Source organism: Bacillus sp. ME78 (assembly GCF_903970865.1).
Classification (GTDB): domain Bacteria; phylum Bacillota; class Bacilli; order Bacillales; family Bacillaceae_G; genus Bacillus_A; species Bacillus_A cereus.
In genome coordinates this window covers 1-57671 of the sequence record NZ_CAJCKK010000003.1, presented here as the reverse complement: position 1 = coordinate 57671, position 57671 = coordinate 1, and the positions used below count along the sequence as shown (strand labels likewise).

Sequence of the window (57671 nt, the reverse complement as noted above, 5' to 3'; positions counted from 1 at the left end):
GTAATGACTGAATTTGAGTCGTGTCAATTGTTTGTACATTATTACTATTATTATTTGTAATGAGTGGGTGAATCTCTTTATTAATCCAACTAGTAATGTTTTCGTTAATCTGTTTTAATTTTTCTTGCTGAGAGGGGTTATCCTCTAATAAAGAAAAAAGATCTTGATAATGTTTTTCGTAATCCTTTTCCGCAGAGTTAAGGGACTGCACGTAATTAGGGTTATTAGAAATGATAAACCCTTTCGCTTTATTTTCAATTGTTAGTAACTCTTTCTCCACTTGATTCGTTAAATTGAGAACTTTAAAATCATGATCAATAATAAAATTACGAGATTTTTGTAAGTTGGAAATCTCATTGTTTAACATAATGAAAGAAACAAGTAAGAACAAAATGATAACTAAGTAACCAGCCATAATTTTGTAGCGAATACTAAATTTTGCTTTCGAGTTCATTAAAAATTCCTACCTTCAAGGTTATTAAAACTTTTCTATTTTAAAGAATGAAAAACGTAATATATATTATATCAGTTTTCATAAGGCCAAACTAGAAATCCCCCTATTGTATTAGGGGGTTCTTTTTTTATAGAGGAAATCATTTTGAAATATAAAAACATATATGAAAGGTAGTAAACGAGGGAATAGAGGATAACAAACATTCTAAGAAGGGAAGAGTGTTCTTAAAGCTCTTTTTGCATCTATTCCTTCAAAAATAAATAATATAAGATCTTTCTTTTTTACAGTAAGGAAAAAGGATACTAGAGTGCTTAAGTTTTTAATAGAAGTAAGTGCTCCGTGTTTACCTATAAATACATTCGTTTGAAATGTTGTCATTAAAGCATAAAAATGATGAATCTGCGTTATTGTAGGTGTTTCATTATAAGAAATAGTAGTAGAGTGAATGGCGTTCATCGTAATATTCCTTTCCATATAGTAAGCATAACAATATAAACATACCCGTTTTAAAAAATGTTAAACATATAAATAAGAAAAAATATAATTATAGTTTTTTACGTTTAGAAAAGGTTAGGAAGGGTATACATATACTACAAAGAGATTGACTGAAGATGAATTGTAAGATGTCTATGTTTAGTAGATTAGTCTATCAAAATATACTTTTACTTTAAATAAAAAGGAGCCTGGTATACATGAATGAAATGATGATTAATATTACATTTGATTTAATTTACTTGTTAAGTAGTTCACTTGTAGTGCTTTTACTATTCGCTTTTTTCGTAAATGGTTATGTTAATAAGAAGATTAGTGTATACAGAAATGAAGAAAAATAAAGATACATTACATAAAACTTTAGGAGGTTAATAGTTATGAATGTAGATAGAAAAATAGTAGGTGTTTTTAGAACAATTGATGATGCGGCACTCGTTATTAATGAATTAAATGATAAAGGATATTCAGCAGATAACATTTCAGCTATTGCGAAAGATCAAAAGGAAATTGAACATCTAGAAGAAAAATCGGGTGAAAAAGTGAATAGCGAAACTGCACATAAAGCAGATATCTTTTCAGCGACAGGGCTTGTAGCTGGAGGGGTAGCAGGCGGGCTTGGTGGTTTATTAACAGGTCTTGGTGTACTTGCCGTTTCTGGAATGGGTCCAATCGTAGCAGCAGGACCGATCGCAGCAGCTATTGGAGGAGCCGGTATTGGCGGTGGAGCTGGAAGTTTAATAGGGGCATTTATCGGCTTAGGAATCCCTGAAGACCATGCTAAGAAATATGAAGAGTATATTTACGATGGAAATATATTAATTTTAGTAGATGCAAAATTAGATGATAAGTTAGAAATCTATAAAATATTTGATAAGCATAATGCCTATAACTCTGATTTCTTTAAATAAAATATAAACAAAGTGAATATCGTTTTTTGATCTTACAACTTTGGCGCGGCCGAGGAGTCGTATGACTATAAGAGAGGAAGGGCTTATAGTAAAAGATCAAGTTCTATCATGTTATTTAAAAGGGAAGAGGTGCCTTTTCGTGATTGTAAAAATATTAAAGGATAGCAGTAATAGTTTCCTTTGTACAGTTCAAAACAAAAATGGAGACCAGTATGTGAAAAAATGGTTTAGTAAACATGAAAATAACAAAGAATTAGGGCGACCAACTTTTAAAGAAGTAGAAAAGGATTGGAAAGAAAATAGAGAATCGTTTATGTATCCCAATATTAAAGCACTTTATTAAAATTAAACATAATGCGCGCTTTATTATTACAAAACTGTCACATTCCTGTAAGGTAATTCAATGGATTAGATACTTTTTCCATGTCATAATAAAGACATAAGAAAGCTTATCAAAACTACAACTTATTAGGAGAGTGTCAGTCATGATTGTAACAACAACGTCTGGAATTCAAGGTAAAGAAATTATTGAGTATATCGATATTGTAAATGGTGAAGCTATTATGGGTGCAAATATTGTCCGCGATTTATTCGCTTCAGTTCGTGATGTTGTCGGTGGTCGTGCTGGTTCTTATGAAAGCAAGCTAAAAGAAGCTCGTGATATCGCAATGGATGAAATGAAAGAACTCGCAAAACAAAAAGGTGCGAACGCTATCGTAGGTATTGACGTAGACTACGAAGTTGTTCGTGATGGAATGTTAATGGTTGCTGTAAGTGGTACAGCTGTACGTATATAAGTAAATAAAAAACAGGCTCACCCCTTGAAGTTTATGCTTTGAGGGGGTTTTTTGTTTTTAAGTTGTAGAAGTAAACTCCAGTTGCAAGGGTAAAATGAAAAAGAGATAGTGATGCTACATATATGTAGTGTGAGTGCAAACTTTATAATAAATAATAAAGTTGTTATTTGAGATGATGGAAGAATTAGTGGTATAAATAACTTTATAGATAATAATCAAAATAGAGAAGACAGAATGTTCATGGATGGAATGGTTAAGGGAATTTTCCAATCTGTAATAAAAAACGGAGGTACTGAGAACGTTTTACAGATGTCTACTACATAAAATTTATAATGGATTGGGGGCAATTTTTATGTTTTGGTTAGGATGTTTTTTAGGATACATTGTAGGTTCTATTATTACATGTGCGCTACTTTACTTTGGATATAGATCCAATGAAAATAAAAAAGCGGATATGCAAAAAGGGGAGGAGAGAAAAATCAATAAAAGAGGTGTATAGTAGGCGAAAGGTAAGGTGATAACATTGATGCAAAAATAAAGGACAGTTACATATTTCATATGATTACTATGTACTGTCCCGCTTATTCCTTTTGGATTAGGAAAAATTGTTTCCTGTCTTGCTGTAAAATTCATAGGCGAAATATCCAAATAAATAGCCTATTCCAGCTCCTAAACTAACTGAAAGCAGGGCGAAGTTCGGGAAAAATATACCGAAAATCAAACCGATCATACAGCCAACAAGCATTCCTATAGGTATTAAACTGTCTAATAACAGTTGAGCCTCTTTTGATTTTTTCTTACCCAATTTGCCATGTTTATATTTATGTTCCAATCTTTTTATTACAAATACTACAATTCCACCAACTATTACAACAGGCGCGATTGCCGTGATTAGCCACATGTGAAAATCTCCTTTCACCTTTTAATAGGATTATACCAGATACTTACAATTAGGTGTTCCTAAACGTACTATCTAGTCTATTTAAATGGCCAATCAAAAAGACTCCTTCAATTGTAGTCAATAACCCGTCAAAAAAACTTTCCCTTTCGTTTTCTCCGCAGATTGCACAACATCAACCGCCGTTTTCACATCCGCTAAGTCATATGTAGAATGTACTTTCATAAAACGTAATTGCTTATTTTCTACTAAGCGAATTAAATGACGAAACGTCTCTTGCCATTTATATGGTGACACTTCTTTATTCCAATGTCGTAAATGAAATATGTTCGCGTGCACTTTTGCTTTCGTGACAATCTCTGCCCAGTTAACTTGTACACCTGATAGAAGCCCGATCGTTAAAAAGTGCCCGTTTGGATGTACTGAGAAAGCTAATTCATTTCCATCCGGTCCCCCGATAGAATCAATTGCAGCATCCGCGCCGAGCCCGTTCGTTAATTCCATAACGGTTTCATAAAGCGGGGTAGTGGAAGTATCGATTACATATGCAGCACCTAGGCGCAGTAACTCCTCTGTATGCTTATTATTTCTTGTCACGGCAATGAGTCGGAAGTTTAAAATTTGTGATAACTGCGCAAAAAGATGACCAATTGCGGATCCACAAGCATTCACTAATAAAACATCATTACGTTGTAAGTTTAGCGTTTCTGTACATGTAACCCACGCCGTAAGAGGATTAATATACATTTGTGCCGCTGTGAAATCATCGATGGAATCAGGAATAGGAACTACAAAGTCAGCTGACGTCTTCACATATTCTTGCCAAGTACCTTCCCCGCGTAACGGTAACACACGTTTACCGATAAGCTCTCTAGAAACAAAAGCTCCTACATCTTCTACAATACCAACACCTTCATAACCAGGTATGTTAGGTAACGGAATTCTATGAGCGTACGCTCCGGTTATTGGAATTAAGTCAGATGGATTAATCGGTCTAACTAGCATACGGACGAAAACTTCATTATCTTTCAGTGGTTCTATATTTTTATATTCAACTTGTAATACGTCTTTTGGATTGCCAAACTTATGAAATTGAATGTGTTTTCCACGCAAGATAGATGTTCCCCCTTAGTTTGATTGAGTTTATTATAGCATTTTTGGTTTGGTTGGTTATTTTGTTAATGATAAATAGGGTTTGTACAATGGTAAGTAAAATAGATTTTAATTTACGTATTTATCAGAATTTTATAAAATGTGTATATAACTATGAAATGGGGGGGATTTCTTCATGTGTACTAGTTTGACGTTACAAACTAAAAATTTCCAACATCTTTTTGCGAGAACAATGGATTTCACATTAGATATGAATCAGGAAGTAATAATCATTCCTCGGCGTTATCAGTGGAACAATATAACTGGTGAAACAATCCGAACGAAAAAGGCTGTTGTCGGAATGGGAATTAATTTTGGAGGAAGGGTCATGATGGCAGACGGAGTAAATGAAGCTGGTATGACATGTGCAACTCTCTATTTCCCAGGATTCGCTACTTATAGTAGTCATGTAGATAGCAATAAAACGAATGTAGCACCATTTGATTTTGTGACTTGGAGCCTCACGCAGTTCAATTCTGTTGAAGAATTAAGAAAATCTATTGATAGCATTGCCTTTATAGATGTGCCATTACCAATTTTAGGGGTTACTCCACCGCTACATTGGATTTTAGCAGATAAATCGGGAGAATGTATTGTACTTGAGCCGACAGCTGATGGAATAAAAGTGTATGACAATCCAATAGGAGTGATGACTAATAGTCCGGAGTTTAGTTGGCATTTACAAAATTTAAGACAATATATTGGTCTTAAATCGCAGCCATTTGCGCCAACTGAGTGGGGAGATGTACCATTAAGTGCTTTTGGCCAAGGTTCAGGAACGATGGGACTTCCTGGAGATTTCACCCCGCCATCAAGATTTGTACGGGCAGCATATGGCAAACAAAACATTCAAAGTATAGAGAACGAAGAAGAGGGGATATCGGCTATTTTTCATATCTTATCAAATTGTGAGGTTCCTAAGGGGGCAGTAATAACAGAAGACGGTATATTAGATAATACGATCTATACAAGTGCAATGTGTATGGAGTCTGGAACATATTATTACCATACTTACGATTGTAGACAAATTATAGCCATTCATTTATTCAATGAAGATTTAGATACAGCTGAGATTAAAACGTATCCGTTCCAGCGGAAGCAAAAAATCTTTTATGAAAACTGATAAAAACACCTCCATTGAATTTGCATACTTAGTATGCGAATTCGGGAGGTGTTTTTCTATTAAGCCGAAGCTTTCTTCATTCTCTCAAGTAAACTAGATAACACATGCGTACGATACGATTCTAGTTTTTTACCTTCATAAGTACGGATACCTAATTTTTTAAGTTCTTTTACATACCAACCTTTGCTTCCGAAATACATGTGATCGCTCCCCTTCAACTTTGTTTTTATTTGTTCTGATTGCATATGGAGGTACAGGTAATATAATGAAGGAAATGAATTTCGCGCGAAAATGGTTAACTTTGTTGCAAAAGACATATATACTAAAGATAGTATACAACGAGGTGGACAAGACGTGATTATAGAGAAGCACGAAATTCAAATTGACCAAATTACTAGCGGTAAAGTGAATATCTTTACTTTCTATAGAAATAGAAAGCAAATTGATGATCATTTTTTACGATTGCAAGAACCATCACTTACAGCAAACTACTTCTTCCATTTTCATTTTGATGCAGAGAGCTTGCATCTACTGCAGGAAGAGTTTCCAGGCGTATATCCGTACGACGGTAGTGAAACGATTCACGACTGGACGGAAAAGATGAAAGCTGAATTGCAACATCAGATCCAAACAGGTAAATGGAATAAACGCGTACGTATTGGTAATCGCATTCTAGATGTGGTGTTTACGTGGTGTGACGAAGATATAGTAGAGTGAAAAAGAAGCGGATGACGCTTCTTTTTTTTAGCGCTGGAATAAAACGAGCTTACCTGCAGTAGATGTACAGCGATGTGTTTTTTCATACAATCCTTTTTCTTGTAAAATAGATTCACCTTTTGCTTTCGCTTCTTTTTCAGTTGCCGCCTCGAATGATTCGTCTAATGCTTTTGAACCATCTTTTTCAAAGACTGTTAGAACGTATACTCCCATGAAAATTCCCTCCAATAATTAAAATCAGAATCTTATAATTATTTTGACATAAAACGCTACAATATGCAAAGAAATATATGACATTGCGTGGTAAAATAGAATGAAACTTTAATCATCGAGAATATTTTCATTCTCGATGATTATTAGTTTTCAGCGATGTTAATTTTAATAAAATGAAACTTTTGAAAGATAGAAAGGATCGTTATTTGTGAAACAAGTAAAGTTTATACATGCGGCTGATTTGCATTTGGATAGTCCGTTTAAAGGAATGGAGATGAATGTTGCGCAGTCTGTTTGGGAGAGAATGAAGCAAAGTACGTTTGAATCATTTGAGCGTATTGTTGATAAAGCGATTCAAGAGCGCGTTGATTTCGTATTACTAGCTGGGGATTTGTATGATGCGGAGACGAGAAGTTTGAGGGCGCAAGTGTTTGTGCGTGAGCAAATGAAGAGACTTTCGCAGTACGATATCCCTGTTTTTATTATTCACGGTAACCATGATCATTTAGGGGGAAGCTGGGCAGCAATTGAGTTTCCGGAAAATGTTCATGTATTTACTGAGCCTTATGTAGAAGAGAAATCATTTTATAAAAATGGTGAGCTATTAGCTTCTATTTATGGGTTTAGTTATTTGCAGCAAGCGGTAACGGATAATATGACAGCGCAGTATACGAAAATGAGTGATGCGCCTTTTCATATTGGCATGCTTCACGGAAGTGTGGAAGGAGATGCAGAGCATAATCGCTATGCACCGTTTCAAATTCGTGAGTTGAAAGAAAAACAGTTTGATTATTGGGCTCTTGGCCATATACATAAACGTGAAATTTTATCAGAAGAGCCATACATTATTTATCCAGGGAACATACAAGGTCGTCATCGTAAGGAAACAGGTGAGAAGGGTGCGTACCTTATTGAACTTACGAAACAAGGAACGCATTGCTCATTTTTCCATACGGCAGATGTTGTATGGGATGAGATTGAAGTTTGTATTGATGGACTTGAAACTGTTGATGAACTTATGACGAGCATGTCAACTGCGCTGAATGAGTGCCGAAGAGAAGAGGAAGGGACGCTTTTAACTGTCGTATTCACAGGGCAGGGCCCACTTTCTCCTTATTTGCGTGACGAAAAGCGTGTGGAAGAGATTTTTCACATTTTAGCATCTGGCGAAGAGCGAAAAGATTTCGTATATGCAATGAAGTGGAAAAATGAGACGGTTTCTTTTGCGGAAATCGAACGTTTGAAAGCGGAAAATCATTTCGTCGGTAGTGTGCTAAAGGAGCTAGAAGCTTTCACAAATATGGACGGCGTGTTGCGCACCATTTGGACATCTCCTGTAGCGCGTAATAGTATTGAATCTTTTACAGAAGACGAGAAGAAAGAGATTCAAAAGGAAGCAGAAAATATTATTTTAGAACAATTATTCCAGCAAGAGAGGGATAAAAAATGAGAATTGAAAAACTCCATATTTATGGATACGGAAAATTAGAAAATGTGGAAATGGATCTTTCCTTGCTGACGGTACTATACGGTGAAAACGAAGCGGGGAAATCGACAATTCGCTCGTTTATGAAAAGTATTTTGTTCGGTTTTCCGACGAGAGGACAGCGCCGTTATGAGCCGAAAGAAGGCGGGAAGTATGGCGGTACGATGACTGTGCAAACAGAGCAGTACGGCCGTTTGAAAATTGAACGATTGCCAAAGACGGCAGCTGGCGAGGTGACCGTTTATTTTGAAGACGGGAAAACGGGCGGCGAGGAAATTTTAAACGATATATTAAGCGGGATGAATGAAAGTTTATTTGAATCGGTCTTTTCATTTGATATGCATGGTCTTCAAAATATTCATCAGCTCGGCGAAGCGGATATTGGCAATTATTTATTTTCAGCAAGTGCAGTCGGAAGCGATGCGCTATTACAGTTAGATAAAAAGCTAGAAAAAGAAATGGATCAGCGTTTTAAACCGAGTGGGCGTAAACCGGAAATTAACGTGTCACTGCAAGAGATGAAGAAACTTGAAGAGAAGATGAAAGAGTGGCAAGGGAAAATTGGCACGTATGAAAAACAAGTCGAGCAATTAAAAGAAAGTGAAGAGAAACTTGCTTCTGTTCGCGGAGAGAAAGAGAGTGCAGAAAAGCGAAAGCAAGATTATGAAATATTAGCAGCGCTTGAGCCCCTCGTTATTGAAAAGCGTGCGTATGAGAAAGTGTTAGAAAATGAGAGCGGGCAGTTTCCTGTAAACGGAATGGCGCGCTATGAAGCGATTAAGGCGAAGATGGAGCCGCTTCAGTTACAAGTTGATTCGCTCCATAAGAAAATCGAGACAGTGCAATCGGAAATTGCCTCGATTCAAATAGATGAAGAGTTTTTACAAAAAGAAAGTTATGTAGAAGAACTTCGTATGCAACATATGTCTTACGAAAATGCACGCCAAGAAATGCGTGATATGACAGGAAGTATTGCGAATATAAAAAAAGAAATTGCAGAACTAGAACAGCAAATTGGTGCTACTTTTGAAAAGGAAGCGGTTCTTGCGTTTGACATGAGTTTGGCAACGAAAGAATTAATTACGCAAACCGTGCAAAAGGCACGTGAATTAGAAACGCAAAAAGCACAGCTTGATGATCGTTTTAAAGTAGCGCAAGAGCAATTAGAAGAACAAGAAGAAAATATAAGACAGATTCAGAAACAAATGTTAGTTGATGAAGAGCGAAATACGTTAGTTGAGAAAGAGAAATCGTTCCAAGATGCGGCGTTTATCGGTATGGGCGCAGAGAGAATGAAGCGCAAGTATGAGGAAAAAGCAGGAGCAGCTATGCAAAAGAAAAAGCAGTGGCAAAGAGTTTGTCTTCTGTTACTTCTTATTAACACGCTTGTTTTATTCACGAGTTTATTTATTGATAACCGCCCGCTCTTATTTATTAGTGTTATTGTTTTTGTAGGGATTGTTCTTGCCCTTGTTTTATATAAAGATCCGTCAAGTGGATTACAAGAAGAGCTTCTTACTCTTCAGCAAAGTGCTGGCGGGAGACAAAGTGAAGAAGCGCTGTCTGTGCGCTATCAGTTAGAAAAAGATGAAGAGATTCGGAAGCTATTTGAGCGTGAGTCTTATAAATTGCAGCAAATGGAGCGAGCTTATGATAAAGTCGTTTCATCGTATGAGGAATGGGAGAGAGAAACGTTCCAGGCGGGAGAACAAGTAGATGCATATAAAACGCGCTATATGTTCCCAGAATTTTATACGTATGCACACATATTGCCAGCGTTTGAACGTATTGAAAAAATGCAGCAATTATATCGTGAATTAGATAAGCAAGGTACGCGAAAATCTTCATTATATGAAATGATTTCGCATTTTGAACAGAAACTAGAAGCTGTTATCGGTAGTGCGGAGTATAGTAAGCTACATGGGGCACAAAGTCGTATGCAAAATGAGAAAGAGAAGAGACAAACTTGTAAGCAGTTGAAAGAGAAACTAGCTGAATGGCAAGAAGAATATGAGTTCATGCAAGAGCAACTGAAACAACTGCTAGTAGAACGAGATGCATTATGGAATATTGCAGATGCTACAGATGAAGAGATGTTTTTAGAAGCAGGTAAACTAGCGGGAAAACGTGAAGATGCTGAGAAACAAGTAGTGCGTTTATTACCGCAAATTGATCTGTTAGAACAGCGTTTAAAGAGTTTATCATTAGCTGAACATTACGAAGCTGACGGTTATGAAGAGAAATTAAAGAGAGAAATTACAGTCGTGCAAAACTGTCTGGCGCAAGAGAAAGAACTGACAGAGCGCATTGCGAAACATCGTATGGAAATTGTGAATTTAGAAGAAGGTAGTACGTACGGCGATTTAATGCATGAATGTGAAATGAAAAAAGCGCAATTGCGTGAACAAGTGAAGAAATGGGCTGCTTATGCGGCCGCAAAAACGGTGTTAACGAAAACGAAGCAATATTATCATGAAGTGCATCTGCCTCGTATTTTACAAAAATCAGAAGAGTATTTCGTCTATTTAACGGGCGGACGCTATAGTAAAATCTTTTCACCGTCAGAGGCGGAGCCGTTCATTGTTGAACGTAACGACGGTATACGTTTTTACAGTCATGAACTAAGCCAAGCGACAGCGGAGCAGTTATATTTAGCGCTGAGATTTGCACTTGCGAAAACATTTGAACATGATTACCCATTTATTATTGATGATAGTTTCGTGCACTTTGATGCGGTAAGGACGGATCGAACGATTGAACTAATAAAGGAAATCGCAAAAGATAGACAAGTCATCTTCTTTACATGTCATGCGCATTTACTCGCGTATTTTACAGAAAAACAGATTGTAAAATTAACACATAAGCGTAAAGAAAATGAGTTGTGATATGCTATACTAAAAGTAACTGATTTGGTGGAGGAATTCGAATGAAAAAGAAAATTGCAGAATATGAAGTTGGTGAACAAGTCGATGTTTTCTTGTTAATTAAAACAGCGACAAAAGGTCTAGCAAGTAATGGAAAGCCATTTTTAACAGTAATCTTACAAGATCCAAGTGGAGATATTGAAGCGAAGCTATGGGACGTATCACCAGAAGTTGAGAAACAATATGTAGCAGAAACAATCGTTAAAGTAGCTGGTGATATTTTAAACTACAAAGGACGTATTCAATTACGTGTGAAACAAATCCGTGTTGCGAATGAAAATGAAGTAACAGACATCTCGGATTTCGTAGAAAAAGCACCAGTGAAAAAAGAAGATATGGTTGAGAAAATTACACAATACATATTTGAAATGAGAAATCCGAACATTCAACGTCTAACAAGACATTTGTTAAATAAGCATCAAAACGAATTTTTAGAATATCCAGCAGCGACAAAGAACCATCACGAGTTCGTATCTGGACTAGCTTATCACGTCGTATCGATGCTAGATTTAGCGAAAGCTATTTCAAATCTATACCCATCATTAGATAAAGACTTACTATATGCAGGCGTTATTTTACATGACCTTGGTAAAGTAATTGAACTATCTGGCCCAATTTCTACAACGTATACGTTAGAAGGAAATTTACTAGGCCACATTTCTATCATGGTGAACGAAATCGGTAAAGCAGCAGACGAATTGCAAATCGATGCAGAAGAAGTATTAATTCTTCAACACATCGTCCTTTCTCATCACGGAAAAGCGGAATGGGGTAGCCCAAAACCACCATTAGTAAAAGAAGCAGAAATTCTGCATTACATCGATAACTTAGATGCAAAAATGAACATGATGGACCGCGCATTAGGACGCACAAAACCAGGCGAATACACAGAGCGTGTCTTCGCACTTGATAATCGTTCGTTCTATAAACCGACGTTCCATAATTAATAGTGTGAATAAAGTGGCCTCATTAAGTTTTAAAAGCTTAGTGAGGCTGTTTTCTTTATTAAAAATTAAATGAAATAGTTAAGAAGTACGCATGGGGTTAACGAAGAACGATTAAAACATATCTCACCACTAGAATGGGAGCATATCAACTTTAATATGGCAGATACTTAGAATCGCTTCAGCCTGTATAACAGGCCTAAAAATAAGAGTTGAAACTTGTTTAGCATCTATTTTTGTTAAAAGGTGGGAGAATTGTGCTATGATGTGGGCAAATATAAAACTATCTAAAGGAGGGATTTACATGCCGCATATTGTGTTTCGTGGAATTACTACTGAACAATTAAAACACATAAGCAAGCCATTAGTAGAAGAGCTCGCAGAGATTTGTGAGTGTGGTACGGATAATTTTACGTTGGAACTACCAAGTTCTACGTTTATATTCAATGGAGAAGAAATAGAAGCGTTTCCTCTTATTGAAGTGAAATGGTTCGAGCGTGGACAGGAAATTCGTGATCGATTTGCCAAGGCCATTACTACATATGTAATGGATTTTGGACTTCCAGAAGTAGAGGTTGTATTTACGGTTTTCACAGAATCAGCGTATTATATTAACGGGAAGCATTGTGCAAGTTAGAGCTATTATAAATGTTTTTGTAACATTTATAAGGGATAGAACCACATCGCTATCAAGCTAACTAGACAAAATACCCTCTAAAAAGAGAAAGGCGTTATTCTTTCTGAGAAATCATAGGAAAGGATAACGCCTTTATATCAATTTTAATATAATCGATTCACTTCTTTATAAAAAGTTTGGTTATTTTATTGAAGCTTATTCCACAAACACACCCGTTTGTTCACTTTTTTACTGTTTGAAAGCCATACTTTTTATATTGATTCATTTATTGGAAAAACAGAAAGTTTTAAACTCTCTCTATTACATATTTATTTTTGGAAAAATAGCCTAACTCCAAATACTAATAATACTGTGCCAGTAATACCCTCTATTGTACGGTTCACCTTTTCTTTTCTTAAAAAAGTTCTTAATTGACGTATTAGAGAGATATAAAGTAAATACCATATTGCTGTCAAAGTCGTAAATGTGAATCCCAACAAAAGAAATTGGAAGAAATGACTTTGATTACTCACAATAAATTGGGGTAGAAAACTAAGGAAAAATACAGCCGTTTTTGGGTTTAAGATTGCCGTGGTAAATCCTTGTCTAAAACTTTTAACCGTTCCAATATCCTTAGAGTTTATTTCCACTGAACCTGACATATCTTCTTTTTTAGAAAAGGCACTTTTAATTGACTTTACAGCTAAATAAATTAAATAAAATGCCCCAGCATATTTTATTAATGTAAATAGCATAGCAAATTTCATTAAGATAGCAGAGAGTCCTAGTGTAGCCATTATTGTATGGATCATCATTCCAGATACCGTTCCTAAGACGGTCTTTATCCCACCATTTCTACCATGAGAGATAGTGTTTTTTGTAACTAAAGCAAAACCGGGACCAGGCATCATTATAATAAGGAGTGCTGTAAGGATAAATAGCATATAATTTTCCATGGTATGGTATTTCCTTTCTGATTTTTAGTTTCGCTTATAGTATAGCTTTTTTCCTTAAAACATTAAATATAAAAAGTGTGATCAGGATAGTATCATAAACTTTCAAGGAGTTGTAATTGAATTATAGAGGGCTTCACTTAAATAATGTTCTTCTGTAAATGAGCGTTTTTTAATTACTTTTTCTCGGAACACTCTTAATTTTCTTTCGTTTATCGAGGGTATTAGTATCAACTTGACCAAACATTATCCAAAAATTACATTTAACATTTACGAAAGCATATTCGAATAATCATTCATTAAATTTCTTATCAATCACCAAAAATTAATTATCATAAGGAAGAGGTACGTGAACTTTTATTTAAGAAATTACTTATTCTTGAAAAAAATGAATTAACTCCCCATAAATAATTGTAAAGATATAAAATTCTATAATTCCCTCGGAGCAAAAAAGTTGTCTTTTATAGCAACGAAGTTCATTTTTATCGTTTTGGGGTAGTGTATTCTTGTTAGCTTGATGGGCATGGAGAGCTTTGAGTCTTTAGCTTGATAGTGATGTGACGCTATCCAGAAATTAATGAGTTTACACCCTAAATGTTATTCAACAAAAAATCTTGAATTCGAGATTTTTTACTTGCTTTTCAATCACTTGAGGTGTAAAGTGATAGTAACGAAAGCGATTGAGTCATATGAAAAACATATACTCAGTTGTTTTCGATTAAAAAACAAAGTAACTTATACAGTAAAAACAAAGATGAATTTACAAAAACATAATTAAGAATAAATTGAAAAGCTAAAAACCATATTAGTTGTGGGAAATGTTATTTTTTTAGTTATCACTTGACTAGTAAAACGAAACGGAGGAATAACCAATGTATAAAATTAAAGGGCATCATCACATTTCAATGGTTACGAAAAATGCAAATGAAAATAATCACTTTTATAAAAACGTGCTTGGCTTACGTCGTGTGAAAATGACAGTAAACCAAGATGATCCGTCAATGTACCACTTATTTTATGGAGATAAAACAGGAAGTCCAGGTACGGAATTATCATTTTTTGAAATTCCATTAGTAGGAAGAACATATCGCGGTACGAATGCGATTACTCGAATTGGATTACTCGTTCCTTCAGAGGAAAGCTTACATTACTGGAAAGCGCGATTTGAGGAATTTGATGTGAAACATAGTGAAATGACAACATATGCAAATCGTCCTGCTTTACAATTTGAGGATGCTGAAGGTCTTCGCTTAGTACTACTCGTTTCAAACGGAGAAAAAGTAGAGCACTGGGAAACTTGGGAGAAATCAGAAGTTCCTGCAAAGCATCAAATTCAAGGAATGGGTTCTGTGGAAATGACAGTTCGTAGACTTGATAAAATGGCGAGTACACTTACAGAAATGTTTGGTTATACAGAGGTTAGCCGTAGCGAAGAGGAAGCAATTTTTCAATCCATTAAAGGAGAGGCTTTTGGAGAAATCGTTGTGAAATATTTAGATGGACCTACTGAAAAGCCGGGCCGAGGGAGCATTCACCATTTAGCAATTCGCGTGAAAAACGATGCAGAGCTTGCCTATTGGGAAGAACAGGTGAAACAAAGAGGCTTCCAGTCTTCAGGAATCATCGACCGTTTCTACTTTAAAAGCTTATATTTCCGTGAATCAAACGGAATCCTTTTTGAAATTGCGACAGATGGACCAGGATTTACAGTTGATGGAGATGTGGAACATTTAGGAGAAAAACTTGATTTACCACCGTTCTTAGAAGATCAGCGTGCAGAGATTGAAGCGAATTTAGCACCTATTGAAGAGAAGTAATAGGAGAGAAAATATAAATTAAAAAACATTGGAGGAATATAAAATGAACCAATTAAAAGGAATTCACCACGTTACAGCGATTACAAGTAGTGCAGAAAAGAACTATGAGTTTTTCACTCACGTTTTAGGAATGCGTTTAGTTAAGAAAACAGTAAACCAAGATGATATTCAAACGTATCATTTATTCTTTGCAGATGATAAAGGTAGTGCAGGAACAGATATGACATTCTTTGATTTCCCAGGTGTTCCGAAAGGAGTACACGGTACAAATGAAATTTCAAAAACTTCATTCCGTGTTCCGACTGATGCAGCATTAGAGTATTGGGTGAAACGCTTTGACCGTCTTGAAGTAGAACATACAGGAATTAAAGAGCAATTTGGTAAGAAAACTCTTTCTTTCGTTGACTTTGATGACCAACAATATCAATTAATCTCAGATGAACTTGATAAAGGAATCGAATCAGGTACACCGTGGCAAAACGGGCCAGTACCATTAGAATATGCAATCACTGGTTTAGGACCTGTATTTATCCGTATTGCAAACTTTAGCTTCTTCAAAGAAGTGTTAGAAAAAGTTCTATTATTTAAAGAGGTTGCGCAAGAAGGGGAATTCTATTTATTTGAAGTGAACAAAGGCGGGAACGGTGCATCTGTTATTGTAGAACATAATACAGTTCTTCCTGAAGCACAACAAGGTTTTGGTACAGTGCACCATGCGGCATTCCGCGTAGAAGATCGCGCTGTATTAGAAGAATGGATTGAGAGAATCAGTAGCGTAGGACTTCCTTCATCTGGATATGTAAACCGTCACTTCTTCGAATCATTATATGCAAGAGTTGCACCACAAATTTTATTTGAATTCGCAACAGATGGCCCAGGATTTATGGGAGATGAGCCATACGAAACGCTTGGCGAAAAATTATCTTTACCTCCATTCCTAGAGCCAAAACGTGAAGAAATTGAAAAATTAGTTCGTCCAATTGATACAGTGAGAAGTACGAAGGAATTTATTAAAGCGTAAAATAGAGATAGTAAGTAGGAGAGCAAGTAGTTTTAGCGAAGTGCTGGAACTGCTTGCTTTTTTATTTGTTCTATTAAGTTTTCTGACAATTGTTTCTCAAGTCATCAAAAAGGAAAACTTTGGTATAATTAAAATATTAAATTTTCTGATAATTATTTTTCAATACATAGAAAAGGAGTGGTAATATACAATTTTGATAATTGTATAAAAATCCTAATTTTGTAATTTTGGAGAAAAGGGGATGCGAGTGTATGGGAGCAGATGTAGTAACAAGGGAGCAAATGAAACACTTATTGGATGATTGGTATCATTCAATGTTAAAACAAGATGTGGTTAAAGCAAAAGCGCTAAATGAAGAAATAGAGTCCAAGATTATTTATATTAAAGAAGATCAGTATGCAGCATTTTATCAAGCATTATTAAAATTCCGTTATCATGTGCTAATTGATAGTTTGAGTATTACAAGGAATAGTTTTGATGAAATTAATACCTTTATAATTCCTGATGACGCACTTTTAACACATTATTATCACTTATTTAAAGGTATTCATGCAATGTATATATCAAATTACATTGAGTCACAAAATCACTTTGAAGAGGCTGGGAAATTACTGAAATATATAACATCTTCGTTGGAACATGCTGAATTCAATTATAGATTTGCATATTTGTCTTATCAAACGTATAAACCATTGATGGCGATTGATCAAATACGTTTAGCAAAAGATGAATATGAAAAACATCCTGGCTATGAAGTTTGTATTGCTTTGTGTGAGAATATTTTTGCAATGGCTTGTATTGATTTAAAGCAATATGAACAAGCCGAAGAGAAGTTGAATTTGGCATTAAATGTATTTCAAAAGATAGATAATGAAAGATTTATTACAATGGTTCGTCATAATTTAGCATGGTTATATGCAAGTCAAAACCTTTCGAGTTTAGCAATTCGACATTTAGTAGAAGTAATAAAAAGTAATCCCAAACATTTCAAAGCAATGTTTGTATTAGCACGTGAATATTACAAAATTGGAAAAATCGATACTGCCGCTGAATTAATTGAAAAAGGATTAGATATATGTAATAAGATACAAAATAAAGAATTTCAGCACCGTTTTGTAATTTTAAAGGAAATGAATCAAAAGACTTCTAGTGTATTATTAGAATCCACTATTTTAAATGGGATTTTATATTTTGAGAAAGAAGGTTTGTTGGATTGTATTCAAGAATATACTGAGATTTTAGCTATGCAATTTTATAAAGAAGAAAACCATGTAAAGGCAAGTAAATATTTTTATATAAATAATCAAGCACAGAAAAAACATTTAGAAAAAGGGGCGTTGAAATAATGAAAAAAGTAGGCGTAATAGCAAAAGGATTAATTTTTGTAGGGATTCTTTCATTGGGATTTAATTTTTCTTCTACTACACAGCAAGCAGTTAATATTGGCGACGGAGGAGCACCAGCAAGACCAGACTCCGTTAACATTGGCGACACAGGAGGAGCACCAGCAGATAATAAAGGCGACGGCGGAGTAAGCCAACTATAATAACAAAGAAAGGGACTTCAACATGAAGTCCCTTTTTCTATTTTCAGGACACGTAGAGAAAAGAATTGACTTACTTTAAATGTGTAACTATAATGGTTACAGAATAACCATTAGTAATAGAAATGAGTTATATTTTTTAGTATAATTGTAACTGTTTTAGTTACAATTAAAAAGAGAACATAAAATAACCAAAAAATGTAAAAACTTTTAAATAGCAACAAGAGAAAGGAGACGGGAATGTTGAAACGGTTTAAGTTTTATTTGATTAGCGGTATTGTACTCGTGTTGTTAATTGTTTGTAACTTCGTTGATAAGCCGTTTGCGAAGGTTGGAGAAGTGAAAGATACTGTTATGATGAAGCTGAATACGAAAGAGAGTATGGCACAAATTGATGGGCAGACGATTTATTTTAAGCAAATTGGCGTGGGAAAACCTCCTTTACTTATGCTTCACGGGTTCGGTGGTTCTTCTGATGGGTTTAGTGATATTTATCCGGAACTAGCGCGAGATCACACAATTATTGCGGTTGATATTTTAGGGTTTGGACGTTCTTCTAAGCCGGTTGATTTTCAGTATTCGTTTCCTGCGCAAGTGAATTTATATTATAAGTTAATGAAGAAGCTCGGATACGATCAGTTTGCGGTACTTGGTCATTCGATGGGGGGAGAGATGTCCCTTAATTTAGCTTACCTATATCCGGATGCGGTTACCCATCTCATTTTAGCGGATTCTACAGGGATAGAGTCTTTCCAGCAAAAAGAAAGTTATGAAGCACCGCCGCTATCGACGGACTTACAAACTGTAACTGAGATTACGAATTATAATAAAAATGAAGTGAAAAATAGTCGTGATGATAAAGCGCATTATGATCAGCTTACGAAAATGAGAGAGCGCCGCATTGCGATGGAAGCAGATAAAATTAAGGTACCGACTTTAATTATATGGGGACGACATGATAAGAGTGTTTCTTGGAAAAATGGTGAACTGTATCATGGGCTATTTGCGAATAGTACGTTTCATATTATTGAAAAAGGATACCACGCACCGTTTCGTCAGGAACCAATTGAGTTTATGGAATATGTACAAACATTTTTCGCGAAGCATCCACAATAAAAATTTTAAGCATAAATCCACTTCTTTCCTCATAAAGTGAAACTAATAAGGCTTGTCTAAGGAAAGGAATGAAGTGATTTGGAAACTTTACCATGGTGGGTTTATCTTGTAATTGTCGGGATTGTACTAAGTGGCTACATGGTTTTATATACTTCGAAAAAAGAGCAAGATATGGATAATGAGTTTATTGAAAAAGAAGGCGAAGTATATATGAAGCGCTTAGAAGAAGAGCGTGAGAAACGTAATCAGGATAGTGATAAAGATTCGGTATTGCTTTAATAAAAATTTTGAAAGGCTACCACCTAGTAGAATTTTACAACTAGGTGGTAGTTTTTTTCTTCTGGGGGAGCAGTATATGTTCATCAAGCTAAGGTTATATTAGTTTAATTTTACATGTATAAGAGAGTCATCATAAACTTTTATTGATGGTATTTATATATATTTTTACTCATAAGAATGGAACTAGCGGGGATTTTATTGGGGGGGATTAACAATGCATAGGGATGAAACTTCATTACATCCTGATACAGGTGTTACATCTGTAATGTTTGTTGAGCGTTCATTAAATGAAATTCGTTTTTGGTCTAGAATTATGAAAGAGCATTCTTTTTTTCTTCGCTTGGGATTTAGATGCGAGGATACTCAACTAATCGAAGAGGCGAATCAATTTTATCGATTGTTTGAACATATTGAACAAATAGCGCATTCCTATACAAATGAAACAGATCCTGAGCAAATAAAAAGATTTAATGCAGAAGTACAACAAGCCGCAACTAATATTTGGGGATTTAAACGGAAAATTTTAGGGTTAATTCTCACATGTAAATTGCCAGGACAAAATAACTTTCCACTTTTAGTTGACCATACAAGTAGGGAAGCTGATTATTTTAGAAAACGTTTAATACAATTAAATGAAGGTAAATTAGATGCTCTTCCTGATGCTATTATTAAAGAAAATGTTTTCTTTTTACGGATTATGGCAGACCATGCTAAATTTATTGGTCATCTTCTTGATCCATCGGAAAGAAAGCTTGTAGATACAGCACGGAATTTTAGCAATGATTTTGATGAATTGATGTATCAAGCAATTGACTTAGAATCTATGAAACCACAATCCCAAACAGCCCCTCTTTTAGATCAATTTTTAGATCAAAATCGTGTGTCGGTTGCATCTCTTCGGGATTTTAAGAAAACAGCACGTGATTTAATTGAGCAATGTAAAATAAAGAGCATCATTCATCCATTATTGGCAGACCATGTTTTCCGTGAAGCTGATAGATTTCTTGAAATCATTGATATGTATGATGTTCATCTTACAAATATTCAATCACAACCTAGATATTAGAAGATAAGGAAAGATACTATTTTTTCCTTAAGCTGAGAAGTTAACAATTTATTGTTAGCTTCTTTTCTTTGCTATTAAAATTTCCTTTTAAGGACTACATAAATCCCTTTGACCAAATATGTAATTCTTTGTAAAATGATATATATGGAAAGATTATGAATATACAGGTAATATATAGGTGATATATTTTAATGAATTATTCGGGGGAAATTTATTAGTTAAGTATATTAACTTGTTTGCACTACATTTTACAAATAAAGGGGTATTAGTAATCATGAAAGCAAAGAAATTAGTAAGTTTAGCGTTACCAGTTATGTTATTGAGTGGTTGTATTACAATTGAAACTGATGGTAAGAAAGCTGAAACAAAGAAAGAAGAGACGCAAAAGGTAGAGAAAGAGAATAAGACTTCTGAAAAAGAGAGTAAGTCAACTGATAGCAAGAAAGAGGATAGCTTATCTGTAGCGAAAGGTGAAGGTACAAATAGTAGCTCATCAAGTAGTCAACCAAGTTCTTCTTCAAATAATTCAACTTCTTCAACTGGTAAGGTAACTGGTTCAGATGTTGAAAGGTACAAGGCAGATATCATAAATAGTGCTACTCAAATTGAAAATACAATGAAATTAATTGAAGGAATAGCAGATTCAGACGTAAAATCATACAAACAAAAGAAAAGTGAAGTACAACTGAGTTTAGGTGGAGCAAAGGCAACCACAACGAAACTGAAGAATCTACAAGCACCTCCTGAATTACAGGGAGAACAAGTGAAGATAAAGCAATCGATGGAACTGTATGCGGATTGTTTCCAACTTCTCTTTGATGCATTAGACCAAGAAGACGAGAGTAAAATGCATCAATCATTAAGTAAAGCACAAGAAGGTTCAAAACTGTTTGAAGAAGCAGCGAAGAGTATCGGTAGCAAAACAAACTAAGAGTAAATTACTTTAAGGAGTATGAGGTATGAAAGTGAAGAAACTAATGGCTGCTGTAGTTCCAGTTACATTATTATTAAGTGGTTGTGTTACAGTAAAAGATTCGGCAAGTAAAGAAGCAAAGACAGAAGAAACAAGTAAAGCTAAGTCTTCTGGAACAAAAGAAAAATCAACTAATTCGAAAGAAGAAAGTAAAGATGTTCAAAAGGTTCGAGTTTTAGATGAAGATTATGCACAATATTTATTAGACATTGAACAGGATATGTTAAGACGATTTGATTACTATGATGCATCTGTAAAGGATTTGAGAAACGGAAGTAAATCAAAAGCTGAGGTATTAGATAGTGTTAAAGACATCTATAAAGTATTTGATAAGATAGAGAAGATTTCTGCACCGCCAAAACATAAAGAAGACCAAAAAGAGATTGAAAGAGCTGCAGGTAAACTAAGAGAAACATTCGGTGAAATAGAGAAGTTATTCAACGATAAAGGTTTTAGCTTAGAGACTGATAAGGAAATCTTAAATAAAGCAAATATAAAATTAGAGGAAGCAAAACGTATTTGGAAACCTACATTTGATAAGTTAAGGGCTGAAGTAAAAGGTGATACAACCACGGAAAAATCTACTAGTACAACAAGTAGTTCTACACAGGCAAACCCAACTACTGGCAGTCAGGCTCAAACAGATAAAAGTCAAGCAAAAACTGGGGTATTTGTAGATACAGTTGGTACAAGTGAAGAGTTAGGAATTAGTTATAGCAACATGCAGAAGAACATTAAAGATGGTACTGAGATTATTGGTAATTGGGGTATTGATTACGGCAGTGGCGTAAAAACTACGCTAGTACTAAAAGGTGATAAAACATTTGAGTCTTATGCGAATGGTTCTTATCCGAATAAAGATAACTATTTAACAGGAACATATACGGTGGATGTCCCATCATTCCAGTTATCTTTAAAAGTAACAAAAGCAGTTAAAGACGGTCAAGAAGTAAAGTTAACAAATGATAGTATCATGTATAAATTGCAAAACTATGATGGAAACACATTACAAATTTATCATATGGACGATAATATTCGTATTCGATATGTAAAACAATAAATAATTGGTGAAAAACTCTGTAATAAATTTTACAGGGTTTTTTATTAGTTTTAATTTAATTTCTTCATTATCTTTCCAGACGCTGTCCATGCTAGTATAAGTTGAGAAATGAACAAAACGATAATGATAGGCAGTTGATGTAACTCCAAAGTAACTGTAACCATCTAAAGCCCAATTCATACACTATGGTGGAGGATTTTCACCTAATAACCGGATGAAAAAGGGGTGTAATCATGAAGAAACGTACTGTTAATGAAGCGGGAGGGAATGTGCCACAACCAATCCGCAGCGACGGAGCAGGTGCAATTGATTCTGGACCTCGTAATGTTATGCGAGATATTCAAAATCCGAATATGCTTGTTCCGCCTATAACGGATGCAGGATTAGTTCCTAACTTGAAATTTTCATTCTCGGACACTTCTATGATTTTGAAACACGGCGGATGGTCTCGGGAGATTACTGCTCGGGAACTACCAGTTTCGACGACGATTGCTGGGGTAAATATGAGCTTAACGGCCGGTGGAATACGAGAACTTCATTGGCATAAAGAAGCGGAATGGACGTATATGCTTTTAGGACGGGCACGCATAACGGCTGTTGATCAAAATGGACGGAATTTTATTGCTGATGTTGGACCAGGTGATCTTTGGTATTTTCCGCCTGGTATTCCGCATTCCATTCAAGGATTGGAACATTGTGAATTTCTACTCGTTTTCGATGATGGACATTTTTCTGATTTATCTACTTTAGCTATTTCTGATTGGTTTGCGCATACGCCAAAAGAAGTGTTGTCGGCTAATTTTGGAGTACCTGAGAGTGCTTTTCATTCTATCCCTTCAGGTCAAGTTTATATTTATCAAGGAGAGGTGCCAGGTTCGCTTGAAAGTCAGGAAGTTCAATCACCGAAAGGGGAAGTTCCTTTAACATTTAAACATGAACTGTTAAAACAAAAGCCAATTAAGACTCCTGGTGGTAGCGTTCGAATTGTAGATTCTACAAATTTCCCTATTTCAAAAACGATCGCAGCAGCGCTCGTTGAGGTTGAGCCTGGTGGAATGAGAGAACTTCATTGGCACCCGAATAATGATGAATGGCAATATTATTTGACAGGGGAAGCGAGAATGACTGTGTTTCTTGGAAATGGTACCGCTCGTACATTTGATTATAGAGCTGGCGATGTCGGATATGTACCGTTTGCGACGGGGCATTATATTCAAAATACAGGTACCGAAACATTATGGTTTTTAGAGATGTTCAGAAGCAATCGTTTTGAAGATGTATCGTTAAATCAATGGATGGCACTGACTCCTAAAGAAATAGTGGAGAGTAATATACATGTTGGCCCGCAAGTAATGGATTCTCTGCGTAAGGAGAAGTGGCCTGTTGTGAAATACCCGGGGTTTTCATATAGTCCGAAAAATGATGAGTAAAAATGAAAATTTGCGTTATTCTTTCTGGAGACTGATAAGAAGGGATGGCGTATTTTTTATGCCTAATCTAGTCTTTATCCCGCTATTTGCCGGGCAGTAAGACCCACCTCAAAATTCAGCGGAATCAAAGAAGTTAGGTGGGGCGCGGGCTGTCCGTAAAAGCCCGATTAGTGAGGGCTGATTAAAGTTTCACTTTATTAGTATCCGTCCCTTGTATTATTGTTCGGGAAATTATTATTGGAGCATAGTATAGGGAAGATACATATAAAAGAGCGCCATTATAAGCTGTAACGTATAAGTTGTGCAGGAAATGCAACAATAACTCGCTTTACTCTTCATCATTTATTTGAACATAATGGGCATAGAGAGGTGATAAACACAGTATGATTTTTAGTGAGCGTTTAAAAGAAGAAAGGGAAAAAAGAAATTGGTCGCAAAATGATTTGGCTGAAAAACTTCATGTGAGCAGGCAATCTGTTTCGAAATGGGAGACGGGAAAGAACTATCCGAGCATTGAAATTATTATTCATTTAAGTGATCTGTTCGGTATTACAATTGATGAACTGCTAAGGAGTGATGAAGAATTGACGCAGAAAATAATTGAAGATAGTAAGCAATTGGCGTATCCAAAATGGAAGGTGTTTTTTGATAGTCTATTTATGATAGGAGTATTTTTGTTTATTGCAAAAATCGTTGTATGGATGCTAAATAAGTTTGCTGGAGCAAGTATTACAATTGTAGCAGATGCGCCATATGTAATGAATCTTTTGCCCCTTGTATTCATGATTATAGGTGGTATAGGTTCCGATAAGTTGAAGAAAATATATAAATAGAGGAAAGATTTGAAAGAAATCCCCAACACTGGCTGTTCTTTTCACTTAAATTGTGTACTATAAAGGATAGGATGACATAAAGAAGGGGACATTTAGAATGGAATTTCATGAACAGAAAATTTTGCCGGCAGTGAGGCAAATTAAAGATTTGGAAAAGCTATTACATAGTTCGTATGAATATATCGTTATTTTAGATATTCATGTCGGCCAATTGAAGAGTGTTATATCACTTGCGAAGCAATATTGTAAAAAGGTGTTTTTACATGTGGATTTAATTCATGGCTTGCAGAGTGATGGGCATGCGACGGAATATTTATGTCAGGAGTTTAGACCGTACGGGTTACTTTCGACAAAGGCGAGCGTTATTATGAAGGCGAAGCAAAAAGGTGTTGTGGCAATACAACGCATCTTTTTAATCGATTCGAGTGCGATGGAGAAGAGCTGCAATCTTTTAGATAAGACGAAACCGGATTATATTGAGGTGCTTCCAGGAGCAATGACGGATATTATCGCTGAAGTGAAAGAGCGTACTGGTGTACCGATTTTAGCAGGTGGTTTTATTCGTACTGTAGAAGATGTGGAAAGAGCTTTAAACGCTGGTGCGACAGCGATTACGACGTCAAAACGCGAACTATGGAAACATTACCAAAAAAAGTGACGAAAATGTGAAAAAATTCTGTTGACACCGCTTTCATAAGAGGTTAACATTATAGACAAGTTAATAAACGTGACGGAGAAAAGAAGAGATCCACATTTCATTGTTTCTATATAAATTTATATAGAAGCGTGCAAAGCTGTGGGTCTTTTTCTTTTGACAAAAACGAATGGCCATTCATTTTACCTCTATCACATTTGGAAGCGTTTAAATTGATTGTGGAGGGATACTATGTCAGCATTTTTAGGAGAGTTAATAGGGACTGCGTTGTTAATCGTACTTGGTGGCGGCGTTTGTGCTGGTGTAAGTTTAAAGAAATCGTTTGCGAAAGATTCAGGTTGGATTGTTATTACAATGGGCTGGGGCTTAGCAGTAGCGGTTGCAGCGTATGCGGTTGGATCAATTAGTGGGGCACATTTGAATCCAGCTTTAACGATAGGACTAGCATTTAAGGGAGCGTTCCCATGGAGTGACGTACCAGGTTATATCGTAGCACAAATGATTGGGGCAATTATCGGGGCAGTTATCGTATATTTACATTACTTACCACACTGGAAAGAAACAGAAGATCCAGGAACAAAGTTAGGCGTATTTGCAACAGGTCCAGCAATTCCGAACACATTTGCAAACCTTTTAAGTGAAATGATTGGAACATTCGTTTTAGTATTTGGTATATTAGCAATTGGTGCAAATAAATTTGCAGATGGATTAAATCCATTTATCGTAGGTTTCTTAATTGTAAGTATTGGTTTATCATTAGGTGGGACAACAGGATACGCAATTAACCCAGCACGTGATTTAGGTCCGCGTATCGCACACTTCTTCCTTCCGATTGCAGGAAAAGGCGGTTCAAACTGGAAGTATGCATGGATTCCAGTAGTAGGTCCAATTTTAGGTGGATCACTTGCAGGTTTATTCCATCAAGTTGTATTTGAAGGAAAACAAAATTCAGCACTTATTTATGTGATTATCGCAACTGTGATTGTACTAGCAATCTCTTATATGACAAGTAAAAAAAGCGGAAGCAATACAAATAGTAGAAAAGTAGCATAAGGGGGAAACCGATATGAAAAAATATATTCTTTCATTAGACCAAGGAACAACAAGCTCACGTGCAATTTTATTCAATAAAAAAGGTGAAATTGTTCATTCAGCTCAAAAAGAGTTTACACAACATTTTCCAAAGCCGGGCTGGGTAGAGCATAATGCACAAGAAATTTGGGGATCTATTTTAGCAGTTATCGCAACTTGCTTAAGCGAAGCAGATGTAAAACCAGAACAAATCGCTGGTATCGGTATTACGAACCAACGTGAAACAACGGTTGTATGGGATAAAACAACTAGTAAACCAATTTACAACGCAATCGTATGGCAATCTCGCCAAACAGCTGAAATTTGTGATGAGTTAAAAGAAAAAGGTTATAGCGAAATGGTTCGCGAAAAAACAGGTCTTTTAATTGATGCATACTTCTCTGGTACGAAAGTAAAGTGGATTTTAGATAACGTTGAAGGTGCAAGAGAGAAAGCAGAAAACGGCGATCTATTATTCGGAACAATTGATTCATGGCTTGTATGGAAACTATCTGGTGGTAAAGCACACGTAACAGATTACTCAAACGCATCACGTACGTTAATGTTTAATATTCACGACTTACAGTGGGATGATGAGCTTCTAGACATGTTAACAGTACCAAAGAGTATGCTTCCAGAAGTACGTCCATCATCTGAAATATATGGAGAAACAATTGATTACCACTTCTTCGGTCAAAATGTACCGATTGCAGGTGTAGCTGGTGACCAACAAGCAGCTTTATTTGGACAAGCTTGTTTCGGTGAAGGTATGGCGAAGAACACTTACGGAACTGGTTGCTTTATGTTAATGAACACAGGTGAAAAAGCAGTAGCTTCTGAGCACGGTCTATTAACAACAATTGCATGGGGAATAGACGGTAAAGTGAACTATGCATTAGAAGGAAGTATTTTCGTAGCAGGTTCTGCGATTCAGTGGTTACGTGACGGAATGCGCATGTTTAAAGATGCAAGTGAGAGTGAAGTATATGCCTCTCGCGTTGAATCAACTGACGGTGTATACGTTGTACCAGCATTCGTTGGACTAGGAACACCTTATTGGGATAGTGAAGTACGCGGCGCTATGTTTGGTGTAACACGCGGTACGACGAAAGAGCATTTCATTCGTGCAACGCTAGAATCTTTAGCTTACCAAACGAAAGATGTATTATGCGCAATGGAAGCAGATTCAGGTATTAAACTGAAAACATTACGCGTTGATGGCGGAGCAGTTAAAAATAACTTCTTAATGAAGTTCCAAAGTGATATTTTAGATGTTCCTGTAGAGCGTCCAGTGATCAACGAAACGACAGCTTTAGGTGCAGCATACTTAGCTGGTCTTGCGGTTGGATATTGGAAAAACCAAGATGAAATTAAATCACAGTGGCATATGGACAAACGCTTTGAACCAACTATGGAAGCGGAAACAAGCGAAGAGCTATATGCTGGATGGAAAAAAGCAATTGAAGCAACAAAAGCTTTCAAATAATCATAAACAGTGTTATAATGGTGACAAGTTAATAATTCGGTAGGAGATTTGGAGAGACCACAACGCGCTATAGAGGCGAAATCTATAGCGGAGTTTGTGGTCTCTTTTTTCGTTATCAAAGGGAGGAATTACCATGAAATTTTCAAGTAAACAACGTAAAGACGTATTAAACGGAGTAAATAAACAAGAGTTAGATGTGATCGTAATTGGTGGAGGTATTACTGGTTCTGGTATTGCATTAGATGGAGCAACACGCGGGTTATCAACAATTGTGTTTGAAATGCAGGACTTTGCAGCAGGTACATCAAGTCGTTCAACGAAGCTTGTACACGGTGGTCTACGTTATTTAAAACAACTTGAAGTGAAAATGGTAGCAGAGGTGGGTAAAGAGCGTGCGATCGTATATGAGAACGGTCCCCATGTAACAACACCAGAGTGGATGTTACTTCCGTTCCATACAGGCGGTACGTTCGGATCATTTAGTACATCAATTGGTCTTCGTGTATACGACTTCTTAGCAGGTGTAAAACGAAGCGAGCGCAGAAAGATGTTTAACCGTGAAGAAACGCTAAACAAAGAGCCTCTTGTAAAAAAAGAAGGATTAAAAGGCGGCGGTTACTACGTAGAATATCGTACAGACGATGCGCGTCTTACAATTGAAGTAATGAAAGAAGCAATTGAGCATGGTGCGAAAGCTGTTAACTACGCAAAAGTAGACAGTTTCTTATATAAAGATGGAAAAGTATGCGGTGTACGTGTAATCGATTTACTAGACGGTGAAGTATATGAAGTTTACGGTAAGAAAATTGTAAACGCAGCTGGTCCTTGGGTAGATACACTTCGTGAAAAAGATAACTCGAAAAAAGGAAAAGTACTTCAGTTATCAAAAGGTGTTCACTTAGTAATTGATCAAAAACGTTTCCCACTCGGGCAAGCAATTTACTTCGATACACCAGATAAACGTATGGTGTTCGCGATTCCTCGCGGAGGAAAAACATACGTAGGTACAACAGATACGTTCTATGATAAAGACGCAGCTGTACCACAAATGACAACAGAAGATCGCACATACATCATTAATGCGATTAACTACATGTTCCCAAGCGTGAAAATTACAGAGAAAGACATTGAATCAAGCTGGGCTGGTGTACGTCCGTTAATTTATGAAGAAGGTAAGAATGCATCTGAAATTTCTCGTAAAGATGAAATTTGGACTTCTGAATCTGGTTTAATTACAATCGCAGGTGGTAAATTAACAGGATACCGTAAAATGGCTGAAATGGTAGTAGATTACGTAACGAACTTATTACAAAAAGAAGGTCATAGCGCATATCCGAAGAGCGATACGAAACATATGCCAATCTCTGGTGGACATGTAGATGGTTCACACGGATTCCCAGCATTTGTTGCGAAAAAAGCAGACGAAGGTACAAAATCTGGTTTAACGAAAGTACAAGCAGAAGAGTTCGCGAAATTCTACGGCTCTAACGTTGATGTACTGTTCGACTTAGCGAAAAAACATAAAGAAGAAGCGAAAGAATACAACATGCCACTAGACGTTCTAATCCCGCTTGTATACGCAATGGATTACGAAATGACAGCAAAACCAGTTGACTTCTTCGTACGCCGCAGAGGCGCTGTATTCTTCAACATCCACTGGGTATACGAGTGGAAAGAAGCAGTAATCAACTACATGGCTGCGAAACTAGGCTGGAGCAAAGAAGAACAAATGAAATATACAGCTGAACTAGAAAAAGCATTAACAGACGCTGTAATTCCTGTAGATCAACAAGAACAGGCAGCTGCGTTAGCGTAAAATAGAGAAACACCTGAAGGGAACCCCTTCAGGTGTTTTTTATCTTGACTAAAAATAAATAGAATGTGTTACAATGATGATAGAGTATTTAGTATGAATTTTGCATAAAATAAAGAAGACAGAAGCCTGAGAAACTTCTGCCTTGTGTAACCTAACTTGCTATTGTGGTGGTAGTAGGTGCGGTTATAAGACAATTACATTAACGTTTTAGCCGAGAACCGCCCTTACCTTTTCCACGAAGCAGGGTGGTTCTCGCTTTTTTGTATACAGAAATTAGCCATGGACCGACGTATCTTCTACCGATGACAACGCCAGCTCCGGTTAGGATACCATACACTAATTTAATTACAAACATCGCGATCATATTATCACCTCCTCCTTTTTTTCAAAATGGAAGAGATGATTGCCACACCTACTAGTTATAGCTTATTAAGTTACATTTCAATTGTATTATGTTTTAAAATAGGGAACAAGATATATGGATGAAAATTCCTGTTTTTAAGCAGAACATTAGTGTCAGGGGACAAGAAGTAAATAAATATACATAAAAAAACGGTATGGACATTACCATCCGTATTTTTTTATGTATTTATAAAACTTTTCCATACAGTGCGTCGTCTAATATATGGGAAGGAGGAAATGATGTGGATGAATTAACGATAGAAGCGTTTGAAATAGAGGATAAGGAGGACCTTATCGACGAAATAATGAACAAGTATGGACAAGAAGTCCTACAGCTTGTGTATTCATATGTGAATAATAAAGAGGTTGCGGAGGATTTAACGCAAGATATATTTGTGAAATGTTATAAATCTCTTCATACATACAAAGGGAAATCGAATGTGAAAACGTGGTTATGGAGAATTGCGATTAATCAATGTAAGGACTATATAAAAAGTTGGTATAACAAAAAGGTAATCGTTACAGAGGATGAATTTGCGTATATTGGGATTCAAAATGATAGTGTCGAACAAACTGTCATTCAAAATGCGGAGGATCGTGAACTGGCTTCTGCAGTAATGAATTTACCGATAAAATATCGAGAAGTGATTTATCTATTTTATTATGAGGAATTATCAATTAAAGAGGTTGCTATGGTAATAGACGTAAAGGAAAATACGATAAAAACGAGACTGAAAAAAGCGAAGGAGCTTTTGAAGAAAGGATTGGAGGAATAATCAAATGGAAGATCGATTAAAAGGTTTGCGAAAATCAATGGAGAACACAACGTTTAAACATTTGAGTTTTTCTGATCAGCACCAAAAGCGGGTGCGCGAAAAAATCAATCAATCGTCCGAAAAGGAAGAAGACATCCTTTTAGCAGTGTTGCAACTTCTTATGAATGAAAAAACAGGTTATGAATTGATGCAGTTACTGCGGGGGAGAGGAATTCAAAAATTCGAAGGTGATGAAGGATCTCTATACACTTTATTGCATCGTCTAGAACAGAATCGCTTTATCCAATCTAGCTGGGATCATGCGGGAGCTAAATATTATCAATTAAATGATAAAGGAAACAAGATGCTGCGAAAGGCAGAGAAGAATGCTACGAAGGCACGATTTATATTAAAAGGATTAGTACAGGAGTGAGAAAAAATTGAACAAAAAAGGGGAGCGTTTTTTAAAAGAAGTTACGAACCATATTAAATCAAAAGAAGCGAAGGATTTGGTGGCGATGGAACTAGACTTTCACTTAAAACAGGCGAAGAATATGTGGATGGATAAAGGATTAAGTGAGGAAGTTGCTGAAGATAAGGCTGTTGAACAAATGGGAAGTCCGGTCAAACTTGGCGAAGAACTTAACAAACTGTATAAGCCAAAGGTTGATTGGTTTTTAATTGGTTTATTAGTGGCTGCGATGGGGCTAGGGTTTTTGCCAGTTTTAGCTTTTGGATATACGAATGATGTAATAATGAATAAGGTGATATTTGTTATTCTCGGTGTTGTAACAGCTTTTGGGATGATGCTGATTGATTATCGGAAATTAGAGAGAAGGGGAGGGTTGTTTTACACAATCGGAGTACTTATTCTGTTAATGCTATACTGTTTTCCGAACGCTTCGTTGACTGGAGAACCGTTAATAAAAATTGGTCCCATTGAAATTGATTGTTTAATAGCAGTACCGTTCTTTTTTCTAGCGTGGGCTTCTTTTTTCAATAATAGTAGGTTAAAGGTTATACATCTTGTGGTTTTATATTTATTTTCTTTGTATTTATTTTTGATTGTATCAACCCTTTCGTCAATTTTTGTTTATATGACAATGGTATTCGTTATGCTTTGGTGGAGTAAGTTAGGAAAGAAAACGGCGTTGATTATTACGATTGTACCCATTTGTTTATTTATTATCAGGGCATCGGTATCCTGGTCTTCAGGATACCACTTAGATAGAATTTTAGGGTATTTAAATCCGGAGAGTGATGCAGGTGGTGCAGGATTTATGTATATACGTTTAAAAGAGGTAATGTCATCGGCTGGTTGGTTTGGTACATCTGGAGATACAAAATTCATCCCTGCTGCGGATACTGATTTTGTATTTGCAAGTTTGACTTACTATTATGGGTATGTGCTTGCGCTAATTCTGGTTTCTGTTCTTTCTCTTTTTGTAGCAAGATTAGTAATCATATCTTATAAAATAAATGACCGATATGGTAAATTGCTTCTCATTGGAGGAATGACTCTTTTTGTAGTCCAGTTTATTTATAACGTGGGCATGATTTTAGGCTTATTGCCGATTGCTGCTATATCATTACCTTTTATTAGTTATGGATTAACACCGACTGTATTTCATGCGCTTTTAATGGGGATTGTGTTAAGTGTATATCGACGTAAAGATATGCCATTTAGAATGAAGAGAACACCTTGATAATGATCAAGGTGTTCTCGTTATAAGTTCAAAACTATCCGAATCAGCCCCAAGCACAAAAGGACTAACCTCGCCAACACTATAAAGTTGCAACTCATGCATTGCGCGCGTACAAGCGGTGTAGAACAATCTACGAACGCTCTCATCACTGTACACATCTTTAGAAGCATCGTAAATAATAACAGCGTCAAATTCAATACCCTTCGCTAAATAAGCAGGGATCACGACGATGCCTTGCTCATACTCGGCAGAGTTACTCTTCACGAGTTTAATATTCTCGATATGATTAAGTGCTTCGTAAGCCGCGGCGCTTTCAGCTGCAGATTTACATATAATTGCGATCGTATTGTGCTGCTCTTTTTGTAGTTCAGCAACTTTGGCAGTAATATGTTCGTGCAGTTCGCTTTCATTTGATACTTTCGTCACTGTAGGTTTCGCGCCGTCACGTTCAAAGGCGTGAATGTTCTTTCCTTCCGGTACGAGAGCACGTGTAAATTCAATAATTGGTTTTGTTGAGCGGTAGCTACGAGTTAAGTTGATACCGTTCGTTTCATCAGGTCCGTATAAGCTAGTAAGTGTATTGAAATTCACTGCTTCACTCGCATGGGCAAATATCGCTTGGTTAAAGTCTCCGAGTACAGTCATTCTTGCAGCAGGGAAGAGACGTTTTAAGAACTCGAACTGAAACGGAGAATAATCTTGCGCTTCATCTACGAGTACGTGTTTAATCGATCTGTTCGTTTGGAAGCCTTCAATTAATTCTTTTAAAAGTAAAAATGGAGTCGCATCCTCGTAATATAGCTTTCCTTCATCAAGCATGTTCACTGTTAATGAGCAAATGTCATCCCACTCTTTCGGTTTTTCCCCAGTAACCCATGATGCATCTGTGAAGAGCTGTTTATATATGCTTGTGAAATTGATGAAACGCAATGTTTGAACGCCTTTACGAAGTGGCTTCATTTTTTTACGGACAATCATACGCCCAAGTACTCTTGTTTCTTTCTCAAAGTCTTGAAAGGAGTTGTCGTCAAACTCGCCTTTTTTCTGTAAATATTTATAAGCCTTTTGGTATTCATCTTTACTAAGTAATTCAATTTCTTCTTCTACCCAAGGCTTTTTCAGTTCTGATTTTTCGAGTGTATCTATTTGTTTATTTAGCCAATCCGTTAACTTTTCAATTCGACTATGGAAGCGGAGGGAGGAGTCAGTATTATAAAATTGCTCTGTAATTTCTTTTGCAGAGACAATCAGTTTTCCTCTAAATTTCATTCCTCTAAATAGCATGCCTGAAGATTCAAGAGATTGTCTGTACGCTCTAATCATCTCGAAAAATTGAGTGGATGCTTTAAATCGGATGCCCGCATTTCTCGTTTTATAGGTAGGGCTATTCGTTTCAGTTAACATATATTCCAATTGCTCATAAGGGTCTTCAACATCAAATGACTTACTTAGTCTATGATTTAAATACTCTTGGAATGTAACTTGCTGCATATTTTCTTCACCAAGTTCAGGTAGTACGTTAGAAACGTAGCTATTGAACATAGAGTTAGGGGAGAAGAGAATAATTTGATCCGCTTTTAGCCATTCGCGATATTTATATAGTAAGTAGGCGATTCGCTGAAGGGCAGCAGATGTTTTACCACTACCAGCAGCTCCTTGAACGATAAGGAGGCGGCCTTCATCGTGACGGATAATTTCATTTTGCTCACGCTGAATCGTAGCGACGATACTTTGCATATGTTTGTTCGTACCTTTTCCGAGTGCTTGTTGCAAGATTTCATCGCCAATTGTAAGGCTCGTATCGAACATAGAATCAATCTCGCCATTTTGAATAATGTATTGTAATTTTTTCTCCACATTACCGCGAATTACGCCTCCTGGTGTACTGTATTCAGCTGGTCCTGGTGGATAATCGTAGTATACACTCGAAATAGGTGCGCGCCAGTCATATATAAGAAAGTTTTCTCCGCTAGCATCCGTAAGTGTAGCAACACCGATATAAATTTGATCCGCAGCAGATTCTCCTTCTTCTTTGAAATCAATTCGTCCAAAATAAGGTGCTTTATGCATGCGTCTTAATGCGGCAAGTCGATTAAAGGTGTGCTTATGGGTAATTTGTGTGACAGCTAGTGACTGAGCTTGTTGTCTTAAGTTGATAACTGTTTCAAGATAATCATCAAAAGTATCCGTGTTCACTTTCACATCATCCCAAAAGTGTTTACGAATATTGATTACTTCTGCCCGGCGTCTGCCAGTTTCGTTTTCCAGTTTATCAATTTGCTGAGTAATCGTTTCGATTACGGTATCCAATCGTTGTTGCTCTTGATCAAGTTTTTTGTTCATACGGTAGCACTCCTTTAAAAGTGAAAAATAGAGGTTGACTGAAGAAAGGTTTTGTTGTACAATTAAGATACGGATAAATACGTTCTGTGTATTTTAGAAAACGTATTTCTGTACTAATTTAACATAGTTTCTTAATTTAATCAATAATGATGAGATAAACCCTTGGTTCCACGCGTTGTGAATCAAGGGTTTTTTGTTTTTCTGTAAGAAATAATTGCAATTTTGCCGAGGATAATCTAAGTAAAGTATAGAAACAATCAGGAATAGGGGGATACTGATGGGAAAATATTTTGAGGAAGCACATCGTTTTTGTTCTCGTAATAGAAAGCACTTAGAAAAGGATGTTATATGTGGTTGTTTCTATTGTTTAGAAATTTTCCATCCAGAAAAAATTACAGAGTGGTGGGATGATGATAACACAGCAGTTTGTCCGCATTGTGGGATTGACTCTATTATAGGGGAAAGTTCAGGATTTAGAATCACAGAAATGTTTTTAAGTGAAATGCATAAAAGATGGTTTTAGTTAAACGAATGACAAAATAAACTTTCGGTAACGAAGATAGTGTAAAACTAACTAAGATTTTACACTATCCATAAAATGAAAAAGACGTTATCCTTTCTATAGAATCGAAGAGTCAATCATGTAATTTCATTTACCCAATCTGTATACAATTTCCCCCTGGAAGAGGGGACATAAAAAAGCTCGGGCTTAGCCCGAGCTTTTCATTATTTCTTTTCGTCTTTTTTATCGTCAGCTTTTTGCTCTTTGAAAAGATCTTTTAAATCTTTATCGTCAACTTTTACGTCAGCTTTTTTGATTTCTTTCATCATAAGATCGTTCATGAATTGAGCATCTTGCGTTTTTTCTTGAGCTAGTGATTTTTTAATATCAGCTTTTGCTTTATCGAAAGTAGCATCTGCGTGATTATCAGTTACTTTAATAATATGGTAACCAAATTGTGTTTTTACAGGTTCGCTTACTTCACCTTTTTTCAACTTTTGAGCTGCTTCTTCAAATTCTTTTACCATTTTCCCTGGTCCGAAGAATCCTAAGTCGCCACCTTTTTCTTTTGAACCTGTATCTTCAGAGTATTGTTTTGCTAATTCTTCGAAAGATTTACCTTGAGCAAGTTCATCTTTCACTTTTTTAGCAGTTTCTTCATCTTTTACAAGGATATGACTTGCTTTAATTTCCTTTTTATAATCCTCGAATTTTGCTTTTACATCTTTATCAGTAATCGATTGTTCAACCGCTTTTTCTTGAGCTAATTGAGCACGTACACTATTTTTTATAGTTTCTTCTTTAATACCTTGTTGTTTCATTAGGGTATCGAATTGATCACCGTATTGTTTTTTCATTTCATCGAACTTTTTGTCTACATCTTTGTCTTCAACTTTGTAGTTTTTAATAAGTACTTTTTCCATAACCATGTTGTTTAGTACTTGTTTACCAGCTTGTGTCTTCATTTGATCGTAGAATTCTTCTTTTGTAATGTCACCAGCTTTAGATGTAACGATTTTGTCTGATGATGATGTTCCACATGCTGATAATGCGATTACACTTGTTGCGGCTAAGGCAAGCATAGCTTTCTTCATTCGATAAACACTCCTACTATTATGTATTTTTAATTTATCCTACACCGATGAATTTTAAATTCATAAGAGCCCGATTAAGTCTCACTGATACTTTTGCTTTTTTGTATTGGTAAAGCGCGCTTAACAGGGCTTACCGTGGCTGAGGATAAAGTTTTGATGAATGTTTTGTTCTATAGTATAAGCAATATGTACAAAATTTAATATATCATATTTCGACGCGTTTTCATATTGATAAAGAAAAATTAACCAGTACGTGTCAGATTTTGAAAGTGTGCCATATTGGGCGTATGCCGCATATACAGAATAGAGGAGGGGATGGGGATGAATTCTCAACTTATTTTATTACTTGTACTGTTTATTTTATTGGTTATTGTAGGTATAATTTGCTTATAGAGGAAAAAAGTGAGGAAGGAGCTTTCCTTCCTCACTTTCCATGAAATATAATTTCTATATAACTAGAAATTAATAAAATTGTTATACATACATTAATAACCCGAAAGACACCGGGCTGGCGGCTCGCAGCTATTTGTTTTCGTTCACACAGTGTATGTGTCATGAAATTCGTGTAAAATATAACAAGAAGTGCGAATGCGACAAAAACAACTGTTATAAGTGTCATGAGGCGAGACCTCCTTTTGGCTAAAATACATATACATATATTGTATCACACGATATTTTGTTCGTGTTACAAAATTCAGAAATAGAAGACTTTGTGTTAGAAAGTGAGGGAGAAAATGGACGTTGTTAGAAGATTAGAACAAGCTGAATACTATGTAGACCTACTATTTAAAATGATTGATGAAGAGAAGTGTCCATTTTATTCTTTGATCATAAAGAAAAAAGCTCGTAAAAAAGATATTGAACGTATACTAAATCTTTGTGAAAAACTGAACGAGCAATATGTAGTGGAGAAAGCAGAAGGGCTTCTTTTGTTCGATGCGCTGTTAGATCAATTTGAAAAAGCGCTTCCACATCAGCTCGAAGTACACGAAACTGCGGAAGCGCTAGCAAAACAAGGTTTATTTAAGCCGCTTATGAATGAATTCTTAAGCATGATTGCGAAAAAATAAATAGATTATTTCTTAACTAACTTTTGATCGGATTCTGTAAAGTTCTCTTCAATATCTTCTAATGATTTCTCAAAAATATCGATAAAGTCTTGTCCGTAAATATTACGCAGGATTGCAATCAGTTCGATATTTTCTGGGAACTTCCCATAAAAATTACGAAGTGCAAGAGCCCCATTAAACACTGAATTATTTTCAGGATCATACTCCTCCATTAAGCGAAGTAGTAATTCTTCCCCTTTGTCTGTAATTTCAATGTACGTATTTCGTTTATCATCTTCCTTTTTTGAGAATACAAGATAGCCGCGTTCTTCCAGCTTTTTCGAGAAGTTAAACGCTGTTGATACATGCATAACTCCAAACTTAGCAATCTCAGAAATAGAAGCCCCTTTTAAATGATAAGCGATTGTTAAAATATGATGTTCATTAATATTTAAATCGTAAGGTTTAATCCACTGCTGCCAATCTTTCTCTACACATTTCCATAACGCTTTCGATAATTGAGCAATGCGTTGGCTGAAAATCATCGCTTCTTTTACCGAGTAATCTTTTTCTCCACTTTTCATTTACTCACCCACTTTAACATTCTTTTTCATTACTATCTATTATGCCAGTAAAATAAAAATTAATAAAGTCTTTTTGTAAGAATTGTGAAAATTTTTTAACAAAATGACATTCTATACAAATCATGCATAACTATGGAAGCGTTTTATGAGTCGTGAATACATGCGTTGTCCTTACATGTTAATTGATAACATATATTGTAAATGCATAAAAACACGGCATATCTATACGATATGCCGTGTCAAGGTCAATTTATATAAAAAATATTTGTTATATGCAAAAAACTAAGCAGGAATTTGTTTACGCTTTTTCTGGAACAGCTTCTTGCAGTTTCTCAATTGACTTTTGGATGTCTAAAATTTCTTTCTCAATATGGCGCTTGTTTTGAGAAATATCTTGTTTCCAGTTAGAAAGCGTGTCTTGCATGTCATCTTTTAATTCTTGAAACACTTCTTTACCTTCTGAAGCAGTTTCAACAATTTGACGCTTTAATAATTTCGTATCAGCTGTAATATCAGCTAAAGTCTTTTTAATATCATTTCCTTTTTCTTTTAACTTGCCGCGCATGTCTTTACCAGAAGAAGGAGTTGAGAAAAGAACGGCCAGTCCAGCAACTGCTCCCCCGCAAATAACACCTGTAATAAAGGATTTAGCTTTTGACATAAAAGGAAACCTCCTTATTTTTTGTTCGTATTCATGATGTGAAAAAATATGCATATCTTTCTTATATGTGCTATGCACAAACAATCATCCCTGAGCATTTTAAGTGAAGAAACAAGCCATGCGGAATTTGATGACTTCAGGGAAGTGGCTTGTTATGTATTACGCCTTCTTATAGTGTCATTATTTCACACTATTTGCAATTGTACTTGCGATGTTTTGTAAATTTTCCATAGTGTATTCATTTTGGTGTGATTTCCAAACAGCACCGAAACCATCTTTTTCACCGTAGCGTGGAATTAAATGAAGGTGGAAGTGGAACACAGTTTGTCCAGCTTTTTCACCGTTATTGTTAAGTAGGTTAAAGCCAACTGGATTAAACTCTGCTTTAATCGCATTTGCGATTTTTGGAACGACAGAAAAAATGTGTGATGCGATTTCTGGCGTTAACGCAAAAATGTCTTGTTTGTGAACTTTCGGAATAACAAGAGTATGTCCTTTTGTTACTTGACTAATATCTAAAAATGCAAGCACATGTTCATCTTCGTATACTTTTGAGCAAGGGATTTGCCCGTCAATGATTTTACAAAAAATACAATTGTCTGCTGTATGATTCATTGATCTCATCCTTTCAAATATCCTTAGCCGTATTTTACCATAATTACATAAGAGAACAAACACGAAAAACAGGAAGCTGACTCAGCTTCCTGTTTTCTGAAGAGGGATTGAAAAAGCATTATCGTAATTTACGTTTCGCAGACACCTCATTTATTTAAGAAATGCACGGTAAATCGGCTAAAGTTTCTGCCGTAGACACCCCATTTTCAAGTGAAATGAATTGCAATCTTTTATAAAAGGAAATTGTTTATTTTTTAAAACAGTATATGCTCTTTCGGAGACACCCCGTTTCTAAAATGAAACAAATGATCTGGTTATGTGTAAATTTCTTTGTCCAACATGGACACCCCATTTCATGATGACTTAACTATGTTGTTGTACTCATCAATTGGTGGTCGCTTTTTCAATGTGTTCCTTCTTCACTAATTATGATGTCCGCTTTCGGGAAAATATATGCTAATAAATTTAAATTTTTTTTTTTGAGTACATGGATACTATGTAGTACAGCATAATTTTTGGTAAGATGAATATAGAATGAATACTAATGAAGAAAGTGGTGTCGTATGAGCGAGTTATTGCGTGTAGAAAATGTTACAGGAGGATATACGAAACGACCTGTATTAAAAGATGTTTCGTTCTCTGTTAATAAAGGCGAACTTGTCGGCTTAATCGGTTTAAATGGAGCTGGTAAAAGTACGACGATTAAACATATTATCGGTTTAATGGAACCGAAAAAAGGAACTGTCACAATTAATGGGAAAACAATTCGTGATGATATGACAGCGTACCGTTCTAGCTTTTCATTCATTCCAGAAACGCCGGTATTATATGATGAATTAACGTTAGAAGAGCATTTGAAATTAACAGCGATGGCGTACGGTGTTGATGAAAAACAATATGAAGAACGTGTAGGACAACTATTACATGAATTTCGCATGAAAAATCGTTTAAAATGGTTTCCATCTCATTTCTCAAAAGGGATGAAACAAAAAGTAATGATTATGAGCGCGTTTTTAGTTGAGCCATCTCTTTACATAGTAGACGAACCTTTCGTTGGATTAGATCCGTTAGCAATTCAATCTCTTCTTCAAATGATGGATCAAATGAAAAAGAGTGGAGCCGGTATTTTAATGAGCACACATATTTTAGCGACGGCAGAGCGTTATTGTGATTCGTTCATTATTCTGCATCAAGGTGAAGTAAGAGCGAAGGGAACGTTATCTGAGCTGCAATCACAGTTTAATATGCCAGGTGCAACGTTAGATGATATTTACATCGCGCTAACAAAGGAAGAAGATTATGAATAGCACAGCGTTATGGAAAGAACGATTTCGTCACTTTCTAAAAGAAGTTCGTACATATAGTAAATACGTATTTAATGATCATTTGAAATTTATTTTTGTGTTCATCATCGGTGCGGGAGCGTATTATTACCAGCAATGGTTACAAACGTTAACATCTTCGTTTCCAACTGCGCTCGTAATGGCAGTATTAATTGGACTCGTGTTAACAGCTGGATCCATTCAAACGTTATTAAAAGAAGCGGATCTCGTTTACTTACTGCCAGTTGAAGAAAAGTTAAAACCTTACTTCACCAAGGCATTTCTTTTTACATTTATGATTCAGTTATACATAATCGCAATCGTAGCAGCTGCGCTTGCTCCGTTATACTTCCAACAAATGAAGCAAACAGGTGCTGGCTACATATGGATTGTCCTCGCATTTGTCATTGTAAAAGCGTGGAATTTATTCGTCGCGTGGGAAAAGTCATTTTTAACAGATCAAAATATACAAAGGGCTGATTGGTTTATTCGTTTTATCTTAAACGGTTTATTTGTATATTTCCTTGTAGAACGTACTTCAGTTCTTGTTATTGGCGGAATCGTTCTGCTCATGGTGTTATATCTTGCTATCATGCATCAAATGGTAAAAGGAAAGCCGCTAAACTGGGAGTATTTAATTTCTGAAGAAGGTAAGAAAATGATGCTGCTGTACCGAATTGCGAATATGTTCGTTGATGTACCAGCATTAAAAGAAAGAGTATCTCGCCGAAAATGGCTGGATTTCATTCTGTCGATAATCGGCGAAAAGCGTACATATTTATACTTATATACGAGAACGTTTTTACGATCGGGTAACTATTTCGGCTTATATGTGCGCCTGCTCGCTCTTGGAGGGGTTATTCTTTACTTCATTCCGTTTTTATATGGACGATTTATCGTAAGCCTTATTTTCTTATACTTAATCGGTTATCAGCTATTAACTTTATGGAAGCATCACCGCATGAAGATTTGGCTTGATTTGTATCCGGTCGGGGGAGAAGAGAAGAAGAAAGATTTTCTTACTTTATTAAATGCAATTCTTCTTACTGGCAGCGTTGTATTTACAGTTATATTTGCCCTTGCGACGAAAGATTTCATGATGACGGGAATTTTACTAGTCGTGAGCATAGTATTTAGTATCGGTTTCGTTTATCAATACGGGGCAAAACGTATTGAGCGTTTAAATTGAAGGGAATGAACCTATGATTACATATGAAGAAAAGGTTATAAAAGAGCTGGAGCAGTGGAAAGCTACATTCATGAAAGATTCTTCTATGATGACACGGTTCTCAAAGAAAGTGCAGACGAAAGTACAACAGCTTATTCCGGCGAAAGTGCAAAAAGTATTAACAGAAACGATTCGGATGATGGTACAAACAATTAGCGCCGGATCAAACTTTATAAAGCCGAAATTAAAAGAGACGAACTGGTCATTGCAAAGACGAGACGATGAAGTACGTAAAAAAATGGATGAGTACAAAAAAATAGCAGCGGCAGAAGGAGCAGGGACGGGAGCAGGCGGTATTCTCCTTGGCCTTGCTGACTTTCCGCTTCTACTCGGCATTAAAATTAAATTTTTATTCGATGCAGCAACATTGTACGGATTTGATACGAGCGACAAAGAAGAGCGCCTTTTTATCCTTCACGTTTTCCAACTTGCCTTTTCAAGTGACGACCACCGAAAAGAAATATGGAAAGCCATCGAAACGTGGGATACAGAAGAAGAAAACCATATGGACTGGGAAAAGTTCCAAACAGAGTACCGAGACTATATCGATTTAGCAAAAATGCTTCAGCTCGTACCCATAATCGGTGCCCCAGTCGGCGCGTATGCGAACTATCAATTACTGCAAAGACTTGGGGAAGTAACGATGAATTGTTATCGTATGCGGTTGCTGAATAGGGATTAAAAAGAAAGCATCCTAAATTTGTGATTTAGGATGCTTTTTTGTTTTAATGATTAATACTTCAAAAGAAGGTATAATTCAGATTGTCTTTTCAGTGTTTTAGGCTGAAATTAGTAGTAGAGATAGAACCGATATTATAATCATCCTTATAATCAATTGAAGTAGTAAATTTCTTATTTGTATCATCTTTGATATGACCAGTTATAAAAATAGTTTCGATATCATTAGAAGGAAATCGATGATTCGTAATAGTCACTTCTAAATTCTCTTTTTCTTTGAAATACTGAATGGTTTCTTCTGTTGCTTTATTAACAATTTGTTGTTCCTCATTCTTTTGATCTATAGTACAACCTCCTAAAAGGATAAGTGTAAAAATAAAGAATAATCTTATAGCATATTTTTTCACGAATAATCACTCCGTTAATAGTGCGTTATATTCCTCTTAACTAAATTGTATATCCACAGAATATGGTGTGGTGAAGTATAAAGAAAAGGCACTCTAAAGTGCCTGGATTATTAGTTTTTAAGCTCTAAATTTTTGGTGGTTGAAATAGCGCCGATATGATAATTATTTGCGTATTCAACTGAAGCAGTAAATTCTTTCGTTTTATCATTAGTCACATAGCCTGATATAGAGATAGTTTGAAAGTCTTTTGGTCCAAATTCATGATCTGTAATTGATACATCTAAGCCCTCTGTTTTTTTGAAATATTGAATGGTTTCTTCTGTTGCTTTATTAATGATTTCTTCATCGGTATTATTTTCATTATTACAGTCTCCTAAGGTAGTAATAATGAAAATGAAAACTAAATATAAAAACAATCTTTTATGCAACATAATTCTCCTCCAATCATTGGTTCCTAAATTAGGGATATATCAAATGTTGCAGAAGAGAAACTTTAAAATGTTTTAATAGGTTCAAATCAATCTAGGTTTTTAAGAATTATTTGAGGGGCTCCTTTTGAAAATAAAAATAGACACCTTATTGTTAGGTGCCCAAAAGTTTGATACATTGCTTCTAAATTTTTAACGTTAGAAGTTGAGCTTATTGAATATTGATCTTATCCTTTATATACATATGAAATAATTGGAATTAATACAAAGGGCCAACAAAAATATACTTTATTTTCATATTATTTTCAGTCATCATAACTAATACTTTCAACCCTATATTTATCTCTATAATTTATATCTGCAGTTATTTTACGATTTGGATTATTGGTTACATGACCCGATACAAAAATTACTCCAAAATCTGCAGGGCCGAATTCGACTTTTGTCACTGTAACATCTAGTTTTTTATCCTCTTTAAAATGTTGGATTGCGATCTTTGTCGCTTTTTCTTTTAATGCTATTTCTTCATTGTTCTCTTGTTTGTTCATATACATAAACCCTCCAATAAAAAATATAATTATAATTATTATTAATAAAAATCCCTTTTTTTTCAAAAAAATCACCCTCTCCTAATGATAAACTATATAATTAGAATAAACTATTTATTATAGGAGTGAAAGAATGAAAGAAAGTGCAGTTTTAGATCAAACTTATTATGATTTGGCAAAAGGAGCATATAGGAATGATTTAGGTAAAAATTATGAGATAAAGGATTATACAGATCAAAAAAAAGTTTTACAGACATGGAAAGTAGGAGAAACATTCCACGACAAACAAACCGGAATGGACGCAGTAGTCTTTGAACGAGATGTCGATGGGAAGAAGCAAGTTATGGTAGCTTTCCGAGGAACAGAAGGGGATAAAATTATAGAGAAAAACTCTTTAGGCATTCCGATGAAGCCAGGGGAAGGTATGAAGGATTTAAAAACAGATACTAATCATTTTGTATTACGAGAAGGTGTTCATGAACCAGCAGCACCTCCTGTAGCAGGGACTGAGAATGAAGGTTCAAAGAAATATTGGAATGAAGAGAATCAGCGCTGGGAAACACATAATCAATTCGAACAAGCTGAAAGGGTCATGAAACAAGTAACGGATACATACAAGGACAGGGATGATGTAGAGATATATACGACGGGTCATTCGTTAGGGGGAGCTTTAGCGGAGTATGCAGCGGCATCTAATGATAATGTAAGATGTATGTCATGGAATGCGCCGAGTGCAAAACATTTGTTACCGCCTGATTTACAAGAAAGAGCAAATAATGGTGAGTTTAATAATAGAATTGTAAGTGTTGTTCACGGAAATGATTCAATTGGCTATGGACCATTTGGTGCATATGAAAGTCATATAGGCTCTACTTATGCGGTAACCCCACCAATTTCGAAAGAAGAAATGTCAAAGCTATCATTACAGCAAAAGCTTGGGATGGATGTTACTCGATTTTTAAATTCGATAAGTGGCCCTGGTTATCATTATCAAACAGATCAGAACTTCCGGTTTGGAGAGAATGGATCTTTATCAAATAAATACTTGTTAAATGTAGACACGAATGAAAGAGTTTATGATTCACCAGGCGCGTTATTAGGCGGGGGAGAGATTCGTGTAGTGGTAGAGAATTTAGAACAAGCTGTAAGAGATATGAAGCGAAACGCGCAAGAATTTCAAGATAGAGTACCGAGGTTAATTTCTAATATGATGACATTATTAGAAACGGCTGAAAGTAGACGGGTAGAAGCTAAAGTAAATAATATACGTGCACATGTAGAGCATTTAAGTTTTTGGTACATACGAACAGCAACGGAAATTTCAGATTTTATTGAGAAGAAAGCCGAGGATTATAAGAAGACGGATCAACAATATTAAGGGAGAAGATTAAGATGCCGAGAATTTACTTAAATGAAGAAGCATTGAGCCAAGCTTTACAACAATTTGACCATATGATTCAAGATTTAAACCATAATAAAAGAGTGGTAAGTACTGTACATGATTTACTCTTATCAAGCTGGTCTCAACTTGGAGTAGGGAAAAAAGCCATTAGCGATTTAGAATCTTTTAAAAAAGATATTGAAAGACGAATGGAAGAATTAGAGTCTGATAAAAGAGAGTTAAAGGGTGCGATTGATTTATTAAAAGCGCTAGATCAAAGTTATGATTACATGGGGCCTAAATATTAGATTACAAGAAGCACTCACAACGGTGCTTTTTGTGATTTAACTGGATTAAAGATTATTGTAGTAATTATTAAGGAATATGATCCAGATTCATAATATAGATTGAAAAAGTAATATATAGTTTTGAATCAAACTTGCAAACGATAATTTTTTATTTTACAATTTACTTACCGACCGGTAAGTAAAAATAAGTGAGGTACAGTATGACGAAGAATTTACAAACATCGCAGAACATTGTAGAGGCATCATTTAAACTTATGGCAGAACACGGCATTGAGAAGATGAGTCTTTCCATGATTGCGAAAGAGGTAGGTATTTCAAAACCGGCTATTTACTATCATTTTTCTTCTAAAGAAGCGTTAGTTGATTTTTTATTTGAAGAGATTTTTTCTGATTATCATTTTGCAAATTACTTCGATAAAGAGCAGTATACGAAAGAAAACTTTGCAGAAAAGCTAATCGCAGATGGTTTACATATGCTCTCTGAGTATGAAGGGCAAGAAGGAATACTACGCGTTATCAATGAATTTATCGTAACTGCATCGCGAAATGAAAAGTACCAGAAACGTTTATTTGAAATACAAGAGGATTTCTTACATGGTTTCCACGATTTATTGAAGAAAGGCGCGAGACTGGGCGTTGTGTCACAACATGAAACGGAAGAAAATGCTCATACGCTAGCGCTTGTGATCGATAATATGAGCAACTATATGCTCATGGGATTCCATTTAAAGTATAAAGAAATTTGGATTCGAAATGTGAAAAACGTCATGAAGGAGGAGTAAAGATGAAAATGCAAAAAAACTGGTGGCTCGGTTTTCTTGGATTTATTGGGATTTATAAAATACCAGGTATGATTGAAGCTTTTCAAGCGGATGGAAGTTGGCTAAAGTTAATCGGTTTCATTTGGTTACTTTGGTTCGGATATTTTATTCCGGAGAAGAAAGAAGATTAAATTTCAATTTTCTGTAAAGTTATGTAAAATATAGATTGGGAGTATTCATATATTAGATTACTAGATTTGGAGTGGTTACATGGGTCCATTGAAAAATGAAATTCACCCTGACATGGTCAAGGTGTGGAAAGTTCGTGCTGTAATTCAAGAAGGGATTGGTATACTCGTCATTTTAGCTTACCTTTTCCTCATGATAAAGTTTGATTGGTGGGCGTGGATTTTGTATGTAATGATTGGGCTGACAGTTGTGTTCGCACCATTTTCGTACTTCTTATTCCCGAAACTACGTCAACGTTATTACAGCTACCAACTAAATGAAGAAGAGCTTGAAATTCAGCATGGTCTTTTTGTCGTAAAGCGCGTATTAGTACCGATGATTCGTGTGCAGCACGTAACGATTGAACAAGGACCAATTATGAGAAAATATGGCTTAGCAGAATTACACATTTCAACAGCAGCAACTTCTCATAGCATCCCAGGCTTAACGATGTATGAAGCAGAAATGTTGAAAACGAAAATCGCAGAATTAGCGAAAGTGAGTGATGAGGATGTATAAGAGGCAGCATCCAATCACGATGTTATTAGAATTAAAAATAACAGATTTTATACCACTCATTATTTTCATGTTTAGCTTAAACGGAAAATTCCCGTTTTGGTATTTAATTCCCGCAGCATTTGGTTTACTCACCGTTTTTTCAGCATTTGAAAAATGGTATTACACAACATATTGGGTTGAAAATAACGTATTACATGTGAAAAAAGGTCTCTTCGTGAAAAAGGAGAGCTACTTAAATAAAGAACGTGTTCAAACGATTAATACAAGCTCTAACGTACTATATCAAATGCTCGGTTTAAAAAAAATTCAGATTGAAACAGCTGGTGGGGGCGATGAAGCAGAAGTTAGCTTAGCTGGTATTACGGCAGAAGAAGCGGCGGAGCTTATTACTTTGCTAAATGAGTCAACTCCAGAAGTGAAAGCAGAAGGAACGTTAGACGAAGCAACAGAAAATGTAGTAGAAAAAGAAATTGTTACAGAAGAAAAACAAGCGACAGAATATAAATTAACTTGGAAAGAGATTTTATTAGCATCTGTTACATCTGGTCAATTTGGACTATTATTCTCTTTAATCTTTTTCGTTTATCACCAAGTAGATGAGTACATTCCGAAATGGATAGAGAATGGCGTAAAGTCGTATGTAATGGAACATGATATATATGGCTGGATTTTCATGGTAGCCATGTTACTCGTTCTTTCTTGGATTATATCTACAATCGGTTACGCGTTAAAACATGGCGATTTCACAGTGAATCGAAGAAATGACGAAGTCCGCATTTCGCAAGGATTGCTTGAGAAAAAAGAGCTCGTACTAAAATTGCATCGTATTCAAGGTATTACGATAAAAGAAAGTATTTTACGCCAACCATTCGGTTATTGTGCTGTGCAAGTAGAAGTCATTCAAAGTAAAGGAATGAGTGACGAAAAAGAAAAGGTTACACTGCACCCAATCATTCGAAAAGATCGAGTACAACAGTTACTCGCCCATTTACAATTACCATACGAACTGAATGCAAACATTATTGCATTACCAAAAGCAGCATTACGCCGCTATCTCATTGATAGTTTCATTTTCTTCGCAATGCTAGCAATCCCGTTTATTGGAATAAGTATATACTCTGAAAAGCACTTCATCATGTGGGCATTAATTCCGCTCGCGATCCTCATCTTTACACTTGGATACGCAACATTTAAAACAAATGGTTACAGTGTTAACGGAGAACAAATTACACTTGTCTATCGTAGCGTCGGAAAATATACAGGACTTATTAGAAGAAGACATGTCCAATCAATGGAGAAGACACAATCATATTTCCAGCGCCGTGCGGATTTATGTACGTATAAGTTTTCGAGTGCATCATCTAGTTATAAAATAGAGCATACGAGAGTAGAAGATGCGGAGAGAATGCAGAATTGGTATAAGAAGAAGTTAAGTGAGAAATAACTTGAGAAAGCTTGCCTATTATGAAGGGCAAGCTTTTTTGTTATAGGGAAAAGAGTCGTTTAATCCATATATTAGTACAACTACAGCACACATGTATCAATACGTATGCAAAAAGGAGTATGCTTCTGTTTTAGGAAAATATGTGGAATTTTTGATATAAATGGTATACTAAAATACAAATAGTATTAGGAGGTTATATATGATAAGTCAGTTGAAAAGAGAAGCACTTGATGCATTAAAAGGAAGATGGGGATTAGCGGTAGGGGCAACTTTATTAATTGGAATCCTTATTGGAGCTGTTGAAATGCTAACAACAGGTATTTTCTCGATATTTTGGGGTTGGGAAGAGGCAAGTGATTCACTTACAGTAAGTATTATAGTAATGCTTGTTATTGGTCCATTAACAATAGGTGCCTATTATCTTGTTTTAAATGCAATTCGTGGGACTGATGCTCGCATTGGTCATATATTTAGATGGTTTAGCGATGGAAGTAAGTTGATGAAGTCGTTTTTAACATATTTACTAATGTATGTATACTTGACTCTATGGACATTACTTCTTATTATTCCAGGTATTATTAAATCATTTTCTTATTCTATGACATATTTTATTTTGAATGATCATCCAGAATATACAGCGAATCAAGCGATTACTGAGAGTCGTCATATGATGAATGGACATAAAATGGATTACTTTTTACTATGCTTAAGTTTCTTAGGCTGGTTCATATTAAGTATTCTTACTATAGGAATCGGTTTCTTATGGTTAGCACCGTATTTCTACGCGACATCAGCCGCATTTTATGAAGAGATTTCAAAAGAATATTATAAAAAAGAAGGCACTACTTTCTAATAACCACCTATCCCCTAAAGAATATAGGGCACAGATAGTTTAGATGTTCTGTTTAGGGGGGATTTCAGGATAAGGTATAGGTTTTTATATAAAAATTATGCCCTCTATGTTTTAGCATAGAGGGCTATTTTTTTTGTGAAAGTAATGAATAATATATGTGAAACAAAAAAAGTGAGGTGAATGAGAGTGAGCAAATTTTTAATACCGTATTCATTTTCTATATTAAGTTTCTTTATTTCAGCAACAGCACTTGATTTATATGATAGGTTGGGAAACAATAGTGAGCTGGTTTCGCCGAACATAATTGGAAAGATAATTCAATCTACTGCGCAAATGGGAGTCCTTACATTGTATTTCGGAGTACCTATTATTTTAGGTGGCTGTCTACTTGGTGAGCTATTGTTTAGAGGTATCATTTTACGATTTAAACTCAGCTATATTATATCTTTATTATTATATCTACTTTTAGCTTTTAGTATTGTTTTCGTAACGGTAGGCATTCCAACTACATATGAAGATTCTAATACATTTTTCATGGGGATAACTATGATTTGTGCTGTGACATTCTTTGTGAGTCGGAATATATGGGAGAAAAAAGAAATGAATAATGGAGTAACAGAATGAAATATACATGTCCGTGCTGCGGGTATAGAACAATGGAAGAAGAACCACCAGATACATATGAAATTTGTAATATATGTTACTGGGAAGATGATGGGGTTCAGTTTAACGATCCTGACTATGAAGGCGGGGCGAATGAAGTCTCGTTAAGACAAGCACAGAAAAATTTTATTGCATTTGGTGCTTGCGAGGAATGTTTTGTTGGATTAGTTAGAAAACCGACTAGTGAAGATGTGAAGGATGCTAGTTGGAAGCAAATTAGTTAAATAGATTTAAATAAAAATGTTATTACTCGATGTAACAAGAGTAATAACATTTTTTTATGTAATGATGAAAGAATTAACGGCGTCTTATAAGGTAAAATAATAAAGATGATAACGTAATAGGTAGGCCTGTTTCCAAAAAGGCTTCTAAATTAAAGGATAGAAAATATCGGTCGTTAAACAACATAAAGAAGAAATGATTGTAGGAAATACCTAACACTATAAATAAAGGAATACCGATTTTTAATTCGTGACTTCCTCTTATTTTTCTATAACAAAATTCGCCTATTAAACAACCGATAAAAACAGGAATACTTCCAAGAATTGAAAGCATAATAATAGATACCCAAATCGGCCCCCATGAATCCGCATAATTTGGAACGCTTGTATACTGTAAAACATTCACAATGATAGAAAAAAACAATAAGCATATTAAATAACTAATAGAAAATTTTTTCAATGGAATCATCCTTATAAAATTTCACTTTATTTTTATGAAAATATAAACCTCTTTAAATTATAGATTAGATGTATAAGGATAATCAATTTTTATACATTTCGTGTTTATGGATATATTTTCAATAAATACAAAAGTATAGATGTATAGTCAGCTTTGTGTGTTTAATGTTATCATATTGAATGATATGGAAATTTTTAATAGAATAAGTAACTAAAAATTCAAAGGTAATGAAGCTTTTGTTGTATAAAGAAAATACTTAGTAGTAATCAACAATATTAAAAATAAGATTCGTATTTATATAAATTTAGTAGAAATGGGGTTTTAAAAAGGAATGAGTATAAGCATAACGCGGCAAAAGATTTTGGCGGCCGCTTCTCAAATTGTGCAATGTAAAGGGGTTGCTAAATTAACCTTAGAAGCAGTGGCAAAAGAGGCGGGTGTAAGTAAAGGTGGATTATTGTATCACTTTTCAAATAAAGAAGCTTTAATAGAAGGTATGATAGTCAGAGGGGTAGAGGATTATGAGGGAGCCATTTACAATAAAGTAGCGGAAGACGTAGAGAAGAAAGGGAGATGGGTTCGCTCTTTTGTAGAGGAAAGATTAAATAATGAGAGAAGAACAGAAGAGTTATCTAGTAGTATGATGGCAGCATTCATGTTAAAACCTGAATTACTTGAGCCATTACAACAATCATTTCAGCAACTGCAAAAGAATATAGAAAATGATGAGATAGATTCAGTTTGTGCAACAATTATTAGATTAGCAGCAGATGGATTATGGTATTCGGAATATTTAGGGGTTGGAAGACTAAGCCCCGAGTTAAGAGAAAAAGTGATTCAAGCTCTTATTGGTAATTCATATAAATAGAATATACGAACTATATAATGCGAAAATAATTCACCATTGCTTCTTTAATGCAGTCGTGAATTATTTTTTTTATTAGAAAAATAGAACAATTTTATAGAGTATTGAATTATAACCGTCCAGACGGTATAGTAATATTTGGTTTAAGAGGAAAATGAAACAAAAAAAGAATAAAAGATATTTTTAGCACACTATTCGAAAGGATAGGCCGCAAAGCTTAGAGTCTACGGTAATACATATTGGTTACTAAGATCGTCTGGTTGCACATTTTTGATGCAACCGGACGGTCTTTTTTTGTTATATAAATATAAAAAATAGGAGGGAACTATGCAAATGAAAAGTACTAAAAGACATATTTCAATGGTTTCATTAGTTTTTCTAGTATTATTTTCAGTGCTGAATGTGTGGGCTCCAGTTATTCAAGCTGCTGTGATGAAAAGTCCAGTGGACGAAATTAATATTTCCCGTACTGATGGCACGACATCTGAACCGTATCAAGCCTCAGATGGTATGAAAGTAGAAGTGAAGTGGTCAGCTAAAGAAAAAATAAAAAGTGGAGATCAATTCACAATTGATATGCCAAAAGAGTTTCGAAAAGACCTTATGAATATGAGTTTTCCTTTAAAAGATGCTGAAGGAAAAACAGTTGGTACATGTGAGATGAAAAAGGGTCTATTAACGTGTACTATGGGTGATTACGTAGAAGGAAAGAATAACATTAAAGGTTCTTTATTCGTAGAATTCTACTTTGGTTTAGAAGCATATGATGGTGTTAAAGAAATTCCATTAGAATTTAACGTTGATGGTCAAATCGTTAATAAAGAAGTAAATGTAAGTAATACGACAGAGAGACCGAAGCCACAGCCCAATACAGATAATCTATTGAAATGGGGTTCTTATAATCAAGAAGATCCTTCGATTGCTGATTGGCTTGTATATGTAAATGCAACTGGAACAGAAATGCAAGATCTTAAATTAACAGATACATTAGGACCTGGACATGAGTTAATTACAGACAGCGTAGTATTAGAAGAGGCTGTATTTGAAGATGGTTATGCACCAACAAATATTAAGCCAGCAGATTTATCTAACATTAAAATAAATGCAACGAAGACTGGATTTATAATTGAGTTTCCAGACAGTTCAAAAGGCTATATTTTAAGATATAAAACAAAGGTTACAAATCCTGCTGCGAAGCCTCATAAAAATACTGTGAAATTAGAAGGTAAAAATATTAAAACTGAAGAAAAAGTAGGACAAGTATTCGTAAGTGGTGGGGGAGGATCCGGTTCAGGTGACAATAATCCACCTAGCATTGAAAAAAATATAGTTGATGAGAATGGCAAGCTTGTAGAGAATGAGCAGTTAACAAAAATGGATCAAGTTATTCAATACCAAGTTGGTACACATATACCGAACGATCCTCCTAAATACACTTCTATGGTAATTAGTGATGATTTAGAAGATGTTTTAGAAGTATTAGAGGCAAAAGTGTATGATCAAAATGGCCAAGATATTACTTCTAAAGGAACGTTAAATATAGATAAACAAAGAAGTGAAGTAACATTTACGTTTGGTGAGAGTTTTGACTATAAGTCATATGAAGACCAGATAATTAATCTCAGTATCAAGGCGAAAATCAAAAATAATGCAGACTTATCTTCTTACGTAGATAAGAAGATTCCTAATAAAGCGGAATTACATTTTGATGATAAAACTTTAACATCAAAAGAAGTAACTATTACGCCGCCTGAAGCTCCAAAAGATGGTACAGTATCGCTTCATAAAATAGATTCTGAGAATCCGAACAAAGGGTTAAAAGCTGCCGAATTTGAAGTCCGAAATAGTGCAAATGAAGTTGTTGCAAAACTGAAAACGGACGAAAAAGGTTTTTCAGTACCTCAAACTTTAGCTCCTGGGACGTATAAAGTATATGAAACAGTAGCACCAGAAGGATATCAAAAATTAACAAGTCCAGTAGAGGTTACACTTCAAGCTGGAGAAACAAAAACAATTGAAATTAAAAATACTATGCAAAAGGGTCAAATTGAAGTAAAGAAAATTGATTCGGAAAATGGTGAGAAACCATTAGCAAATGCAGAGTTTGATATAGTAAAAGACGGTGTAGTAGTCGAACATATTGTTACAGATAAAGATGGTAAGGCAATCTCTAAACCGTTAGCACCAGGAAAATATATTTTAAAAGAAACAAAAGCACCTGAAGGCTACCAATTAAAAGAAACAGAGTTCGAAGTAAATGTAACAGGGGACGGCATATTCCCAATACAAGTGGAAAATGCAATGGTAGACAAAGGTAATATAGAAATTACAAAAGTGGACAAAGAAAACGGGGCAGTATTAGCCGGTGTCGAATTTGAAGTCCAAGATGAGAAAGATGGCGTAGTAAGAAAAGTAGTAACAGATAAAGAAGGAAAAGCAAACGTTTCAGATCTATCAGTAGGAAAGTACAAATTAGTAGAGACGAAAAGCTTACCAGGTTACAAAAATCTAGCAGAACCAGTACTATTTGAAATTACAAAAGGTATGACAAAAGCTTTAGTAATAAAAGTAGAAAATGAGCAGTTAGACAAAGGCTCAGTAGAAATTACAAAAATAGATAAAGATAGTCAAAAAGTATTAGAAGGCGTAGTCTTCGAAGTGCAAGATGAGCAAGGAAAAGTAGTAACAGAAGTAAAAACAGATAAAGATGGTAAAGCAAAAATCTCAGATTTATCAGTAGGAAAGTACAAATTAGTAGAGACGAAAAGTTTACCTGGCTACAAAAAGCTAACAGAACCAGTATCATTCGAAATTACAAAAGGTATGACAACAGTCCTATCATTGAAAGTAGAAAATGAACAGTTAGATAAAGGTTCAGTAGAAATTACAAAAGTAGATAAAGACAACAAAAAAGCATTAAAAGGCGTAGTCTTTGAAGTGCAAGATGAAGCTGGAACAGTAGTAAAGGAAGTAAAAACAGATAAAGATGGTAAAGCAAAAATCTCAGATCTATCAGTAGGAAAGTACAAATTAGTAGAGAAAGAAAGTTTACCAGGCTATAAGAAACTAACAGATCCAGTATTATTTGAAATCAAAAAAGGCATGACTGAAGTTCTATCATTAAAAATAGAAAATGAAATGGTAGATACGGGAAATGTAGAGATAACAAAGATAGATAAAGATAATAAAGCACCGTTAGCGGGAGTAACATTCATCGTCCAAGATGAAAAGGGGAATGAAGTTACAAAAGTAACGACAGATAAAGATGGAAAAGCAAATGTTTCAGATTTACCTGTAGGAAAGTATGAATTAGTAGAGGTAGAAAGTTTGCCTGGTTATAAAAAACTAGAAAAACCAGTATCATTTGAAATCAAAAAAGGTATGACCGAGGTTCTATCATTAAAAGTAGAAAATGAAATGGTGGATACAGGGAATGTAGAGATAACAAAAATAGATAAAGATAGTAAAGCTCCATTAGAAAATGTTGTATTTGAAGTACGTGATTTAAAAGGAAAAGTAGTTGCGAAAGTAACGACGGATAAAGAAGGAAAAGCAAACGTTTCAGATTTACCTATTGGGAAGTATGAGTTGGTGGAAGTAGAAACACCGGCAGGATACAAACCACTAGAAAAGCCAATTTCATTCGAAATTGAAAAGGGTAGAGTAACAGCGCTAAAGCTAACAGTAGAAAATGAATTAGTGGATACAGGAAATGTAGAAATTACAAAAGTAGATAAAGAAAATAAAGATGCTTTAGCTGATGCAGTATTTGAGATTCAAGATGAAGCAGGACAAGTAGTCGCTAAAATAACGACAGATAAAAAAGGACAAGCACAAGTTACTAATTTATCCGTCGGCACATACAAGTTAGTAGAAGTAAAGGCACCAAAAGGGTATAAACAATTAGTAGATCCGATTACTTTCCAAATTGAAAAAGGCATGACAAAATCTCTTGCTTTAACAGTAGAAAACGAAATGTTAGACAAGGGAAATGTGGAAGTAACAAAAGTAGATAAAGATAGTCAAAAAGTATTAGAAGGCGTAGTCTTCGAAGTACAAGATGAGCAAGGCAAAGTAGTAACGGAAGTAAAAACAGATAAAAATGGTAAAGCAAAAATCTCAGACTTATCTGTAGGAAAGTACAAATTAGTAGAGAAAGAAAGCTTACCAGGTTACAAACAATTAACAGAACCAGTATCGTTTGAAATCAAAAAAGGAATGACAGAAGTTCTATCATTAAAAATAGAAAATGAAATGGTAGATACGGGAAATGTAGAAATTACAAAAATAGATAAAGATAATAAGGCACCGTTAGCAGGTGTAGTCTTTGAAGTTCAAGACGACAAAGGCAAGGTGGTAACGAAAGTAACGACAGATAAAGCTGGAAAAGCAACAGTTTCAGATTTATCAGTAGGAAAGTACAAGTTAGTAGAAGTAGAGAGTTTACCAGGCTACAAAAAATTAGAAAAGCCTGTACCATTTGAAATTAAAAAAGGTATGACAAAATCTTTAACGTTCACTGTAGAAAATGAAATGGTAGATACGGGGAATGTAGAAATCACAAAAATAGATAAAGACAGTAAAGCACCATTAGAAAATGTTGTATTTGAAGTACGTGACTCAAAAGGAAAAGTAGTTGCAAAAGTAACAACGGATAAAGAAGGAAAAGCAAACGTTTCAGATTTATCTATTGGAAAGTATGAGTTAGTAGAAGTAGAAACACCGGCAGGATACAAGCCACTAGAAAAGCCAGTTTCATTCGAAATTGAAAAAGGTAGAGTTACAGCATTACAATTGACTGTAGAAAATGAATTAGTGGATACAGGAAATATAGAAATTACAAAAGTAGATAAAGAAAATAAAGATGCTTTAGCTGATGCAGTCTTTGAAATTCAAGATGCAGCAGGACAAGTAGTCGCTAAAATAACGACAGATAAAAAAGGACAAGCACAAGTTACTAATTTATCAGTTGGAACATACAAGTTAGTAGAAGTAAAAGCACCAAAAGGATATAAGCAATTGGTAGATCCGATTACTTTCCAAATTGAAAAAGGCATGACAAAATCTCTTGCTTTAACAGTAGAAAATGAAATGTTAGACAAGGGAAATGTAGAAGTAACAAAAGTAGATAAAGATAGCCAAAAAGTATTAGAAGGCGTAGTCTTCGAAGTGCAAGATGAGCAAGGCAAAGTAGTAACAGAAGTAACGACAGATAAAGAAGGAAAAGCAAACGTTTCAGATCTATCAGTAGGAAAATACAAATTAGTAGAGACGAAGAGCTTACCAGGTTACAAGAAGTTAACGGAACCAGTATCATTCGAAATTAAAAAAGGTATGACAAAAGTCTTATCATTGAAAGTAGAGAATGAAAAGTTAGACAAAGGTTCAGTGGAGATTACAAAAATGGCCGCTGAAAGCAAGGAAGTCTTATCAGGAGCTGTGTTTGAAGTTCATGATGACAAGGGAAAAGTGGTAGTGAAAGTAACAACAGATAAAGATGGAAAGGCAAAAATCGCAGATCTATCTGTAGGTAACTACACACTAGTAGAAGTAGAAGCACCAAAAGGATATGAAAAATTAACTAATCCAATTCCATTTGAAATTACAAATGGAATGATAAATGCAGTTCAATTAGAAGTATTAAACAAATTGAATCATTTAGCACCACCAGGTCCAGAAACACCAGATCCAGAAAAGCCTGGAACACCAGATCCGGAGAAACCTGGAACACCAGATCCAGAAAAACCTGGAACACCAGATCCAGAAAAGCCTGGAACACCAGATCCAGAAAAGCCTGGAACAC

Annotated in this window: 64 protein-coding genes and 1 riboswitch (1 of these 65 running past the window's edge); of the genes, 46 read left to right on the top strand and 18 right to left on the bottom strand. The window is 35.4% G+C overall.

What is annotated here, in order from left to right:
* A protein-coding gene (locus H6481_RS05805) for an ATP-binding protein (RefSeq protein ID WP_071731867.1) crosses the window boundary here: on the bottom strand, window positions 1–454 show its 5' end (the start). It extends 2237 nt beyond the left edge of the window; the window shows 454 of its 2691 coding nt (coding positions 1–454); it begins with the start codon at window positions 452–454; the stop codon falls past the left edge of the window.
* A 204-nt stretch (window positions 455–658) separates the two neighbouring features.
* Window positions 659–910 carry a hypothetical protein gene (locus H6481_RS05800; protein ID WP_053565099.1) on the bottom strand — a complete coding sequence of 84 codons (252 nt, stop codon included), beginning with the start codon at window positions 908–910 and terminating at the stop codon, window positions 659–661.
* A 236-nt stretch (window positions 911–1146) separates the two neighbouring features.
* Here H6481_RS05800 and H6481_RS05795 point away from each other — a divergent pair, with 236 nt between their 5' ends.
* The 5 genes from H6481_RS05795 to H6481_RS05775 all read left to right on the top strand — a co-directional run bounded on the left by H6481_RS05795 (window position 1147) and on the right by H6481_RS05775 (window position 3150).
* Entirely contained in the window at window positions 1147–1287 is a 141-nt protein-coding gene (locus tag H6481_RS05795; RefSeq protein WP_001004571.1) for a hypothetical protein, read from the top strand.
* A 36-nt stretch (window positions 1288–1323) separates the two neighbouring features.
* Entirely contained in the window at window positions 1324–1854 is a 531-nt protein-coding gene (locus H6481_RS05790) for a general stress protein (RefSeq protein ID WP_065228404.1), read from the top strand.
* A 139-nt stretch (window positions 1855–1993) separates the two neighbouring features.
* Window positions 1994–2197 carry a DUF4028 family protein gene (locus H6481_RS05785; protein ID WP_000635853.1) on the top strand — a complete coding sequence of 68 codons (204 nt, stop codon included), beginning with the start codon at window positions 1994–1996 and terminating at the stop codon, window positions 2195–2197.
* A gap of 142 nt (window positions 2198–2339) precedes the next feature.
* Entirely contained in the window at window positions 2340–2651 is a 312-nt protein-coding gene (locus tag H6481_RS05780) for a heavy metal-binding domain-containing protein (protein WP_000637510.1), read from the top strand.
* A gap of 352 nt (window positions 2652–3003) precedes the next feature.
* Window positions 3004–3150 carry a hypothetical protein gene (locus H6481_RS05775; RefSeq protein ID WP_000498628.1) on the top strand — a complete coding sequence of 49 codons (147 nt, stop codon included), beginning with the start codon at window positions 3004–3006 and terminating at the stop codon, window positions 3148–3150.
* A 96-nt stretch (window positions 3151–3246) separates the two neighbouring features.
* Here H6481_RS05775 and H6481_RS05770 read toward each other — a convergent pair whose 3' ends face one another.
* Both H6481_RS05770 and H6481_RS05765 read right to left on the bottom strand, forming a co-directional pair.
* On the bottom strand, window positions 3247–3552 hold the full coding sequence (locus tag H6481_RS05770) for a hypothetical protein (protein ID WP_182811160.1): 306 nt from the start codon (window positions 3550–3552) through the stop codon (window positions 3247–3249).
* Window positions 3553–3669: 117 nt separating this feature from the next.
* Window positions 3670–4662, bottom strand: a complete 993-nt coding sequence (locus H6481_RS05765) for a zinc-dependent alcohol dehydrogenase family protein (RefSeq protein WP_142245151.1) — start codon at window positions 4660–4662, stop codon at window positions 3670–3672.
* A 175-nt stretch (window positions 4663–4837) separates the two neighbouring features.
* On the opposite strand from H6481_RS05765, the gene bsh reads away from it, so the two are divergent.
* Window positions 4838–5824, top strand: a complete 987-nt coding sequence (gene bsh, locus H6481_RS05760; RefSeq protein WP_182811158.1) for a choloylglycine hydrolase — start codon at window positions 4838–4840, stop codon at window positions 5822–5824.
* Window positions 5825–5883: 59 nt separating this feature from the next.
* Here bsh and H6481_RS05755 read toward each other — a convergent pair whose 3' ends face one another.
* Window positions 5884–6024 (bottom strand): YflJ family protein, encoded by a 141-nt coding sequence (locus H6481_RS05755; RefSeq protein ID WP_000273536.1) that lies wholly within the window; start codon window positions 6022–6024, stop codon window positions 5884–5886.
* 154 nt (window positions 6025–6178) lie between these two features.
* Here H6481_RS05755 and H6481_RS05750 point away from each other — a divergent pair, with 154 nt between their 5' ends.
* Window positions 6179–6541 (top strand): hypothetical protein, encoded by a 363-nt coding sequence (locus H6481_RS05750; protein ID WP_000582776.1) that lies wholly within the window; start codon window positions 6179–6181, stop codon window positions 6539–6541.
* Between the two features lie 27 nt (window positions 6542–6568).
* Here the strand turns inward: H6481_RS05750 and H6481_RS05745 are convergent, their stop codons facing one another.
* Window positions 6569–6754 carry a YhzD family protein gene (locus H6481_RS05745; protein ID WP_000539552.1) on the bottom strand — a complete coding sequence of 62 codons (186 nt, stop codon included), beginning with the start codon at window positions 6752–6754 and terminating at the stop codon, window positions 6569–6571.
* Window positions 6755–6962: 208 nt separating this feature from the next.
* On the opposite strand from H6481_RS05745, the gene H6481_RS05740 reads away from it, so the two are divergent.
* From H6481_RS05740 to H6481_RS05725, 4 genes are all read left to right on the top strand, one after another.
* Window positions 6963–8204: a DNA repair exonuclease gene (locus H6481_RS05740; RefSeq protein ID WP_182811156.1), complete on the top strand. Its 1242-nt coding sequence runs from the start codon at window positions 6963–6965 to the stop codon at window positions 8202–8204.
* Window positions 8201–11125, top strand: coding sequence for an AAA family ATPase (locus H6481_RS05735; protein ID WP_182811154.1), 2925 nt, complete (start codon window positions 8201–8203; stop codon window positions 11123–11125). The genes H6481_RS05740 and H6481_RS05735 overlap by 4 nt, the downstream gene beginning before the upstream one ends.
* Before the next feature lie 41 nt (window positions 11126–11166).
* The gene (gene yhaM / locus H6481_RS05730; RefSeq protein ID WP_000726652.1) at window positions 11167–12111 is read left to right on the top strand and encodes a 3'-5' exoribonuclease YhaM; all 945 of its coding nucleotides are present in this window, start codon (window positions 11167–11169) and stop codon (window positions 12109–12111) included.
* A 301-nt stretch (window positions 12112–12412) separates the two neighbouring features.
* Complete coding sequence (locus H6481_RS05725) at window positions 12413–12745, top strand: DUF1904 family protein (RefSeq protein WP_023521344.1); 333 nt, start codon at window positions 12413–12415, stop codon at window positions 12743–12745.
* 308 nt (window positions 12746–13053) lie between these two features.
* Here the strand turns inward: H6481_RS05725 and H6481_RS05720 are convergent, their stop codons facing one another.
* The gene (locus H6481_RS05720; RefSeq protein WP_000433006.1) at window positions 13054–13680 is read right to left on the bottom strand and encodes a LysE family translocator; all 627 of its coding nucleotides are present in this window, start codon (window positions 13678–13680) and stop codon (window positions 13054–13056) included.
* 869 nt (window positions 13681–14549) lie between these two features.
* Here H6481_RS05720 and H6481_RS05715 point away from each other — a divergent pair.
* The 15 genes from H6481_RS05715 to glpD all read left to right on the top strand — a co-directional run bounded on the left by H6481_RS05715 (window position 14550) and on the right by glpD (window position 29843).
* Complete coding sequence (locus H6481_RS05715) at window positions 14550–15494, top strand: ring-cleaving dioxygenase (RefSeq protein ID WP_182811152.1); 945 nt, start codon at window positions 14550–14552, stop codon at window positions 15492–15494.
* Window positions 15495–15537: 43 nt separating this feature from the next.
* Window positions 15538–16515 (top strand): ring-cleaving dioxygenase, encoded by a 978-nt coding sequence (locus H6481_RS05710; RefSeq protein ID WP_071731873.1) that lies wholly within the window; start codon window positions 15538–15540, stop codon window positions 16513–16515.
* Between the two features lie 251 nt (window positions 16516–16766).
* A complete protein-coding gene (locus tag H6481_RS05705; RefSeq protein WP_071731874.1) occupies window positions 16767–17861 on the top strand; it encodes a hypothetical protein in 1095 nt (364 codons plus the stop codon).
* Complete coding sequence (locus tag H6481_RS05700; RefSeq protein WP_182811150.1) at window positions 17861–18061, top strand: Phr family secreted Rap phosphatase inhibitor; 201 nt, start codon at window positions 17861–17863, stop codon at window positions 18059–18061. Before H6481_RS05705 ends, H6481_RS05700 begins: the two co-directional genes overlap by 1 nt.
* 237 nt (window positions 18062–18298) lie before the next feature.
* Window positions 18299–19174 (top strand): alpha/beta hydrolase, encoded by an 876-nt coding sequence (locus tag H6481_RS05695; protein WP_182811148.1) that lies wholly within the window; start codon window positions 18299–18301, stop codon window positions 19172–19174.
* 78 nt (window positions 19175–19252) lie between these two features.
* Window positions 19253–19453: a sporulation YhaL family protein gene (locus tag H6481_RS05690; RefSeq protein WP_000449223.1), complete on the top strand. Its 201-nt coding sequence runs from the start codon at window positions 19253–19255 to the stop codon at window positions 19451–19453.
* A gap of 214 nt (window positions 19454–19667) precedes the next feature.
* Entirely contained in the window at window positions 19668–20519 is an 852-nt protein-coding gene (locus H6481_RS05685; RefSeq protein ID WP_000554479.1) for a DUF2935 domain-containing protein, read from the top strand.
* A gap of 274 nt (window positions 20520–20793) precedes the next feature.
* Complete coding sequence (locus H6481_RS05680) at window positions 20794–21450, top strand: hypothetical protein (RefSeq protein WP_000644844.1); 657 nt, start codon at window positions 20794–20796, stop codon at window positions 21448–21450.
* Window positions 21451–21478: 28 nt separating this feature from the next.
* Window positions 21479–22552, top strand: coding sequence for a DUF3994 domain-containing protein (locus H6481_RS05675; protein WP_168411098.1), 1074 nt, complete (start codon window positions 21479–21481; stop codon window positions 22550–22552).
* A 233-nt stretch (window positions 22553–22785) separates the two neighbouring features.
* Entirely contained in the window at window positions 22786–23982 is a 1197-nt protein-coding gene (locus tag H6481_RS05670) for an oxalate decarboxylase family bicupin (protein WP_182811146.1), read from the top strand.
* A 383-nt stretch (window positions 23983–24365) separates the two neighbouring features.
* Window positions 24366–24815 (top strand): helix-turn-helix transcriptional regulator, encoded by a 450-nt coding sequence (locus H6481_RS05665; protein ID WP_000577652.1) that lies wholly within the window; start codon window positions 24366–24368, stop codon window positions 24813–24815.
* A gap of 97 nt (window positions 24816–24912) precedes the next feature.
* Complete coding sequence (glpP, locus tag H6481_RS05660) at window positions 24913–25473, top strand: glycerol uptake operon antiterminator GlpP (protein ID WP_000394286.1); 561 nt, start codon at window positions 24913–24915, stop codon at window positions 25471–25473.
* 228 nt (window positions 25474–25701) lie between these two features.
* Window positions 25702–26523, top strand: coding sequence for a glycerol uptake facilitator protein GlpF (gene glpF, locus H6481_RS05655; RefSeq protein ID WP_001272200.1), 822 nt, complete (start codon window positions 25702–25704; stop codon window positions 26521–26523).
* Between the two features lie 13 nt (window positions 26524–26536).
* Complete coding sequence (gene glpK, locus H6481_RS05650; protein ID WP_063546700.1) at window positions 26537–28027, top strand: glycerol kinase GlpK; 1491 nt, start codon at window positions 26537–26539, stop codon at window positions 28025–28027.
* Between the two features lie 133 nt (window positions 28028–28160).
* Window positions 28161–29843, top strand: coding sequence for an aerobic glycerol-3-phosphate dehydrogenase (glpD, locus tag H6481_RS05645; RefSeq protein ID WP_029442064.1), 1683 nt, complete (start codon window positions 28161–28163; stop codon window positions 29841–29843).
* 199 nt (window positions 29844–30042) lie between these two features.
* On the opposite strand, the gene H6481_RS05640 is transcribed toward glpD, so the two are convergent.
* Window positions 30043–30207 (bottom strand): hypothetical protein, encoded by a 165-nt coding sequence (locus H6481_RS05640; protein ID WP_000561154.1) that lies wholly within the window; start codon window positions 30205–30207, stop codon window positions 30043–30045.
* 280 nt (window positions 30208–30487) lie between these two features.
* On the opposite strand from H6481_RS05640, the gene H6481_RS05635 reads away from it, so the two are divergent.
* The 3 genes from H6481_RS05635 to H6481_RS05625 are packed head-to-tail and all read left to right on the top strand — an operon-like array spanning window position 30488 to window position 32706.
* Window positions 30488–31021, top strand: coding sequence for a sigma-70 family RNA polymerase sigma factor (locus H6481_RS05635; RefSeq protein WP_097919869.1), 534 nt, complete (start codon window positions 30488–30490; stop codon window positions 31019–31021).
* A gap of 4 nt (window positions 31022–31025) precedes the next feature.
* On the top strand, window positions 31026–31433 hold the full coding sequence (locus H6481_RS05630; protein ID WP_000390160.1) for a PadR family transcriptional regulator: 408 nt from the start codon (window positions 31026–31028) through the stop codon (window positions 31431–31433).
* A 7-nt stretch (window positions 31434–31440) separates the two neighbouring features.
* A complete protein-coding gene (locus H6481_RS05625) occupies window positions 31441–32706 on the top strand; it encodes an FtsW/RodA/SpoVE family cell cycle protein (RefSeq protein ID WP_182811144.1) in 1266 nt (421 codons plus the stop codon).
* Window positions 32707–32712: 6 nt separating this feature from the next.
* Here H6481_RS05625 and helD read toward each other — a convergent pair whose 3' ends face one another.
* Window positions 32713–35049, bottom strand: a complete 2337-nt coding sequence (gene helD / locus H6481_RS05620; RefSeq protein ID WP_063546708.1) for an RNA polymerase recycling motor HelD — start codon at window positions 35047–35049, stop codon at window positions 32713–32715.
* A gap of 277 nt (window positions 35050–35326) precedes the next feature.
* Here helD and H6481_RS05615 point away from each other — a divergent pair, with 277 nt between their 5' ends.
* Window positions 35327–35572, top strand: coding sequence for a hypothetical protein (locus tag H6481_RS05615; protein ID WP_064532783.1), 246 nt, complete (start codon window positions 35327–35329; stop codon window positions 35570–35572).
* 203 nt (window positions 35573–35775) lie between these two features.
* Here the strand turns inward: H6481_RS05615 and prsA are convergent, their stop codons facing one another.
* A complete protein-coding gene (gene prsA, locus H6481_RS05610) occupies window positions 35776–36645 on the bottom strand; it encodes a peptidylprolyl isomerase PrsA (RefSeq protein ID WP_097919872.1) in 870 nt (289 codons plus the stop codon).
* A 279-nt stretch (window positions 36646–36924) separates the two neighbouring features.
* Here prsA and H6481_RS29090 point away from each other — a divergent pair, with 279 nt between their 5' ends.
* Window positions 36925–37038, top strand: coding sequence for a hypothetical protein (locus H6481_RS29090; RefSeq protein WP_002023459.1), 114 nt, complete (start codon window positions 36925–36927; stop codon window positions 37036–37038).
* Between the two features lie 31 nt (window positions 37039–37069).
* On the opposite strand, the gene H6481_RS05605 is transcribed toward H6481_RS29090, so the two are convergent.
* Window positions 37070–37264 (bottom strand): hypothetical protein, encoded by a 195-nt coding sequence (locus H6481_RS05605; RefSeq protein WP_000172690.1) that lies wholly within the window; start codon window positions 37262–37264, stop codon window positions 37070–37072.
* A gap of 115 nt (window positions 37265–37379) precedes the next feature.
* On the opposite strand from H6481_RS05605, the gene H6481_RS05600 reads away from it, so the two are divergent.
* Window positions 37380–37715, top strand: a complete 336-nt coding sequence (locus H6481_RS05600) for a DUF1878 family protein (RefSeq protein WP_000383655.1) — start codon at window positions 37380–37382, stop codon at window positions 37713–37715.
* A gap of 5 nt (window positions 37716–37720) precedes the next feature.
* Here H6481_RS05600 and H6481_RS05595 read toward each other — a convergent pair whose 3' ends face one another.
* From H6481_RS05595 to H6481_RS05585, 3 genes are all read right to left on the bottom strand, one after another.
* Window positions 37721–38278, bottom strand: coding sequence for an HTH-type transcriptional regulator Hpr (locus tag H6481_RS05595; RefSeq protein WP_000834924.1), 558 nt, complete (start codon window positions 38276–38278; stop codon window positions 37721–37723).
* Between the two features lie 298 nt (window positions 38279–38576).
* Entirely contained in the window at window positions 38577–38939 is a 363-nt protein-coding gene (locus H6481_RS05590; protein ID WP_000030302.1) for a YtxH domain-containing protein, read from the bottom strand.
* Window positions 38940–39119: 180 nt separating this feature from the next.
* A complete protein-coding gene (locus H6481_RS05585) occupies window positions 39120–39554 on the bottom strand; it encodes an HIT family protein (protein WP_001016835.1) in 435 nt (144 codons plus the stop codon).
* Window positions 39555–40117: 563 nt separating this feature from the next.
* On the opposite strand from H6481_RS05585, the gene ecsA reads away from it, so the two are divergent.
* From ecsA to ecsC, 3 genes are read left to right on the top strand one after another with little or no spacing between them, the layout of a single operon-like run.
* Window positions 40118–40861 carry an ABC transporter ATP-binding protein EcsA gene (gene ecsA, locus H6481_RS05580; RefSeq protein WP_001292598.1) on the top strand — a complete coding sequence of 248 codons (744 nt, stop codon included), beginning with the start codon at window positions 40118–40120 and terminating at the stop codon, window positions 40859–40861.
* The gene (gene ecsB, locus H6481_RS05575; RefSeq protein WP_088020728.1) at window positions 40854–42065 is read left to right on the top strand and encodes an ABC transporter permease EcsB; all 1212 of its coding nucleotides are present in this window, start codon (window positions 40854–40856) and stop codon (window positions 42063–42065) included. The genes ecsA and ecsB overlap by 8 nt, the downstream gene beginning before the upstream one ends.
* A 13-nt stretch (window positions 42066–42078) precedes the next feature.
* Window positions 42079–42786 (top strand): ecs operon protein EcsC, encoded by a 708-nt coding sequence (gene ecsC / locus H6481_RS05570; protein ID WP_000634126.1) that lies wholly within the window; start codon window positions 42079–42081, stop codon window positions 42784–42786.
* A gap of 88 nt (window positions 42787–42874) precedes the next feature.
* Here ecsC and H6481_RS05565 read toward each other — a convergent pair whose 3' ends face one another.
* The 3 genes from H6481_RS05565 to H6481_RS05555 form a co-directional block, all read right to left on the bottom strand.
* Window positions 42875–43189, bottom strand: coding sequence for a hypothetical protein (locus H6481_RS05565; RefSeq protein ID WP_000759576.1), 315 nt, complete (start codon window positions 43187–43189; stop codon window positions 42875–42877).
* Between the two features lie 110 nt (window positions 43190–43299).
* Window positions 43300–43620 carry a DUF1433 domain-containing protein gene (locus H6481_RS05560; protein ID WP_023521366.1) on the bottom strand — a complete coding sequence of 107 codons (321 nt, stop codon included), beginning with the start codon at window positions 43618–43620 and terminating at the stop codon, window positions 43300–43302.
* Between the two features lie 302 nt (window positions 43621–43922).
* Window positions 43923–44165 carry a hypothetical protein gene (locus tag H6481_RS05555; protein WP_223259179.1) on the bottom strand — a complete coding sequence of 81 codons (243 nt, stop codon included), beginning with the start codon at window positions 44163–44165 and terminating at the stop codon, window positions 43923–43925.
* Window positions 44166–44298: 133 nt separating this feature from the next.
* Between H6481_RS05555 and H6481_RS05550 the strand changes: the two genes are divergently transcribed.
* From H6481_RS05550 to H6481_RS05510, 9 genes are all read left to right on the top strand, one after another.
* Entirely contained in the window at window positions 44299–45543 is a 1245-nt protein-coding gene (locus H6481_RS05550; RefSeq protein WP_097919875.1) for a DUF2974 domain-containing protein, read from the top strand.
* Window positions 45544–45557: 14 nt separating this feature from the next.
* The gene (locus H6481_RS05545; protein ID WP_002030222.1) at window positions 45558–45854 is read left to right on the top strand and encodes a hypothetical protein; all 297 of its coding nucleotides are present in this window, start codon (window positions 45558–45560) and stop codon (window positions 45852–45854) included.
* A 200-nt stretch (window positions 45855–46054) separates the two neighbouring features.
* The gene (locus H6481_RS05540; protein ID WP_016082590.1) at window positions 46055–46636 is read left to right on the top strand and encodes a TetR/AcrR family transcriptional regulator; all 582 of its coding nucleotides are present in this window, start codon (window positions 46055–46057) and stop codon (window positions 46634–46636) included.
* Window positions 46637–46638: 2 nt separating this feature from the next.
* Window positions 46639–46806 (top strand): hypothetical protein, encoded by a 168-nt coding sequence (locus H6481_RS05535; RefSeq protein WP_000783806.1) that lies wholly within the window; start codon window positions 46639–46641, stop codon window positions 46804–46806.
* 79 nt (window positions 46807–46885) lie between these two features.
* Complete coding sequence (locus tag H6481_RS05530; protein WP_023521369.1) at window positions 46886–47362, top strand: PH domain-containing protein; 477 nt, start codon at window positions 46886–46888, stop codon at window positions 47360–47362.
* On the top strand, window positions 47355–48806 hold the full coding sequence (locus H6481_RS05525; protein WP_097987105.1) for a PH domain-containing protein: 1452 nt from the start codon (window positions 47355–47357) through the stop codon (window positions 48804–48806). Before H6481_RS05530 ends, H6481_RS05525 begins: the two co-directional genes overlap by 8 nt.
* 199 nt (window positions 48807–49005) lie before the next feature.
* Window positions 49006–49659 carry a DUF975 family protein gene (locus tag H6481_RS05520; RefSeq protein WP_000625399.1) on the top strand — a complete coding sequence of 218 codons (654 nt, stop codon included), beginning with the start codon at window positions 49006–49008 and terminating at the stop codon, window positions 49657–49659.
* A 180-nt stretch (window positions 49660–49839) separates the two neighbouring features.
* Complete coding sequence (locus H6481_RS05515; RefSeq protein ID WP_080469748.1) at window positions 49840–50283, top strand: hypothetical protein; 444 nt, start codon at window positions 49840–49842, stop codon at window positions 50281–50283.
* Window positions 50280–50546, top strand: a complete 267-nt coding sequence (locus H6481_RS05510) for a CPCC family cysteine-rich protein (RefSeq protein WP_023521374.1) — start codon at window positions 50280–50282, stop codon at window positions 50544–50546. Before H6481_RS05515 ends, H6481_RS05510 begins: the two co-directional genes overlap by 4 nt.
* A 73-nt stretch (window positions 50547–50619) precedes the next feature.
* Here the strand turns inward: H6481_RS05510 and H6481_RS05505 are convergent, their stop codons facing one another.
* Window positions 50620–51003 (bottom strand): hypothetical protein, encoded by a 384-nt coding sequence (locus H6481_RS05505; protein ID WP_063546734.1) that lies wholly within the window; start codon window positions 51001–51003, stop codon window positions 50620–50622.
* 331 nt (window positions 51004–51334) lie between these two features.
* Here H6481_RS05505 and H6481_RS05500 point away from each other — a divergent pair, with 331 nt between their 5' ends.
* Together H6481_RS05500 and H6481_RS05495 are read left to right on the top strand one after the other, a co-directional pair.
* Complete coding sequence (locus H6481_RS05500) at window positions 51335–51871, top strand: TetR/AcrR family transcriptional regulator (protein ID WP_063546736.1); 537 nt, start codon at window positions 51335–51337, stop codon at window positions 51869–51871.
* Window positions 51872–52043: 172 nt separating this feature from the next.
* Window positions 52044–52136: riboswitch (cyclic di-GMP riboswitch) on the top strand.
* A gap of 59 nt (window positions 52137–52195) precedes the next feature.
* The coding region (locus H6481_RS05495) for a SpaA isopeptide-forming pilin-related protein (RefSeq protein WP_182811142.1) at window positions 52196–57671 on the top strand (5476 nt) is incomplete at its 3' end.

Excerpts from the sequence above, each read along its gene's own strand:
- H6481_RS05800 (WP_053565099.1), bottom strand. The coding sequence starts at position 910 with ATGAACGCCATTCACTCTACTACTATTTCTTATAATGAAACACCTACA.
- H6481_RS05795 (WP_001004571.1), top strand. The coding sequence starts at position 1,147 with ATGAATGAAATGATGATTAATATTACATTTGATTTAATTTACTTGTTA.
- H6481_RS05790 (WP_065228404.1), top strand. The coding sequence starts at position 1,324 with ATGAATGTAGATAGAAAAATAGTAGGTGTTTTTAGAACAATTGATGAT.
- H6481_RS05780 (WP_000637510.1), top strand. The coding sequence starts at position 2,340 with ATGATTGTAACAACAACGTCTGGAATTCAAGGTAAAGAAATTATTGAG.
- H6481_RS05775 (WP_000498628.1), top strand. The coding sequence starts at position 3,004 with ATGTTTTGGTTAGGATGTTTTTTAGGATACATTGTAGGTTCTATTATT.
- H6481_RS05770 (WP_182811160.1), bottom strand. The coding sequence starts at position 3,552 with ATGTGGCTAATCACGGCAATCGCGCCTGTTGTAATAGTTGGTGGAATT.
- bsh (WP_182811158.1), top strand. The coding sequence starts at position 4,838 with ATGTGTACTAGTTTGACGTTACAAACTAAAAATTTCCAACATCTTTTT.
- H6481_RS05755 (WP_000273536.1), bottom strand. The coding sequence starts at position 6,024 with ATGTATTTCGGAAGCAAAGGTTGGTATGTAAAAGAACTTAAAAAATTA.
- H6481_RS05745 (WP_000539552.1), bottom strand. The coding sequence starts at position 6,754 with ATGGGAGTATACGTTCTAACAGTCTTTGAAAAAGATGGTTCAAAAGCA.
- H6481_RS05735 (WP_182811154.1), top strand. The coding sequence starts at position 8,201 with ATGAGAATTGAAAAACTCCATATTTATGGATACGGAAAATTAGAAAAT.
- yhaM (WP_000726652.1), top strand. The coding sequence starts at position 11,167 with ATGAAAAAGAAAATTGCAGAATATGAAGTTGGTGAACAAGTCGATGTT.
- H6481_RS05725 (WP_023521344.1), top strand. The coding sequence starts at position 12,413 with ATGCCGCATATTGTGTTTCGTGGAATTACTACTGAACAATTAAAACAC.
- H6481_RS05720 (WP_000433006.1), bottom strand. The coding sequence starts at position 13,680 with ATGGAAAATTATATGCTATTTATCCTTACAGCACTCCTTATTATAATG.
- H6481_RS05715 (WP_182811152.1), top strand. The coding sequence starts at position 14,550 with ATGTATAAAATTAAAGGGCATCATCACATTTCAATGGTTACGAAAAAT.
- H6481_RS05710 (WP_071731873.1), top strand. The coding sequence starts at position 15,538 with ATGAACCAATTAAAAGGAATTCACCACGTTACAGCGATTACAAGTAGT.
- H6481_RS05705 (WP_071731874.1), top strand. The coding sequence starts at position 16,767 with ATGGGAGCAGATGTAGTAACAAGGGAGCAAATGAAACACTTATTGGAT.
- H6481_RS05700 (WP_182811150.1), top strand. The coding sequence starts at position 17,861 with ATGAAAAAAGTAGGCGTAATAGCAAAAGGATTAATTTTTGTAGGGATT.
- H6481_RS05695 (WP_182811148.1), top strand. The coding sequence starts at position 18,299 with ATGTTGAAACGGTTTAAGTTTTATTTGATTAGCGGTATTGTACTCGTG.
- H6481_RS05685 (WP_000554479.1), top strand. The coding sequence starts at position 19,668 with ATGCATAGGGATGAAACTTCATTACATCCTGATACAGGTGTTACATCT.
- H6481_RS05680 (WP_000644844.1), top strand. The coding sequence starts at position 20,794 with ATGAAAGCAAAGAAATTAGTAAGTTTAGCGTTACCAGTTATGTTATTG.
- H6481_RS05675 (WP_168411098.1), top strand. The coding sequence starts at position 21,479 with ATGAAAGTGAAGAAACTAATGGCTGCTGTAGTTCCAGTTACATTATTA.
- H6481_RS05670 (WP_182811146.1), top strand. The coding sequence starts at position 22,786 with ATGAAGAAACGTACTGTTAATGAAGCGGGAGGGAATGTGCCACAACCA.
- H6481_RS05665 (WP_000577652.1), top strand. The coding sequence starts at position 24,366 with ATGATTTTTAGTGAGCGTTTAAAAGAAGAAAGGGAAAAAAGAAATTGG.
- glpP (WP_000394286.1), top strand. The coding sequence starts at position 24,913 with ATGGAATTTCATGAACAGAAAATTTTGCCGGCAGTGAGGCAAATTAAA.
- glpF (WP_001272200.1), top strand. The coding sequence starts at position 25,702 with ATGTCAGCATTTTTAGGAGAGTTAATAGGGACTGCGTTGTTAATCGTA.
- glpK (WP_063546700.1), top strand. The coding sequence starts at position 26,537 with ATGAAAAAATATATTCTTTCATTAGACCAAGGAACAACAAGCTCACGT.
- glpD (WP_029442064.1), top strand. The coding sequence starts at position 28,161 with ATGAAATTTTCAAGTAAACAACGTAAAGACGTATTAAACGGAGTAAAT.
- H6481_RS05640 (WP_000561154.1), bottom strand. The coding sequence starts at position 30,207 with ATGATCGCGATGTTTGTAATTAAATTAGTGTATGGTATCCTAACCGGA.
- H6481_RS05630 (WP_000390160.1), top strand. The coding sequence starts at position 31,026 with ATGGAAGATCGATTAAAAGGTTTGCGAAAATCAATGGAGAACACAACG.
- helD (WP_063546708.1), bottom strand. The coding sequence starts at position 35,049 with ATGAACAAAAAACTTGATCAAGAGCAACAACGATTGGATACCGTAATC.
- H6481_RS05615 (WP_064532783.1), top strand. The coding sequence starts at position 35,327 with ATGGGAAAATATTTTGAGGAAGCACATCGTTTTTGTTCTCGTAATAGA.
- prsA (WP_097919872.1), bottom strand. The coding sequence starts at position 36,645 with ATGAAGAAAGCTATGCTTGCCTTAGCCGCAACAAGTGTAATCGCATTA.
- H6481_RS05605 (WP_000172690.1), bottom strand. The coding sequence starts at position 37,264 with ATGACACTTATAACAGTTGTTTTTGTCGCATTCGCACTTCTTGTTATA.
- H6481_RS05600 (WP_000383655.1), top strand. The coding sequence starts at position 37,380 with ATGGACGTTGTTAGAAGATTAGAACAAGCTGAATACTATGTAGACCTA.
- H6481_RS05595 (WP_000834924.1), bottom strand. The coding sequence starts at position 38,278 with ATGAAAAGTGGAGAAAAAGATTACTCGGTAAAAGAAGCGATGATTTTC.
- H6481_RS05590 (WP_000030302.1), bottom strand. The coding sequence starts at position 38,939 with ATGTCAAAAGCTAAATCCTTTATTACAGGTGTTATTTGCGGGGGAGCA.
- H6481_RS05585 (WP_001016835.1), bottom strand. The coding sequence starts at position 39,554 with ATGAATCATACAGCAGACAATTGTATTTTTTGTAAAATCATTGACGGG.
- ecsA (WP_001292598.1), top strand. The coding sequence starts at position 40,118 with ATGAGCGAGTTATTGCGTGTAGAAAATGTTACAGGAGGATATACGAAA.
- ecsB (WP_088020728.1), top strand. The coding sequence starts at position 40,854 with ATGAATAGCACAGCGTTATGGAAAGAACGATTTCGTCACTTTCTAAAA.
- ecsC (WP_000634126.1), top strand. The coding sequence starts at position 42,079 with ATGATTACATATGAAGAAAAGGTTATAAAAGAGCTGGAGCAGTGGAAA.
- H6481_RS05560 (WP_023521366.1), bottom strand. The coding sequence starts at position 43,620 with ATGTTGCATAAAAGATTGTTTTTATATTTAGTTTTCATTTTCATTATT.
- H6481_RS05555 (WP_223259179.1), bottom strand. The coding sequence starts at position 44,165 with ATGAACAAACAAGAGAACAATGAAGAAATAGCATTAAAAGAAAAAGCG.
- H6481_RS05550 (WP_097919875.1), top strand. The coding sequence starts at position 44,299 with ATGAAAGAAAGTGCAGTTTTAGATCAAACTTATTATGATTTGGCAAAA.
- H6481_RS05545 (WP_002030222.1), top strand. The coding sequence starts at position 45,558 with ATGCCGAGAATTTACTTAAATGAAGAAGCATTGAGCCAAGCTTTACAA.
- H6481_RS05540 (WP_016082590.1), top strand. The coding sequence starts at position 46,055 with ATGACGAAGAATTTACAAACATCGCAGAACATTGTAGAGGCATCATTT.
- H6481_RS05535 (WP_000783806.1), top strand. The coding sequence starts at position 46,639 with ATGAAAATGCAAAAAAACTGGTGGCTCGGTTTTCTTGGATTTATTGGG.
- H6481_RS05530 (WP_023521369.1), top strand. The coding sequence starts at position 46,886 with ATGGGTCCATTGAAAAATGAAATTCACCCTGACATGGTCAAGGTGTGG.
- H6481_RS05525 (WP_097987105.1), top strand. The coding sequence starts at position 47,355 with ATGTATAAGAGGCAGCATCCAATCACGATGTTATTAGAATTAAAAATA.
- H6481_RS05520 (WP_000625399.1), top strand. The coding sequence starts at position 49,006 with ATGATAAGTCAGTTGAAAAGAGAAGCACTTGATGCATTAAAAGGAAGA.
- H6481_RS05515 (WP_080469748.1), top strand. The coding sequence starts at position 49,840 with ATGAGAGTGAGCAAATTTTTAATACCGTATTCATTTTCTATATTAAGT.
- H6481_RS05510 (WP_023521374.1), top strand. The coding sequence starts at position 50,280 with ATGAAATATACATGTCCGTGCTGCGGGTATAGAACAATGGAAGAAGAA.
- H6481_RS05500 (WP_063546736.1), top strand. The coding sequence starts at position 51,335 with ATGAGTATAAGCATAACGCGGCAAAAGATTTTGGCGGCCGCTTCTCAA.